The organism is Acinetobacter sp. WCHA29, assembly GCF_002165335.1.
Taxonomy (GTDB): Bacteria; Pseudomonadota; Gammaproteobacteria; order Pseudomonadales; family Moraxellaceae; genus Acinetobacter.
This window is the reverse complement of the sequence record NZ_NHRQ01000011.1, coordinates 1-56,042: the sequence shown is the minus strand read 5'-3', so window position 1 is coordinate 56,042 and position 56,042 is coordinate 1. Positions and strand designations below refer to the sequence as shown.

The 56,042-nt window shown below is 38.4% G+C and carries 50 protein-coding genes, 2 tRNA genes, 1 other RNA gene and 4 pseudogenes; 23 read left to right on the top strand and 34 right to left on the bottom strand.

Annotation, left to right across the window (positions count from 1 at the left end; translation table 11 throughout):
- The first annotated feature begins 2 nt into the window (after positions 1-2).
- Positions 3-88 (top strand) — tRNA-Leu (locus tag CDG59_RS09155).
- 126 nt (positions 89-214) lie between these two features.
- On the opposite strand, the gene CDG59_RS09150 is transcribed toward CDG59_RS09155, so the two are convergent.
- Positions 215-1,993, bottom strand: coding sequence for an alkaline phosphatase D family protein (locus CDG59_RS09150; RefSeq protein ID WP_087544961.1), 1,779 nt, complete (start codon positions 1,991-1,993; stop codon positions 215-217).
- Positions 1,994-2,201: 208 nt separating this feature from the next.
- Between CDG59_RS09150 and CDG59_RS09145 the strand changes: the two genes are divergently transcribed.
- A tRNA-Leu gene (locus CDG59_RS09145) sits at positions 2,202-2,287 on the top strand.
- Positions 2,288-2,421: 134 nt separating this feature from the next.
- Here the strand turns inward: CDG59_RS09145 and pgaD are convergent.
- The 7 genes from pgaD to CDG59_RS09110 all read right to left on the bottom strand — a co-directional run bounded on the left by pgaD (position 2,422) and on the right by CDG59_RS09110 (position 9,152).
- Positions 2,422-2,838, bottom strand: coding sequence for a poly-beta-1,6-N-acetyl-D-glucosamine biosynthesis protein PgaD (gene pgaD / locus CDG59_RS09140; protein ID WP_005158127.1), 417 nt, complete (start codon positions 2,836-2,838; stop codon positions 2,422-2,424).
- A 30-nt stretch (positions 2,839-2,868) separates the two neighbouring features.
- Positions 2,869-4,125, bottom strand: a complete 1,257-nt coding sequence (gene pgaC / locus CDG59_RS09135) for a poly-beta-1,6-N-acetyl-D-glucosamine synthase (protein WP_005158135.1) — start codon at positions 4,123-4,125, stop codon at positions 2,869-2,871.
- Positions 4,126-4,140: 15 nt separating this feature from the next.
- On the bottom strand, positions 4,141-6,138 hold the full coding sequence (gene pgaB, locus CDG59_RS09130) for a poly-beta-1,6-N-acetyl-D-glucosamine N-deacetylase PgaB (RefSeq protein WP_087544959.1): 1,998 nt from the start codon (positions 6,136-6,138) through the stop codon (positions 4,141-4,143).
- Between the two features lie 252 nt (positions 6,139-6,390).
- Entirely contained in the window at positions 6,391-6,786 is a 396-nt protein-coding gene (locus CDG59_RS09125) for a hypothetical protein (protein WP_087536973.1), read from the bottom strand.
- Between the two features lie 386 nt (positions 6,787-7,172).
- Positions 7,173-7,514 carry an FKBP-type peptidyl-prolyl cis-trans isomerase gene (locus CDG59_RS09120; protein WP_005158141.1) on the bottom strand — a complete coding sequence of 114 codons (342 nt, stop codon included), beginning with the start codon at positions 7,512-7,514 and terminating at the stop codon, positions 7,173-7,175.
- Between the two features lie 18 nt (positions 7,515-7,532).
- Positions 7,533-8,063 (bottom strand): YaeQ family protein, encoded by a 531-nt coding sequence (locus CDG59_RS09115; protein WP_005158142.1) that lies wholly within the window; start codon positions 8,061-8,063, stop codon positions 7,533-7,535.
- 75 nt (positions 8,064-8,138) lie between these two features.
- Positions 8,139-9,152, bottom strand: coding sequence for a CobW family GTP-binding protein (locus CDG59_RS09110; protein WP_087544956.1), 1,014 nt, complete (start codon positions 9,150-9,152; stop codon positions 8,139-8,141).
- 477 nt (positions 9,153-9,629) lie between these two features.
- Here CDG59_RS09110 and CDG59_RS09105 point away from each other — a divergent pair, with 477 nt between their 5' ends.
- On the top strand, positions 9,630-9,845 hold the full coding sequence (locus CDG59_RS09105) for a hypothetical protein (protein WP_087544954.1): 216 nt from the start codon (positions 9,630-9,632) through the stop codon (positions 9,843-9,845).
- A gap of 133 nt (positions 9,846-9,978) precedes the next feature.
- On the opposite strand, the gene CDG59_RS09100 is transcribed toward CDG59_RS09105, so the two are convergent.
- Both CDG59_RS09100 and CDG59_RS09095 read right to left on the bottom strand, forming a co-directional pair.
- A complete protein-coding gene (locus CDG59_RS09100; RefSeq protein ID WP_005158145.1) occupies positions 9,979-10,500 on the bottom strand; it encodes an acyl-CoA thioesterase in 522 nt (173 codons plus the stop codon).
- A 220-nt stretch (positions 10,501-10,720) separates the two neighbouring features.
- Positions 10,721-11,343, bottom strand: a pseudogene (locus tag CDG59_RS09095) (MarC family protein).
- A gap of 377 nt (positions 11,344-11,720) precedes the next feature.
- Here CDG59_RS09095 and CDG59_RS09090 point away from each other — a divergent pair.
- The 3 genes and pseudogenes from CDG59_RS09090 to CDG59_RS09080 form a co-directional block, all read left to right on the top strand.
- Positions 11,721-11,991 (top strand): annotated as a pseudogene (locus CDG59_RS09090) (hypothetical protein); the annotation flags it as partial.
- A 185-nt stretch (positions 11,992-12,176) separates the two neighbouring features.
- Positions 12,177-12,536: a transfer-messenger RNA gene (gene ssrA, locus CDG59_RS09085) on the top strand.
- Between the two features lie 179 nt (positions 12,537-12,715).
- Positions 12,716-12,868 (top strand): annotated as a pseudogene (locus CDG59_RS09080) (Arm DNA-binding domain-containing protein); the annotation flags it as partial.
- A 124-nt stretch (positions 12,869-12,992) separates the two neighbouring features.
- Here CDG59_RS09080 and CDG59_RS09075 read toward each other — a convergent pair.
- The 3 genes from CDG59_RS09075 to CDG59_RS09065 all read right to left on the bottom strand — a co-directional run bounded on the left by CDG59_RS09075 (position 12,993) and on the right by CDG59_RS09065 (position 16,438).
- Positions 12,993-14,519 carry a DHA2 family efflux MFS transporter permease subunit gene (locus CDG59_RS09075; RefSeq protein ID WP_005158194.1) on the bottom strand — a complete coding sequence of 509 codons (1,527 nt, stop codon included), beginning with the start codon at positions 14,517-14,519 and terminating at the stop codon, positions 12,993-12,995.
- A gap of 6 nt (positions 14,520-14,525) precedes the next feature.
- The gene (locus CDG59_RS09070; protein WP_087544950.1) at positions 14,526-15,674 is read right to left on the bottom strand and encodes an HlyD family efflux transporter periplasmic adaptor subunit; all 1,149 of its coding nucleotides are present in this window, start codon (positions 15,672-15,674) and stop codon (positions 14,526-14,528) included.
- A gap of 266 nt (positions 15,675-15,940) precedes the next feature.
- Positions 15,941-16,438 (bottom strand): thioesterase family protein, encoded by a 498-nt coding sequence (locus CDG59_RS09065; protein WP_087544948.1) that lies wholly within the window; start codon positions 16,436-16,438, stop codon positions 15,941-15,943.
- Positions 16,439-16,609: 171 nt separating this feature from the next.
- Here CDG59_RS09065 and hemB point away from each other — a divergent pair, with 171 nt between their 5' ends.
- A complete protein-coding gene (hemB, locus tag CDG59_RS09060; RefSeq protein ID WP_087544946.1) occupies positions 16,610-17,623 on the top strand; it encodes a porphobilinogen synthase in 1,014 nt (337 codons plus the stop codon).
- Positions 17,624-17,702: 79 nt separating this feature from the next.
- On the top strand, positions 17,703-18,824 hold the full coding sequence (gene thiO, locus CDG59_RS09055) for a glycine oxidase ThiO (RefSeq protein WP_087544944.1): 1,122 nt from the start codon (positions 17,703-17,705) through the stop codon (positions 18,822-18,824).
- Here the strand turns inward: thiO and CDG59_RS09050 are convergent.
- Together CDG59_RS09050 and CDG59_RS09045 are read right to left on the bottom strand one after the other, a co-directional pair.
- Positions 18,810-19,715 carry a TIGR01777 family oxidoreductase gene (locus tag CDG59_RS09050; protein WP_087544942.1) on the bottom strand — a complete coding sequence of 302 codons (906 nt, stop codon included), beginning with the start codon at positions 19,713-19,715 and terminating at the stop codon, positions 18,810-18,812. The genes thiO and CDG59_RS09050 overlap by 15 nt on opposite strands.
- Positions 19,716-19,791: 76 nt before the next feature.
- A complete protein-coding gene (locus CDG59_RS09045; protein WP_087544939.1) occupies positions 19,792-20,238 on the bottom strand; it encodes an ABZJ_00895 family protein in 447 nt (148 codons plus the stop codon).
- Between the two features lie 613 nt (positions 20,239-20,851).
- On the opposite strand from CDG59_RS09045, the gene CDG59_RS09035 reads away from it, so the two are divergent.
- Positions 20,852-21,511: a hypothetical protein gene (locus CDG59_RS09035; RefSeq protein WP_087544937.1), complete on the top strand. Its 660-nt coding sequence runs from the start codon at positions 20,852-20,854 to the stop codon at positions 21,509-21,511.
- Positions 21,512-21,561: 50 nt separating this feature from the next.
- Here CDG59_RS09035 and CDG59_RS09030 read toward each other — a convergent pair whose 3' ends face one another.
- The gene (locus tag CDG59_RS09030; RefSeq protein WP_087544935.1) at positions 21,562-22,344 is read right to left on the bottom strand and encodes a crotonase/enoyl-CoA hydratase family protein; all 783 of its coding nucleotides are present in this window, start codon (positions 22,342-22,344) and stop codon (positions 21,562-21,564) included.
- A 164-nt stretch (positions 22,345-22,508) separates the two neighbouring features.
- Between CDG59_RS09030 and CDG59_RS09025 the strand changes: the two genes are divergently transcribed.
- A complete protein-coding gene (locus CDG59_RS09025) occupies positions 22,509-23,759 on the top strand; it encodes an exonuclease SbcCD subunit D (RefSeq protein ID WP_087544934.1) in 1,251 nt (416 codons plus the stop codon).
- 9 nt (positions 23,760-23,768) lie between these two features.
- Positions 23,769-27,365: an AAA family ATPase gene (locus CDG59_RS09020; RefSeq protein ID WP_087544932.1), complete on the top strand. Its 3,597-nt coding sequence runs from the start codon at positions 23,769-23,771 to the stop codon at positions 27,363-27,365.
- A gap of 112 nt (positions 27,366-27,477) precedes the next feature.
- Here the strand turns inward: CDG59_RS09020 and CDG59_RS09015 are convergent, their stop codons facing one another.
- Positions 27,478-28,155: a YggS family pyridoxal phosphate-dependent enzyme gene (locus CDG59_RS09015; protein WP_005158226.1), complete on the bottom strand. Its 678-nt coding sequence runs from the start codon at positions 28,153-28,155 to the stop codon at positions 27,478-27,480.
- A gap of 123 nt (positions 28,156-28,278) precedes the next feature.
- On the opposite strand from CDG59_RS09015, the gene CDG59_RS09010 reads away from it, so the two are divergent.
- Both CDG59_RS09010 and CDG59_RS09005 read left to right on the top strand, forming a co-directional pair.
- A complete protein-coding gene (locus CDG59_RS09010) occupies positions 28,279-29,316 on the top strand; it encodes a type IV pilus twitching motility protein PilT (protein ID WP_087544931.1) in 1,038 nt (345 codons plus the stop codon).
- A 24-nt stretch (positions 29,317-29,340) separates the two neighbouring features.
- Positions 29,341-30,459 (top strand): PilT/PilU family type 4a pilus ATPase, encoded by a 1,119-nt coding sequence (locus tag CDG59_RS09005; protein WP_087544929.1) that lies wholly within the window; start codon positions 29,341-29,343, stop codon positions 30,457-30,459.
- A gap of 95 nt (positions 30,460-30,554) precedes the next feature.
- On the opposite strand, the gene fur is transcribed toward CDG59_RS09005, so the two are convergent.
- The gene (fur, locus tag CDG59_RS09000) at positions 30,555-30,992 is read right to left on the bottom strand and encodes a ferric iron uptake transcriptional regulator (protein ID WP_004663428.1); all 438 of its coding nucleotides are present in this window, start codon (positions 30,990-30,992) and stop codon (positions 30,555-30,557) included.
- Between the two features lie 111 nt (positions 30,993-31,103).
- On the opposite strand from fur, the gene CDG59_RS08995 reads away from it, so the two are divergent.
- The gene (locus CDG59_RS08995; RefSeq protein WP_004663429.1) at positions 31,104-31,502 is read left to right on the top strand and encodes an outer membrane protein assembly factor BamE; all 399 of its coding nucleotides are present in this window, start codon (positions 31,104-31,106) and stop codon (positions 31,500-31,502) included.
- 53 nt (positions 31,503-31,555) lie between these two features.
- Here CDG59_RS08995 and CDG59_RS08990 read toward each other — a convergent pair whose 3' ends face one another.
- The 10 genes from CDG59_RS08990 to CDG59_RS08945 all read right to left on the bottom strand — a co-directional run bounded on the left by CDG59_RS08990 (position 31,556) and on the right by CDG59_RS08945 (position 41,668).
- Positions 31,556-31,876, bottom strand: coding sequence for an RnfH family protein (locus CDG59_RS08990; RefSeq protein WP_005158232.1), 321 nt, complete (start codon positions 31,874-31,876; stop codon positions 31,556-31,558).
- Complete coding sequence (locus tag CDG59_RS08985) at positions 31,876-32,958, bottom strand: hypothetical protein (RefSeq protein WP_087544927.1); 1,083 nt, start codon at positions 32,956-32,958, stop codon at positions 31,876-31,878. The genes CDG59_RS08990 and CDG59_RS08985 overlap by 1 nt, the downstream gene beginning before the upstream one ends.
- A gap of 248 nt (positions 32,959-33,206) precedes the next feature.
- Complete coding sequence (locus tag CDG59_RS08980) at positions 33,207-33,662, bottom strand: bacteriohemerythrin (protein ID WP_004663432.1); 456 nt, start codon at positions 33,660-33,662, stop codon at positions 33,207-33,209.
- A gap of 278 nt (positions 33,663-33,940) precedes the next feature.
- A complete protein-coding gene (locus CDG59_RS08975) occupies positions 33,941-34,789 on the bottom strand; it encodes a class II glutamine amidotransferase (RefSeq protein ID WP_087544925.1) in 849 nt (282 codons plus the stop codon).
- A gap of 97 nt (positions 34,790-34,886) precedes the next feature.
- Entirely contained in the window at positions 34,887-35,663 is a 777-nt protein-coding gene (locus CDG59_RS08970; RefSeq protein ID WP_005158241.1) for a GNAT family N-acetyltransferase, read from the bottom strand.
- 114 nt (positions 35,664-35,777) lie between these two features.
- Positions 35,778-36,677: an acetylglutamate kinase gene (gene argB / locus CDG59_RS08965; protein ID WP_004663435.1), complete on the bottom strand. Its 900-nt coding sequence runs from the start codon at positions 36,675-36,677 to the stop codon at positions 35,778-35,780.
- Positions 36,678-36,690: 13 nt separating this feature from the next.
- Positions 36,691-38,112, bottom strand: a complete 1,422-nt coding sequence (locus CDG59_RS08960) for a phosphomannomutase/phosphoglucomutase (protein ID WP_087544923.1) — start codon at positions 38,110-38,112, stop codon at positions 36,691-36,693.
- Positions 38,113-38,305: 193 nt separating this feature from the next.
- Positions 38,306-38,758 (bottom strand): dUTP diphosphatase, encoded by a 453-nt coding sequence (gene dut / locus CDG59_RS08955; RefSeq protein WP_087544921.1) that lies wholly within the window; start codon positions 38,756-38,758, stop codon positions 38,306-38,308.
- A 23-nt stretch (positions 38,759-38,781) separates the two neighbouring features.
- Complete coding sequence (rep, locus tag CDG59_RS08950) at positions 38,782-40,821, bottom strand: DNA helicase Rep (RefSeq protein ID WP_087544919.1); 2,040 nt, start codon at positions 40,819-40,821, stop codon at positions 38,782-38,784.
- A gap of 181 nt (positions 40,822-41,002) precedes the next feature.
- Positions 41,003-41,668 (bottom strand): OmpA family protein, encoded by a 666-nt coding sequence (locus CDG59_RS08945; protein ID WP_042891288.1) that lies wholly within the window; start codon positions 41,666-41,668, stop codon positions 41,003-41,005.
- A gap of 389 nt (positions 41,669-42,057) precedes the next feature.
- On the opposite strand from CDG59_RS08945, the gene CDG59_RS08940 reads away from it, so the two are divergent.
- From CDG59_RS08940 to CDG59_RS08915, 6 genes are all read left to right on the top strand, one after another.
- On the top strand, positions 42,058-42,975 hold the full coding sequence (locus CDG59_RS08940; RefSeq protein WP_087544917.1) for an acyltransferase: 918 nt from the start codon (positions 42,058-42,060) through the stop codon (positions 42,973-42,975).
- A 24-nt stretch (positions 42,976-42,999) separates the two neighbouring features.
- A complete protein-coding gene (locus CDG59_RS08935) occupies positions 43,000-44,058 on the top strand; it encodes a hypothetical protein (RefSeq protein WP_087544915.1) in 1,059 nt (352 codons plus the stop codon).
- Positions 44,059-44,176: 118 nt separating this feature from the next.
- Positions 44,177-44,896: a septum site-determining protein MinC gene (gene minC, locus CDG59_RS08930; protein WP_087544913.1), complete on the top strand. Its 720-nt coding sequence runs from the start codon at positions 44,177-44,179 to the stop codon at positions 44,894-44,896.
- 65 nt (positions 44,897-44,961) lie between these two features.
- On the top strand, positions 44,962-45,774 hold the full coding sequence (minD, locus tag CDG59_RS08925; RefSeq protein WP_087544911.1) for a septum site-determining protein MinD: 813 nt from the start codon (positions 44,962-44,964) through the stop codon (positions 45,772-45,774).
- Between the two features lie 2 nt (positions 45,775-45,776).
- Positions 45,777-46,049: a cell division topological specificity factor MinE gene (gene minE / locus CDG59_RS08920; RefSeq protein WP_004663449.1), complete on the top strand. Its 273-nt coding sequence runs from the start codon at positions 45,777-45,779 to the stop codon at positions 46,047-46,049.
- Positions 46,050-46,174: 125 nt separating this feature from the next.
- On the top strand, positions 46,175-46,462 hold the full coding sequence (locus CDG59_RS08915; protein ID WP_005158274.1) for a PA4642 family protein: 288 nt from the start codon (positions 46,175-46,177) through the stop codon (positions 46,460-46,462).
- A 43-nt stretch (positions 46,463-46,505) separates the two neighbouring features.
- Here CDG59_RS08915 and rhtC read toward each other — a convergent pair whose 3' ends face one another.
- Both rhtC and CDG59_RS08905 read right to left on the bottom strand, forming a co-directional pair.
- Positions 46,506-47,123 (bottom strand): threonine export protein RhtC, encoded by a 618-nt coding sequence (rhtC, locus tag CDG59_RS08910; RefSeq protein ID WP_087544909.1) that lies wholly within the window; start codon positions 47,121-47,123, stop codon positions 46,506-46,508.
- Between the two features lie 128 nt (positions 47,124-47,251).
- On the bottom strand, positions 47,252-50,335 hold the full coding sequence (locus tag CDG59_RS08905; RefSeq protein ID WP_087544907.1) for a DNA translocase FtsK: 3,084 nt from the start codon (positions 50,333-50,335) through the stop codon (positions 47,252-47,254).
- Between the two features lie 281 nt (positions 50,336-50,616).
- Between CDG59_RS08905 and trxB the strand changes: the two genes are divergently transcribed.
- From trxB to CDG59_RS08890, 3 genes are all read left to right on the top strand, one after another.
- A complete protein-coding gene (gene trxB, locus CDG59_RS08900; protein WP_087544905.1) occupies positions 50,617-51,567 on the top strand; it encodes a thioredoxin-disulfide reductase in 951 nt (316 codons plus the stop codon).
- 93 nt (positions 51,568-51,660) lie between these two features.
- On the top strand, positions 51,661-52,392 hold the full coding sequence (gene aat, locus CDG59_RS08895; protein ID WP_087544903.1) for a leucyl/phenylalanyl-tRNA--protein transferase: 732 nt from the start codon (positions 51,661-51,663) through the stop codon (positions 52,390-52,392).
- Positions 52,393-52,418: 26 nt separating this feature from the next.
- On the top strand, positions 52,419-53,234 hold the full coding sequence (locus tag CDG59_RS08890) for an arginyltransferase (RefSeq protein ID WP_005158286.1): 816 nt from the start codon (positions 52,419-52,421) through the stop codon (positions 53,232-53,234).
- Here CDG59_RS08890 and rimI read toward each other — a convergent pair.
- The 4 genes and pseudogenes from rimI to CDG59_RS08870 form a co-directional block, all read right to left on the bottom strand.
- The gene (gene rimI, locus CDG59_RS08885) at positions 53,220-53,681 is read right to left on the bottom strand and encodes a ribosomal protein S18-alanine N-acetyltransferase (RefSeq protein ID WP_171287510.1); all 462 of its coding nucleotides are present in this window, start codon (positions 53,679-53,681) and stop codon (positions 53,220-53,222) included. The two genes, CDG59_RS08890 and rimI, sit on opposite strands and share 15 nt — an antisense overlap.
- A gap of 93 nt (positions 53,682-53,774) precedes the next feature.
- Positions 53,775-54,659, bottom strand: coding sequence for a metal-dependent hydrolase (locus tag CDG59_RS08880; protein ID WP_087544902.1), 885 nt, complete (start codon positions 54,657-54,659; stop codon positions 53,775-53,777).
- A gap of 222 nt (positions 54,660-54,881) precedes the next feature.
- Entirely contained in the window at positions 54,882-55,763 is an 882-nt protein-coding gene (locus CDG59_RS08875; protein WP_087544900.1) for a metal-dependent hydrolase, read from the bottom strand.
- Positions 55,764-55,965: 202 nt separating this feature from the next.
- Positions 55,966-56,042: pseudogene (locus CDG59_RS08870) on the bottom strand (elongation factor Tu); the annotation flags it as partial.

The window sequence follows — 56,042 nt, the reverse complement described above, 5'->3', positions numbered from 1 at the left end:
AAGCCCGAGTGGTGAAATCGGTAGACACAGGGGATTTAAAATCCCCCGCCCACAAAGCGTGCCAGTTCGAGTCTGGCCTCGGGCACCATTTTTCAACTAATGAAATATGGTGCAAATAAAAATCCAGCGCAAGCTGGTTTTTTTATGTCTAAAAATATGTGCAATAAAAATAAAAAAAGCCAAACACAATGGTTTGGCCGCTACTGAAACAGGATTACGCTACTTGTTGCGCTGTTTTGACTGGCAATAAATTTTTATCCAAACTCAATTGATAGCCTCGTGATTTATCAATTACATATTCAGATTTTTTGATTGAATCCACATAAACCCACTGTGACTGTACCTGAGTTTCATCAAACTGAACCATGAGATAACCTCGTTGGTTTAAGTTGCAATAGTTCAGCTCATCAATCAAGGTGGTAAATGCAAATTCAAACTGCTGTAGCTGAGTCAATGGAATATTTAAATATTTTTCCAGACCTGGTGAAGAAACTGAACTGGTTGCCATCTCAACACCAACAAACACACCATCCTTGCTATATAAATTGGATGACCATGCATTATGGGTATCACCTGCAAGTACAACAACTTTTTTATTTAATTGTGCCAAAGTGCCGTATAAAATTTCACGCTCAACAAAATAACCATCCCATGCATCTAAGTTATAAGGTGCAACGGTGAGGATACGAGCTTTTTCCTGACTGGTTAAGCTCGGATCACCTTGCTTTAAACGCATCTTTAAGGTGACTAGCTCAGTAATTTGCGTATTCATTTTATTTAAGGTGTCGGCAGTTGGATTGCCTGAAGTTATTTCAGCCAAAGAAAGTAACAACTCAGCAGGAATAAACATTTTCGCCATTAATATTTGTTGACCTAAAACATTCCATGTTGCATTAGATTGTTGAAGTTTTCCGAGTAGCCAATCCCGTTGGGTATATCCCATTAAAGTACGTGCAGGGTTGGTTAAGTCCGCTTGGAATTTTGCAGCATTCAAACCATTTGCAGTCATATAATCTACATAATCTAATTGCTGATCACGCGCGATAATACGTGTATCCAACATAGTAAGCTGAACGAGATTGCCAAAATCAAACTGGCGATAAATCTTGATATGCTGATCATCAATTGGACGAATTGGCATCCATTCAAAATAAGCTTGCAATGCTGCTAATTTTCTTTCAGAGAATTTACCTTCATTCTTTGCATTTGCTGTTTCTTCAGTATGATTTTCAGCACCTTCTCGCCATGCATCATTTGCTAATTCATGATCATCCCAAATCACAATAAAAGGATGGCGATGATGTAAAGCTTGTAAGTCTTTATCTTTACGATATAAAGCATAGCGTTTGCGATAGTCATCCAGTTTAATAATTTCTTTATCATTATTCGCAGGAAGCGTACGCCCTAATTTCGCTGCATCTTCTGTCGCATAACCATCAGCGCCATATTCATAAATATAATCGCCTAGATGAATCACGACATCTACATTTTGTTTTGCCATTTCACGGTAAACATAAAAATAGCCTGCTGGATAATTAGAACACGAGCACACAGCAAAACTAACCTTTGATGTACTGGTCGGCAAGGTTTTAGTCTGACCTACTGGCGAAATTTTATCCCCGAAAACAAAACGATAGAAATAGCTTTGATTTGGTTTTAATCCAATTGCATCTACCTTTACAGTAAAATCTTGCGATGCAGAGGTTGTCACCTTGTCTGTTTTAATAATTTGCTTGAATTGCTGATCTAACGCAATTTCCCAAGTGACTTGCAACCGTGCACTGCTATCACTTGGTGTTAAGCGTGTCCACAAAATCACGCGATCCTGTAGTGGATCACCGCTGGCAACGCCATGTTCAAAATTAACTTGTAATGTCGCTGTTTCTTGATCTGAACTGTCATTACATCCTGTAAATCCCGCAGATAAAGACAATGCCCCAAAACCGAATAAACTTTTTTGAATGAGTTCCCGTCGTGAAATTTTTGCTGTCATTTGGATAGCTACCTTAATTTTATTACTTTAAGTAATTAAAACTAAGTTGCTTAAATGAAAGTTTGATCTCAGTTTGATGAAATAATCATGAAAATTATATGACAATGCTTAATTTTTATCTGACAAACACATGAATTGATTGAAAAGAAAGCAATTAATACTTTTTACTCTTGCCAAGTTTTAAAGTCTCCTCTATTATTGCGCACATGCCCGAGTGGTGAAATCGGTAGACACAGGGGATTTAAAATCCCCCGCCCACAAAGCGTGCCAGTTCGAGTCTGGCCTCGGGCACCATTTTTCAACTAATGAAATATGGTGCAAATAAAAATCCAGCGTAAGCTGGTTTTTTTATGTCTAAAATTTAAGACAAGCATAAAAAAATGCCTTAATTAAAATTAAGGCATTTATACTTCTCAATCGAATAAATTTTATTCAACTCTAATAATCTTACCATTTTCATCATGATGCAGCGTGGTTACTTTTTGTTGGCGACCAGCTTGAATTTCTTGTTCAGGCAACTCAAAATAACGTGCATAATCAGGTAGTGCTTTTTCAATTGCATGTTTTTTATGTACGCGTTTTGAAGGTAAAAGCCCCCATAATAATAATGCTACCGCACACATGAAAAGTGCTGTAATTCCGTGCTCAAGACCTTGACTGAATGCAGCCATTAAACGTTGTGCAAGATGCGTTTTTTGCAGTTCAATTAACACCCAAACCAAAATAAATGGTCGCCATAATAGCAGCCAACCTGCCCACATCATTGCTGTTGTGGTCGTAGAAAAATAACGCTTATGCCATGGGAGTTGGCGACGTACATCGATAATCAAACTGTTTGCTTTCATTTCTAGTCTCAGCAAAATGAATCTTGCGACTCAGCGAATTCCACGATCTGGGCTAATCCAACGGGCGCGTTTTTCATCACCACGCAACAGTACCTTTGGAAAGGCGACGATTGTAGCAGTAATCGTAATTAACCAAAACACAAATGGGTACCAAATCATCCAATAATAATTTTTCCCTAGGCTTGGCTCATAACGACTATCCATCCATTTGCTTAAAGCAAACTGAATTAAACAGGTCGCACCTAATAAAATTCCACTACCGTATGGTAAAAATGGTGAACTAACGATAGCAAGGGCTGGGATTGTAAATACAAAATGTAACAGCCACATGACAGCCATAATCAACATCAAATATGACCATACTAATGTTAAGCAAAGCTCCAACATTAAAGGCCAAAGAAAATTAAGTTTTGGTTTAAAGAACACATCAATATTCTTAATCAGAACTTGTGCCCCACCCATCGCCCAACGCAAACGTTGCTTCCATAAACCATTAAAAGTCTCTGGCATCAAAATCCAAACCAAAGCATTTGGTTCAAAACGAACATCCCAACCTGCGCGTTGTAATTTCCAAGTGATATCAATATCTTCAGTCAACATATTTGGAGACCAATAATCAACTTGATGTACGGCACTTTTACGAAATGCAGTAATTACACCCGATACTGTAAATAAACGGCCAAAAGTACGTTGTGCACGTTTAATCATGCCAACAATTGAAGAAAACTCACCGACCTGTATACGTCCCAATAAAGTTGAACGTGTACGAATACGTGGATTACCTGTGACTGCTGCAACTGTTGAGTCTTCTAGAAAATGACGCATCATCCATTTAGCAGCATGAGGATCTAGTAACGCATCACCATCAATACCAATCAAGAACTCAGCATCAGTCATTAAACTGCCTGCTTGTAGTCCCATCGCTTTACCTTGGTTTTGAGCAAGATGTACCACACGTAATTTTTCATGCTGCATCGCGAGACGATCCAGCACTTCGCCCGTGTTATCAGAACTACCATCATTAATCGCAATCACTTCAAAGTTTGGATAATCTAATTGCAAAGCATGACTAATGGTTTCTTCTGCGTTATCCCCCTCGTTAAAACAAGGAACGAGTACAGCAACTTTAGGATATTCAGGCAAAGTTGCTGGCTGCTGATATGGAGGATCTTGGCGCTCTTTCCAATAAAAAATAATTGCCCCAACCATCCATAAATACGACATAAATAATGGATAATAGAAAACAAACTTAATGGCATAAGCCCATAATAAAGCAATTATACTCATCGACACATTACTCCGTTATGGTACTAATTGTGATGATTTTAAAGCAAATGCCTTACGCATCGTTTCCACATCTGGGTGTTCTTTAATCGGATCGTCTGGATAATATGCAATGTGCATCGCACCTTGTTGGTAAAGTGACTTAATTGTTGCTGCCATTTCTTCAGAAGGAATCTTCTGATCATTACGCCAGTTAATCGCTTGTAACTCCATCACTGTCTTTTTAATCCCGTTTGGATATTTCTTGACCCGATTTAAAATATCAGTGTAGAACTTGTCGGGATTTTTCACCTGTTCCATATAGGGCATCGCCATAATGGCGGTGAAATCATAACGGTTAAGTGATTCCTCCAGAGACTGTGCATACCAGTTTTCTGCGTATGGATTCAGCGCCACCTGTGCGTACAGATTCCGTGCAGTCATTAAATAAGGCTGATATTGACGCACCTCACCTGCGAGCTCCATTGCAAAATCATCTAGGGTACGCGTTTTATAAGCAGTCCATTTCTGTAACTTGTCGTCATTATTTCGTATTTTGGCCAGATCCGTTGGCAAACCTTGTTTCGCATAGGCTGCTAGTGCTTGAGGGCTTGCATCTTCATAATCAGATAATGTCACATCATCATGAAATAACAGGCCATCAAATGGCGTTGATTTTGCAAGATCTTGATAAATCTCTTTAATGGTTTGTCTTGCTTTTGGTGAATATGGGCTTAAGCGGATATACCCCATATTCAAATGCTCGCCTGCTTTTGCTTGTTGCGTGACAACTAAATCCTTTGACACTGGGTCTGATTTAGGTAATTCCCATGCAAGTAAAGGCATCCAAGCATACAAACGCTGTACTGGCGTACGTGTTTGAATTTGCCAAGCTACTCGGTTAAATAAATCCGCACGCATTGGAATATGACGATTTGGGAAATACACCATATCAGCAGAACCATTTGCATCAGGATCCGAGAATGCTTGTAAGTAAACTGTCTTGACTCCCATTGCATTGATACGATCTAACAGATTACCTAAATTGCGTTCCTGTTGTTGTGGGTCTGGATCATAGATGTAATCTAAATCCACATGCATGATCTTTTGCGGACGATTATTATCATTCAAATTCAGTTCGCGGTTCTTAATTTCTTGTGCCAAGGCATTGGTTGACATATTTCCTTGAATTAAAATACGCCCCATATTTTGGATCGATTGTTTGGCATGATCAGCACCATCATCCAAAGTAATGGTAATCGGCATACCCAATTGTTTAGAAATTTGAACTAATTGCATATTGTAGCGACCATAAGGCCAAACCATAACACGTGGTGAACGTAAACCATGTGCCTGCAATAATTCATTATTTTTCTTTAAATCTTGATAAACACGTGATTGATAATTTGCATCGCTTTCATAGGTTTTCGTATTTGAATCATAGATTCGAGTAATCGCTGCTGGTTCTGAATTACCTTGAGGGTTTGCGTTTACTCCTCGATGCAAATGATAGCTATGACTTGCAATCTCAACTAAGCCACTATTTTGCATTTCTTTGAGTTCATTCCAACTCAAAATTTTATTGCGCGTAATCTCTTCCCCACCAAAGTCCACTTTCTGATTAGCTTTTGGCTCTAACCAAGAACCGACAACTGCTAATACCACTGGAATTTTTTTCGCACGTACAATTGGATAGGCATTTTGATAAAAAGACTGATAACCATCATCTACTGTCAATAACACAGGTTTAGTGGGTAAAGTATATTTGCCCTGATGTGCTTTAATCAGTTGATCGACATTGATAAAGTGATAGCCATTATTTTGTAACCAATCGATGTGCTCGCTGAATTGTTGTGCTGTTACTGCATAACTTGGGATGAGTGCATCTTTATGGTCGGTAATTTCATGATAACCAATGACGGTTAACGTTGTCGCATCAATTTTGGAATTTTCTGCAAAAGTTGCTGTATTCGCAACTAAACCAATCATTAGACCTAAAAATGTTTTTAAGGTCGGAGACACTAAACGTGTTGTCATAGAGATATCTTCTCAATATTCGAAAATGGCTGAGCGCGAATCATGCATGAATCATCTTACAATTTGTGGACAAATAAGATTTTTAGCGAGTCAGCTGGGAGCAAGGATTGTATTTATAATTTTAAAAACTGAAAATAATCTTAAAAAAATATTTTATAAATTTTATCGCAATATACATCAATACTTTAACAATATGTAATTAGGTTCCTAACACGATATGTATTAAGAACCTAGTGAGCTAAATATAAAAGCTTAATATTGAATGAGCTGAAAATTTGGATGTTCAGAAAGTTGTTGTAAATAATAACGTTCTTTTTGATAAAAATATTTATATAAGCGATTTACCCATTCACCACGACGGAATGTCTGAATCTTTTTATTCACGCCATCATATTGTAGCAAGAGGACATTCCCTTCTAATGGAGATAATAAGGTAATCTGATAGTCAGGATGTGAATGCTGATGTGAAGGAATCAGCTCTCGTATAATCTCTACCTTGTTCTCTCCATCCATCCAATAATGTTTATCAGTCAATGCTTTTTCATTGACCCAAAAACCATTTTCAGCGCCATTATAAGTATTAATCAAGAAAAAATTATGTAATTCTTTTAATAGCTCAGAAGCGGTAATATCCAAATAATCATTCATAGCTGCCTCACTCACTCGATTTTTTGGTGCTCGTTAACACAAGCATAGATTTTTTATAATTTACCTCGCCATGTTTATGAATCTGCTGATCATGGATGGCAACATTAAAAGCAATTTTTCCAAAAGGTAAATTAACATCACATTTTTTGTAAAAACTTTGATTCAAAATGCATTGCTCTTTGTTTAAAAGATATACAGAACCTTCTATAGAATCAATAATTTTAAGCAGATTGTTAAAAACAGAAGATTTAAATAAAAATATTTAAAATCAATATATTGAGATTAAATGATTTTTTTGATTTGTATTGTTTTTGTACTTTTTTTTTGCAAAGCATGAATGAAGCAATCAAATCAATGCCATCATGCTTTGCATCATTGAGACTAAATCACTCGTCGCGAGTTTTAACATCAAATAATTCAATTTCAAAAATCAGATTTGAATTTGCTGGAATAATTTTTCCCATTTTGCGTTCGCCATAAGCTAAATGTGCAGGTACGATTAATTTACGCTTCCCACCAACGCGCATTCCCATGATGCCTTGATCCCAACCTTTGATTACTCGCCCTGTACCAATCACCGTCTCAAAATAATTCCCGCGATCAATTGAAGAATCGAACTGAGTACCATCTTCCAACCACCCTGTATAGTGTGTTGTGATTAAAGCACCTTTAACAGCTTCTTTACCTTCACCTACTTTTAAATCAATAATTTGTAATTCAGCGCTCATTTTTTCTCCCAACCTGATTTATTGCAATTGTAACCATTGAATATCGACTTGACCGTTATCGCTTAACAAAGTCCATTCTCCATCCATAATATTAAGCTGTAATTGCATCGTGCGTTCACATAAGCCTTCAAGTGCCTGTGTAGTCTGAGATGCTAATTGCCAAACTTCCACATTACTCAAAGTCTTAATCTTGGTATTTTTTTGCCACCAATCAGCAGCTTGTGAGCCATAGGTAATCACAGCCACTTTTTTACAACGAGCACTGGCTTTTTTCACTTTATCTTCAGATGGACAACCGACTTCAATCCAGTTTTCTAAAAGCCCTGTTAAATCTTTTTGCCATAACGCAGGCTCATCCGTTTCAAACAAATCTTTGGTGAATTCTAATCGCTCATCGGCATAACGGGCGTAAGCAAGAATACGAACCATCAAACGTTCAATAGTCTCTGACGGATGTAAGGCAAGTGTTAGCTGATAATCTGCATAGATATGCTGATCCATATTGGCAATATTCAGATCTGCCTTATATATTGTTGCTTTTAGCGCCATAAAAAATACTCTTAAATACGGTGTACTCAAATTTGGCGCTAAGCATACTCTATTTTATTATAGAAAATATCGGCTTTATTCATTTTGAGCATCAGTTAGATCAAGACGACAATTTAATAATTGTGTTTCAAACCCCAACCAATCTTGTTCGGATTGGCAAATAATTTCAATTCGATTATCAATACTCTCTTCGGCAGACTTATAGTTAAATTGTTGAGGATTAAAGTTAAAACTTTTCCAACCTTGATCCGTATTAAATATGCCTTTGATGCGAACCCAATTTTGTTGCGTACACAACAAATCTAACAGTTCAAAAAATTTAAATTGCCAGCGTTTAGGCAATTTCCAACCTGCAACGGTATAACCTTGGGCCGTTTCTACATAATGATATGGAAGTTGTTTTATTTCTAACGGAGGCTCAATAGCCTGTGTTTGTTGTAACTTGAGTAAAGGTTGGATCTTACGTTGTACAGGTTGTTGCACAATATCAATCTGAGACAATTCAATTTTGCCACACTCAACTTCAATCCAATGCTGGACATAAGTGTCATATTCTTGTTTTAAAGCCGCATAGGCTTGATGATCTGCTACTGACATACAATCAATATGCGAGAGGACTACGATTTGGGCAGATTTCAGTTGATCGGTATATAAGTTCTGTTTAACCCAATCTTCATCATGTAGGCGACTCCCATCTACAACAATCACCAAAGCACGCATTGCTAAACTACTTTGCCAATGTGGCTCGGTCAGTTGTTCCAATAATTGTGCAGGATGACCTAAACCCGTCGGTTCGATAAATAAACGATCAGGTTTACTTTCACTGAGTAAGCGAGCTAGTGCAATTTGCATAGGAAGTTGACTGCTACAGCACAAGCATCCACCAAGTAGTTCTTTGACAGCATAGCCTTGTTGTTGGGTAATCAGTTGTTGATCAACACCTATTTGCCCAAACTCATTCATTAGAACAGCCCAAACTTCGTTTTCAGGCTTTTGGGTTAATAAATGCTGCAATAGCGTTGTTTTACCTGCACCTAAAAAACCAGAAATAATGTGAGTAGGAACAATTTTGGGAGCAATGAACTTCACGATTTACTCGCATTAAAAATTTATTTCATTCTAAAGAGAAAAATATGCGAAATAAAATAAAGAATGAAATTCATGGAATAATTCAATTAAAACAAAAATAGAGAGAATCCAATCACAAAATTAATCTAAAAATACTATTTAAAATTAAAATATAAATGTTTTATCCAATAATTAAACTATTTGCAAAAGAAAGCTCTTGTTTAAAACACGTAAAATCACAGATTATTTTTTAATCAAAAATACATATTTATATACATTTTATTGATAGGTTCAGGCATTTAACTTTACAAGCGCATCACAAAACCGCGTTTTATGATGCGCTATTGTTAAGTTTGCCGTAAAAGATTGTTAAGAATATTGCTGTAAAAAACTTAGGCACTTAGCATAAACCTCATGCAGAAATTCAAGATTTGTTCTCATTCATCTCTCGAATTGAAGCTGTAATTTTTTAATTAAGTTTAAATATGGATGCCAAACATGAAACTCATTAAGACTTTAATTGCGACAACATTTGCTTTAACAGCTGCAACAACATTTGCGGCTTCGGCTCATGACAAATCATATAGTACCAAAACCACTGAAGAGAAAGTCGTGGTATCAACTCAGGAGCAACCTGAAACTTCAAATCCAGCTACGACAGACACCACAGCAAGTGATGCAGCAACAACAGCTGCTCCAACGGCTAGTAAATAATTTGATCTTCAGGTTCCTCCAGACCCTTTAGAACAACATTTGTAATGATCTGACTCATCTTTACAAATAAAAAAAGATCGAACCATGCTGCGGTTCGATCTTTTTTTAGATCACTAGAAATGTGATGAATAAATCAACACTGGCTAGTTTTTTTGAAAATACTGCAAGAAGGTTGCTGTACTTCTTGTAAACGTAGGTCCTTACGCTGTTCTGCAGCTTCGAAACGACAACGCTTCCAATCCGTATCTAATTTTAATGTCGGAACAACTTTAGGTTTACGCTCCTCATCCACAGCAACCATGGTGAAATAGCAGGTATTGGTATGTCTGATTGTACGCTTTTGAATATTCTGTGCTTCTACACGAATACCGACTTCCATAGAAGTACGTCCTACATGATTAACACTCGCTAAAAATGTGACTAATTCACCAACGTAAATTGGCTCTTTAAAATTAACTTTATCAACAGACAAGGTCACAACATAACTGCCTGAATAACGGCTTGCACAAGCATAAGCAACTTGGTCAAGCAGTTTTAAAATTGCTCCACCATGAACATTACCTGAAAAGTTTGCCATATCAGGTGTCATTAAAACTGACATTGTAAGCTCTGACTGATCATCAGGTGCTTGGTTCAATTGATCTAATGGATACATAGGAGAACTCATAGGAGAATACAACTTGTGTATTATCGTTCATTCCTCAACGTAAAAATACGTATAAATGTATAAAACATCATCAACTATTTTTATGATAGATCGAAACATTATTTCAGTAGGATTACATATAGACCCTTTTTATTAGATTTTATCTAAAATTAACAATGTGTTATTAACTAGATAAATACTCATCATACAAAATTTTATATCTGATAATTTAATTTAAATTTGTAGATTGAATGAGTCCAATCACCCCATTAACGATCATATCGACAGCAATTGTACCGATCAGTAAGGCAGATAAACGCCCCATAATGCAAAGTAACGATCAATATACTTCGCATGCTTGTAGCGTAAATGATCGTGTCCGTATTTCATCGCGATAAGAATACTGCAAGTTAACGCCAATGTGAGGGCAATCACAGCAATTGCTCCTCCAAATGGAACACTCACGCCTGTGACAACCGCAGCACTAATTGTTCCTGGTCCGATCATAAAAGGCATAGCAATCGTACCTGCTAAATGCTCAGGAGCACCACGCATTTCACCGATTGTTTCTGCACCCTGAAACACATAACGATAACCAATGACAAGAAAAATTAGTCCACCAAATATTTGGAAAGATTCAAATCTTACATTTAGGTAGCGACTAAAAATATTCTCGCCCCCCCATGCAAATAATGCAAAAACAGCAAAAGCAATTAAGCTCCCTTGAATCAATGCTTTATTAAATACTTTTACATCGGTATTCCGAATCATCCCGACCATGTAGACACTCATCAGGAACGGATTCAGTAATGAAAAAAACAATGCAAATGCATGGATATAGGGTGAAAACATAAAACTCCCGTTATTACGATTAATACCTAAACTTCGTTCTAGTTAAAGTAAATGAGAATAGAATTTCGAAACGATTCCAACTGATTAATCAAACAAAGAATGCATATGCTGCGATTCAACACTTAAAAAACAGTATCATCGCTTGAATCCACGTATCTTAAATTAGTTAATTTAAAAAAAACTCATAAGTGATACAGGCAAAAAGTGCGATCAAATAAACAGCGAAAAACTGATAAATAGTTTTTATGAACCGTAAAATCATAAAAATTAACTAGTTTGAATTTGAATATGTTCGCATATTCATATTTCTTTAAATTTGTAGCGCTGTATATAACTAGTATTGAAAATGTAAAATAAGGATTTAATCAGTATATGAACTGTCTGATCAGCGTATTCTGGATCAGCAAATACAGGCACACCTACAAGCACTTGCGTCATCCCGACATGCCAATCAGCTTTCACATTTGCGTTATCGTGAAGGCAGTATCAGCTATCTGGATGTGATTGATTCGGACTGGAATCTTGCAGCAAGAGCAACTCGCTGCACAGCTTCATGGCAGTCGAATGATTGCTAGCGTAGATCTTATTCGGGCTTTAGGTGTTGGTTGGCATGAACCTAAGCTGCCGAGTCATATGCTATTGTTTTAATGAAGAGATTTAAATGTATATTGCTTCTTTGAAGTTCCAATTTAACTAAACGTTAAAAAGCCAATTCTTAAAGACATGCAATTAATTTATAATTTCAATTAGATCGATTTTTAACCACAAACCTAAAAGCCGGTAAATTTAGATTTAAATTTTCAATATTTATGCTATGATGCTCTTTCATATATGGGGATGTTATTGGCTTCGACGCTGGTGATGAAGCTCATAGATGCATGCCGAGAGCGCATTTTCTCTCGTAAATAAAATTTGCATTTTAATAGTCGCAAACGACGAAACTTACGCTCTAGCTGCCTAAGGGCAGCTTGTCCGCTTCACTGAATACTTGTGGTCAGTGAACCCGACCGAAGCGCACGCACACAAGTCCGTATAAAGTCAAGCCTCGGGGCTTTATACCAAACTTAGAGGATCGCACCTTTTACCCTGTTCGTCGGGTCGCTTGGTGTTAAAACAATAGACGATATCTAAGCATGTAGTATTCTCGAGTGTAGTGCTGGCGGACGCGGGTTCAACTCCCGCCATCTCCACCATATACCTAACAAAACATGGCAAAATATGCCAAGTTTTAAAATATAAAGGCTTGAATCTAAAGGGTTTAAGCCTTTTTTCTTGCCTAAACATAACCAAATATAACTAGCCATAGGGATACATGCCATGTATCCTAGCGTGTATCCCCTCATATTTATTGAACTGGCAGGGATACAAGAAAATGAAACGAACAGACATAAAACGTAGACCTTTATCAGATACCGTACTGGCTAACCTAGAGCCTGAATCAAAAGAATATCGGGAGCTAGACGGCGATGGCTTATATTTTCGTGTCAAACCTGATGGTAATAAATCGTGGCAACTACGATATAAATACTTGTTTACTTTTTAGGAGTGACTTAAAAAACCCAAAGACGAAATAAACATTCATATCAGATTGAAATAAAAAAACTCGGATGAATCAATCCGAGTTTTTTGGAAATAATCATCTATTTAAGTTAATGCGGTGCTGGCCCACCTGTAATCTGCTTCGGTTTGGGACTCATCCAAATCAAGGCACTGGCAAAGATAAATACAATAGCCAAAATCATAAACACATGATTAGCCGAAATCGTAATCGCTTCTTTATCAACTAAATTTGCAATCGTTGCGAGTGTTGCATCAGGTGAAAAACCATTTTGCAATAAGGTATTTTGGACTTCTTGTGGGTGCAAATTATTCACCATTTCACTACGAGCTACCTTCGTGTGATCATCCCAAATTGTCACTGCAATTGAAGCACCAATCGCCCCTGCCATTGTTCTCAAGAAATTCATTAAACCTGCGGCAGAAGCCATTTCTTGAGGTAAAACAGAGCCCATTGCAATATTCGACAGCGGAATAAAGAAAAACGGCACTGCAAAACCTTGCAAGATTTGTGGCCATGCTAATGACATAAAGTCTGCATCTGTAACCCAAAAAGCTCGCATGACCGTAACCACACCCAACAATGCTAGTCCAAAACTAGCCAATGCCCGTGGATCATATTTAGTTGATAACTTGGCAACAATTGGCGACATCGTCAAACTACCAAAACCCATAGTTGCAGTCAGATACCCTGCCCACGTGGCGGTATAACCCAAGTTAATTTGTAGCCATTGAGGAATAAGGACAATACTGCCAAAGAACGAACCAAAACCAAAAGCGAGTGCAAGCACAGAAACTGCAAAACCACGGTGTCGGAACACATACAGGTTAACCACAGGATGCTTTTCTGTGAGTTCCCAAATCATGAAAACAATAAAACCCACAACTGCCGTTAATGCCAATACAATAATACTGGTACTATTAAACCAATCTCGCTCATGCCCAAGGTCTAGCATCAATTGTAAAGCACCAATCCAAAGGACTAACAAACCTAAACCGACTGCATCAATTCGTAATTTCTCAGTTTTAGTTTCTGCTACAGACAGCAAGCGAATGGCTGCCAATACACAGAAAATTCCAACAGGAATATTAATAAAGAAAATCCAATGCCAGGACAGATTATCACTAATCAGTCCGCCCAAAATCGGCCCCAAAATTGGTCCAACCACGGTGGTCATGGCCCACATTCCCATGGCTTGTGAGTGTTTTTCAGGTGGGAAAATTCGCATCAACAAGGTTTGGCTCAGTGGCATTAACGGACCACCACAAAGTCCTTGTCCAATACGGAAAAAAACCAGCATTTCCAGTGATGTCGCCAAACCACATAGGAATGAAAAGATGGTGAAACCAATTAACCCAAAGACAAAAACTCTGACTGTGCCAAAACGTCCAGCTAGCCAACCTGTAAGTGGAACACAGATGGCTTCAGCAACGGCGTAAGAGGTAATCACCCACGTTCCTTGTGAACTAGAAACAGCTAAGTTCCCTGTAATATGGGGGACTGAAACGTTGGCAATGGTGGTATCAAGCACCACCATAAAGTTGGAAAGTGCAATGACAAATGCGGCGAGCATTAACCGCCCACCGCTAAGTTCTGCAAAAGGATTCTGCGTTTTCATGGCTGATTACTTCGATGCGAGATCAATGTCCGCTTGCATCGACAACCCTACACGCAATGGATGTTCTGCAAGTTCTTTGGGATCAAGCGTAATACGTACAGGTAGACGCTGTACTACTTTAATCCAGTTTCCTGTCGCATTCTGTGCTGGAATCAAGGCAAATGCGGCACCTGTCCCACCAGAGAAGCCCTGAACTGTCCCGTGATAAACCACATCATCACCATATAGGTCTGAACGAAGCGTTACTTTCTGCCCTGCTTTCACTTTAGCAAGCTGACTTTCTTTATAGTTTGCGTCGACATAGAGCGCAGATACAGGCACCACTGACATCATCACAGTACCAGGTGCAACACGTTGTCCAATTTGAATATTCTTGCGTGTCACCACACCATCAACAGGCGCACGAATAACGGTACGCTCTAAATCAAGCGTTGCTTGCTCAACATGGGCTTTTGCAACCAAAACATCAGGTGTTGATGCTTCATTTGCCCCTTGAATCAATGCTTCATTTGCAGCAAGTGTACTTTCTGCAGCTTTACGGCTTGATGTTGCTTGGGCTAAACCCGCTTGAGCTAAATCTAAGCTTGCTTGTGCCGTCGATACTGCACTTTGCGCTTTGCTCAATTCCTCTTTAGAAATCGCTCCTGAAGCGGCAAGTTCATTACGACGCTTTAATTCTAAGTTTGCTTTATCAAAATCTGCTTGTGCTTTACTTACTTGTGCTTGTGCACTATTAATTTCATCATTGCGAACCACAACTTGAGAATTCAATGAGCTACTATTCGCTTGGCTTTGCTTGTATTGACGTTGCGCTTTTGCCAACTCAGCTTGTGCTTGTGCCAACTGGATTTTGGCATCACGCTCATCTACACGAACGAGAACATCACCCTTTTTAACTTGTTGGGTATCTTTCACCAAAACTTCAGCGACTTGTCCACTCACCATTGAGGTGATTTGTGCCGTTTCCGCACCAACATAAGCATTATCGGTACTGACAGCATGATTAAAGAACAACGCCCAAATAGCATACAAAATTGCTGCAAGGATAAGAATAAGTGCGAAAAATCCTAAAAACTTTTTACGTTTTGCTTTCATTGCATCATCTGATGCCGAATCAGCAGCAATATCTTGTTGATTAGCTTGGGCGTCAGTCATATGTTATTCCTGAAAATTAAAGGGATTTTTAACTTTTGGTTTAATCAGCAGATCAGTTTAATTTTGAAAACTTAACCGAATGTTAAAACAAAAGATCAAAATACAAACAAAAATTTAAATCGCATTTTAACGATAAAAAATCATATGACGAGAATAAAAAAAATAACTGATGCGTTCAATTCTTATATTTTGATAATTATTTTTACTTCACTTTCCTTTAAACAATAAAAAAGCGTCAAAAGACGCTTTCATATCAAACACTATACTTAAAAGGCGTAAGAAGCGATTGCGGTTGCAATTGGCTTAGCTTCATCATTGAGCATGGTCATACGCATAGTACAGCCTTTGCGTCCTAAGCGTAATGTTTCCGCACGCGCAGTAAAAAACTGACCACGACCCGGAGCAAGATAATCAACACGCATATCTACAGTTGCTAAACGCGATACTTTCTTAATCGTGTCAGGTAAATCTTCAGGGGTTGCACGGCGATAAAGTTGTTCCATTGCAACCACGCCACCAATACTATCCAGTAATGTCGCAGCAACACCACCATGCAAAATTTGGAAGGCTACATTACCGACCAAGTCAGGCTGCATCTCGATATAACCTTCAATTTGATCATCAACAACGCGCATGCTCATGCCACAATGCTTAAAAAATGGTGAAGAATTAAATGCTTTACAAAGCTGCTTTAATACCACGTCATGATCGGCTTTGGCACCTAACTGAATATTGCCTGTCCAGTTTTTCTTTACATCATTCATACGCTGTCTAAATCCAAAGGAACGATAAACATCCCATTATTTTGTACAAATCTAAAATTATGGGGCTACAATAGCGAGGATATTTAATTGAACTTAGCCGCTAAGCTCTCCCTAGCATGACTTAAATATTTCAATTATTCCTATAGTGTAATACTGAACATCGAGATTGTTATGACTTATACGTTCAATCGTCCCGCTTTTCCCGCGACTCGCATGCGCCGTATCCGTAAAAATGACCAGCTCCGTGCTATGGTCAGTGAAACACAACTCACAGCTAATCACTTGATTTATCCAGTATTTGTATTACCGGGACAACAACAAACTCAAGATATTCCAAGCATGCCAAATGTGCAGCGTCTATCTGCTGATTTATTACTCAAAAAAGCAGAAACTTTGCTCGAACTCGGTGTTTCAAAGCTTGCTTTATTTCCAGTAACCCCACAAGAAGACAAAAGTTTAACGGCGGAAGCTGCATGGCATGAAGATGGTTTGGTTCAAGCAACTTGCCGCTTACTGAAAAAAGAATTACCAGAAATGGTATTGATTACCGATGGCGCACTTGATCCTTATACCACTCATGGTCAAGACGGTATTATTGATGAAACTGGCTATGTTTTAAATGATGAAACCGTTGAATGCCTAGTCAAACAAGCCCTAAGCCATGCGCAAGCAGGTGCTGATGTTGTTGCACCAAGTGACATGATGGATGGACGCATTGGTGCGATTCGCCAAGCACTTGAACAAAATGGTTTTATCTATACCAATATCATGGCGTATTCAGCAAAATATGCTTCAAGCTTCTATGGTCCTTTCCGTGATGCAGTGGGTTCAGCAAGTAATTTAAAAGGTGCAAATAAATATAATTATCAAATGGATGTCGGCAATCGTGCCGAGGCATTGCATGAAATTGCACTTGATATTCGGGAAGGTGCAGATATGGTGATTGTAAAACCGGGTATGCCTTATCTGGATGTCGTTCGTGAAGTGAAAGATACCTTTGGTGTACCTACCTTTGTCTACCAAGTTAGTGGTGAATACGCCATGCTTGCAGGTGCGATTCAAAATGGCTGGTTATCTGAAAGCGTCATTTTAGAGTCATTGATGTGCTGTCGTCGTGCGGGTGCAGATGGTATTTGGACCTATTTTGCCGAAGATGCTGCACGTAAACTCAAAGAGATGAGATAGCAATCTCCCTTGCTGAGCTAAAACACTCCTCACCTCTTTAATATCAAAGAGGTGAATTTTGAAATTGGTTTAATTTTTTATGCATATTGCCATTATTGGTGCGGGTATTAGCGGCTTGATGTCAGCGTTAGAACTTGCTGAACAAGGTTGCTCTGTTGATATTTTTGATCAACAACAAGCAGGTCAGGCTGCCTCATGGGCAGGCGGTGGAATTCTTTCCCCGATGTACCCGTGGCGTTATGCACCAGAAGTTAATCATCTTGCTCAATACGGTAAATCGCTGTATCAAATGTGGAATGAAAAACTGCTGCCTATCACGGAGATTGATTTTCAAATCCACAATACAGGCATGCTGATTTTCGATCAGGAAGACTTTGATGTAGGACTGAATTATGCCAGTCAATATCAAGAACCCATGCAACAGTGCAATTTGTTAGAACGCAAACAACTTGAACAAATTAATCCGCATATTTCAGAAAAATTTCAACAAGCCATCCATTTTCCGCAACTGTCGAATGTACGTAATCCTCGTTTATTACAATCGCTGATTAGCTATCTTAAACAGCATCCTTTCGTTCGTTTTTTTGAGCACTGCTCAATTGATCAACTGATTGTTAAAAATAAAACGGTACACGGAATACAAACTTCAAATGGTCAAGTTTTTCATGCTGATCATGTTGTTCTGACCTCGGGCGCATGGAGTCAATATTGGGAAGAACACATACATCGACAAATTCCTGTACATCCTATACAAGGCCAAATGTTGCTATTTAAAACACCTGAAAACTGGTTACCTACCATGTGTATGAATCGGGTGATGTACCTGATTCCACGTCAGGATGGTCATATCGTCTGTGGTTCCAGCATGGCAGATTGTGGCTTTAGCACCGCAGTGGATGAGCAAACACAGCAGGATATTTTAACGGCGTGTCTGGAAATGGTGCCTGAGCTGGAACAGTTCCCGATTGTGCAACGCTGGGCTGGGTTACGTCCAAGTTCGCCACACGGTATTCCCTACATCGGTGCCATGCCTGAAATTGGAAACCTGTGGGCCAATTTTGGGCATTTCCGTAATGGTCTATGTATGGGTGCTGGTTCGGCGCAATTGTTACGCCAACTCATTTTAAAACAAGCGCCTATTGTTGACCCAAGTGCCTATTCACCAAGTCGTTTGAAGAAAAAAAATTTAGTGATCCAATAAAATTTCGGTTAAGGCTTGCTCTAAATTGGGATACTGAAATTTAAAACCATGTTTCAATAATGCCTGAGGCGTTACATATTGACCATTTAAAATTAATTGTGATTGTTCGCCTAATGCTAATTCAAACACGCATTTAGGCATCGTCATAAAAGGTTTACGTTTCAAAACTCCTGCAGCAACATCAACAAAACCTTGTTGATTGATTTGTTCTGGAGCAACTAAATTGTAAACTTTTTGATCAGCCTGTAATTGAAGTAAAAAAATAATTGCTCTTAAGACATCCTGAATATGAATCCAGACAATTGGCTGCCGTCCTGAACCGATCTTTCCTACCGCATTTAAGCGAATGGGGAACAGCATTTGCGGCAAGATTCCGCCATCACCAAACACCACCCCTAAGCGAATAATTTTAGTATTTTGTTGAGTAAATTTAAGTGCTGTTTGTTCCCAAGCCTGACAAAGCTCTGACATAAAGATGACTTGTGGTGGTGTATTTTCGTCACAGATCGCCGTCCACATTTCTTGAGGATCAATCCCGTAATAGCCAATAGCTGAGCCAGAAATAATACATTGGGGGAAGATGCTTTTTTGCTGTAACCACTGATAAAGTTTCTCCGTCATGGCCACTCGGCTTTGTATCAGTTGTTTTTTTCTTTGATCAGTCCAGCGTTTTTGACCAATATTTTCACCAGCCAAATTGATCACATAGTCAATTTCAATGACTTTAATTTCATCTAAATCATTCACCCATGTTAAATCTGCATCATATGAAGCTTTATTTTTTTGTCGTGTCAGTGCAATCACTTGAAAATTATTTTTCAATAGAAAAGGTAAAAGATGAGAACCAATAAACCCACTTGCACCTGTCACCAATACCGTCATTTTTTTCATGGACTGATCTATCAAAAATGAATCGTATTAAAACTTTTAGCAGAATACAGGTGAATTACAAGTGAACTTTTTTATCCTAGTTAAACATCTTGTTTGCCATTCGTTGTGCTTGTGCGCCATAAAACCAATACGTAATTAAAAATAACGGTGCTGCGATCATCAACCAAATTGCAACAACAGTAATTAAAAACATAGGTTGCTTAAAATATAAAATAAAATTTTGCCAAATTTCTGGATCTTTACGTGCAAAAATAAACAATCCTAAGAGTAAACCACATGCATTGTAACCCCAAAAAATGAGGCTAAATCCAAGGCTTAATCGTTTCTTTTCCGAGAGGGTTGGTGCACGATGTTGTTTTTTTAGAAATTTGAATAAAACAAAAATCATTGCAATTAGATAAGGAATGGCTGTAAGCACTCCTCCAATGCTATTAGGTAAAATTGCAGCGATGACTCCAGCGATTAGGCTAGAAATCAAGCACACAATAAAAAACCAAAGGTAGTACAAACGCAATGAAATCATGTAAATAAACCAAATCTAATCTACTTCAAAAATAATTATAAATTTTTTTCACTTTTTTTTCATTTTTATGTCAACCAATCCACACCTAGCAGCGTTATATAGGGTACAAGGTCGCAGCAACCGAATGTTTATTGCACGGCATCCGCAATATTTTTCGGTGACCTTTCATTATGACTCTCCATCTTTGACAATGGCTTTGTTAGTAGCCAAAGCCGTTGAAAAAGATTTTGACCGACGATTTATCATCACTCGAATCGTCGGTTTTTATTTTTTATAGTGCTCAAAAATAAAAAATCAGAATATAAACCATGTCATATCTATTGAAATTCAATTTTCAAGTTCACAATGCGATGTACATCTGTGTTCAGTTAAGATGATTAGCAAAATAGAAAATCTTTCAATTGAATATTATCCTATTAAAACAAAAGTGTTCACGACAGCATATTGCAATGCCCGATGCCATACCATCCATTGGGTGCTGTAACTGTTATTGGCAAAGCTATTTCCTGAATTTAGATCATCACGTCTTTGTTCGATATGAAATTGATGAGAATACAAAATGACAATGCTATACTAAAATTTTATAAAATTAAGCAAGTTAAGCACTATAAAAATGAAATGTCCAAACTGTCAGATTGACGTTGTAAATGAAAATATCAATATCCAAACGGATATGGGGAAATGCCAAGTTTGCAATCATATTTTTCGTATTTCTGAAAATTTTGATACGCCATCATATGCATTTGATATCAATCAACCCCCAAGCGGTACTTGGTATAAAAATAATATGCAAGAAATTAAACTAGGCGCAACACTGAGAAGCCCGATTGCTTTCTTTCTAGTGCCTTTTATGTTGATTTGGTCTGGTGGTTCGCTAGGCGGAATCTATGGAACTCAAATCGCAAAACAGCAATTTAGCCTCTTACAAAGTCTATTTGGTATCCCATTTCTGATTGGAACCATTATTTTTGGTTCGCTTACACTGATGATGCTATTTGGTAAAATTGAGCTCACCATTAATCAACAAGGTGGACGTGTATTTACGGGAATTGGCAGAATAGGAAAATCAAAATATTTTAATTGGAATGACGTTAGTCGAATTAGAGAAAACCGTTCAACTAACTCATCCAATAAACAACAAGCCCAAATTGTCATTGAGGCAAATCAGCCTATCACATTTGGTCTTGGACTCGCTCCAGAAAGACACCACTACTTATTTCATGCATTGAAAAGAATACAATCACAATATAAACCTGAAAGAAGGAAAATCTAAAGGACTCCGTCGATAAGCAAAATAAACTTCAGATGAACTCAAACCAACGCTTACTCACCTTTAAATTGAGGAAGACGTCTCTCAAGCATCGCACGTACACCTTCTTGAGCATCTTGCGATGCAAACAATGGCTTGAGATAACTGTCCATATTCTGAAATGCGAAAACCTCTCCCTGAGTAACCGCATCAGTTGCTGAAGCCAACAATGCTTGTAATGCAAGTGGTGCAGCAATACAGATTTCTTGGGCAATCTCGATAGCCCGATTAAGCTGTGTGCCCTTAGCAACAATCTCAGAAAGCAAATTTAGTTCATTGGCTTTTTGGGCATCAAAAGTTTTCCCTGTCAATAAATACGGCATGGCTTTTTGCCAACCTGCAGCCTGCACAAAACGCACTGTTGCTCCACCAAAAGGCATTATTCCGCGTAATACTTCAAGCTGACCAAAAATCGTGTCTTCGCTCGCGACGACAACATCTGCATTCAACATCAACTCTACCCCAGCGGTATAACAAATCCCTTGTACAGCTACAACAACAGGCTTGGTTCGATGCCGTCCTCCAACCCCCCAAGGGTTAATTTGCCCTTCTTCAAAACTAAAAATCCCTTGAGGAATTTTGGGTTGTAATTCCACCAAGTCCAGACCTGCCGTGAAATGGTCGCCATGTGCAAAAATCACGGCACAACGTAGTTTAGGATTATTTTCATATTCGGTTAAAGCCAGAGATAAATCCTCAATCATATGGCTATCAAAGGCATTTCGTTTTGCCACTCGGTCTAAGCCAATCAACATAATATGGTCCATGATTTCACGGCTTACTTTTCCTAAACTCATTCTTTTAATTCCTGTTTTTTAGTAATAATGTTGGTAACAAACTAGTTGATCATTTTCGAATGATCAAGACATATCTTGTCATTGTTATTCAACGCTACAAGGCTCTACTTTTTGGCTGAATCCGTGCTACCTTATTCAGGTTCATTTTATGTTTAGATTCATTTATGACCGTGCGTTTTTTTCATACGTCTGACTGGCATTTGGGGCAGTTTTTTTATAATCATTCCCGCCATTATGAACATGAACAATTTCTGGCATGGTTACTTGAGCAGATCAAAGCCAAACAGCCGCATGCATTACTCATTGCGGGTGATATTTTTGATGTGATTAATCCCAGCTCACAGGCACAAAAACAACTCTATCAATTCCTTGCCGATGCACACGAGCTTGCCCCACAGATGCAAACTTTGATGATTGCAGGCAATCACGACTCAGGTTATCGCATTGAACAGGTCGAGCCCTTATTAGCAAAATACAATGCTAAAACGGTTGGTGTGATTCATTGGAATCAAGATAAAAGCCTCGATTTAGAACGTTTAATTTTGCCAATTTATGATGAACAAAAGCAGATTGTGGCGTGGTGTATTGCCCTGCCCTTTCTACGTTCAGCTGAAATCACAGGCTTTAATGAACACACCACCAACAGCCAAAATGCGATTGCTTATTTACATCAACAGCTAATCGAAGAAGCCAAACGCCGTAAAACCGATGATCAGGCCCTGATTCTGATGTCACATGCGCATATGCAAGGTGGTGAAACTTCGGATTCAGAGCGGCCGATTATCATTGGCAATGAAGAAGCACTGTCTACAGCCATGTTCGACGATAGCATTGATTATGTAGCACTAGGGCATTTGCATAAACCGCAAAAAGTACAGCATCCACATATTCGTTATAGTGGTTCGCCGATTCCTTTGTCATTTAGTGAAATCAACTATAAGCACCAAGTGGTTGAAGTCAGCATTGATCCTACAAAAAGTGAAGATTCGTTTAACTTTGAAGCTTTGCCGATCCCCAGAAGTATTCAACTGCATAAAATTAAAGATGAACTCAGTGTAGTCATGCAACATCTGCGCAATCTGCCAAATGAACCGATCGAAAATCTTGAGCAGCGTGAATATGTCGATATCGAATATCATACCTCGACACCACCACAGCCGAATCTACGACAACAATTTGAAGATGCATTGCCCAAAGATCGTTATCGACTGGTGCGGATTTCCAGACAATATCTCTCCAATGAAAGCAATGCAGAGAGCAAGCAGAACATTAACTTAGAACCACCGACACCCGAAAAACTATTTCAGCAAATTTGGGAGAAAAAGGGCTATCACGCCGATGATGAAGTAACCAAAGACTTTATGAGTTTGGTCGCAGAAGCGCAAAAGCAACTTGAAGATGATCAGACTGTTTAAGGACCTGCCATGAAAATTTTATCAATACGACTAAAAAATTTGGCATCTCTGGCAGATGAGCACTTTATTGATTTTGAAACTGAGCCTTTGGCCAGTGCTGGACTGATCGCCATTGTTGGAAAAACAGGTGCAGGTAAATCTACGATTTTAGATGCCATGTGTCTGGCGTTATTTAATAAAATTCCCCGCCTTAAAGAAAGTGACGGCAAACTATTAGATGTCGATGGTTCGGAACTACTGACCAACTCCCCTTTAACGGTTCTACGTCGCAGCACAGGACATGGTTTTGCCGAACTGTGTTTTGTGGCACAAGACCAGAAACATTACCTCGCACGTTGGGAAATTAAACGTGCTCGTGAAAATGCCAGTGGTAAATTGCAAAGTGTACAGCGCTCGCTCAAATGTCTGACCGATGGCGTGGTGATTGCAGATAAAACCAAAGCGGTTGAAGCGCATATTCAACAAATTACTCAACTGAGTTTTGAGCAATTCACCCGTGCGGTACTACTGGCACAGTCCGAGGTCACCGCTTTTTTAAAGGCACGAGATAATGAGCGTGGTGAATTACTCGAATATCTGACCAATTCCAGTATTTTTGCCAAAATTGGACAACTGGCTTTTGAAAAAACCCGTGAAATCAGTAACCAACGCAAGCAATTGGAAAATGTGCTCGGTCATATTGAAATCCGTTCAGATGAAGAAATTGCCGAATTACAGGCTCAATTCCAGCAGGTACAGCAACAGGTTCAACAGTTGGAAGCCAACAAAGTTCAGCTCAATCAACAGCAACAATGGTTTGAGCAGCGACAGAAACTTCAAACTGAAATCACACTGAAACAACAACAGCATGACATTCAAATTCAAGCACATCAGGCTTTAGCCGCAGATCGTAATCGACTCAGCCAACTCGAAATATTTTCAGGCATTCGTCCTGTTGTGTTCCAACAGCAACAACTGGAAAAAGCACTGCAACAGCTTGAACCGCAGATTCAATACAAGCAGCAGCACTTTAGCGCTGTAAGCACCCAATTTGAGCAAGAAAAAACGGCTTATACGCGGGCTGAAACAGCCTTACAGCAATTTCAGAGTTTTGAACAAAACCATCAGCATGAACTCACTCAAGTGCGTAAATATGTACAGGAACGTGAATACATTGCCGATGAATATAAGAAAACCAAACTCCGCTTAAACCAAAACGAAGCGCAACAACAACCATTACTTGAGCAGCAACAGCAGTTTGAACAAAGTCACCATAGCTTATCGATACAACAACAAAGCTGCTCTGATCAACTGCAACAGAGCGCACAATTCTCCACTTTAGATAAGGGCTTGAATGCACATCTTCAGCAGCTGCAGCAATTTATTCTGCAATACCAAAAAGTCGAACAAAATTTAGGTTCGATTCAACAGGCACAATCCAAACTTGAACAAGATCAGATCGTATTGAATGAGCTCATTCAAAAATTTGGCACACCACAACAGATTGAAAGCCAGCTTGAACAGAAACAAAAACTCAGAGAACAGCAACAAGCCCAACTGAATCAACTGGATCTAATTCAGCAAAAGTTACAGCATTATTTTGAACTTAACAAAGACCGTGATGAACTAAGCCATAAGCTCAGTAGCACACAGCAACAACATCAGCAACTTGACCAACAACTGCAAACTAGCCAAGGCGCATTCCAATCTGCCAAAAATGAACGGGAAAAATTGCAGCAGATATTGCAACAACAACGTTTATTACATGCTGAAAATATTGAACATCTCCGTGCAGAACTCAAACACGGAAAAGCCTGTCTGGTCTGTGGTAGCACCGAACATCCCTATCGTGATGATGCAAGTCAGCTCTCCAAAGCCTTGTATGAGCTGCAACAACAGCAAGAACAACAGGCCATTCAGCAAGAGCAACAATGCTTTCAACTTTGGCAAAACACACAGCAGCAATTTACACAGATTCATACCGAACTGACTCAATTGCAATCCGCAGTGCAACAAGCAGATGACAAATTCAAACTGCAACATCAGGAGTTAGTCAAACATACCGTACAGTTCGACATTCAGTTAGATTTAACCCAACCACATGCTGAAATCACGGTCGCTCAACAACAATGGACGAGTGAAGCAACTCAACTCAAACAGCAGATTGAAATTGAGTTACAGCAACTGCATCAGGCCAATAAAGACCACTATCACCTGACTCAAACGATTCAAAATATCCGCTATCAACTCGAAAGCGTACAGCAGTTACAGCAACAGATTCAGCATGTTGTAGATTGCCTGACTAGCGATGAACAAAACTTATGGCAACAGCAAACGCTAAGCTCTGCTCAACAGCTAGCACAACGTTTACAGCAACGTGTTCAACAGATTGAACAAGCTGAAACACTCAGCAAGCAACAGCAGCAGCTTGAACAGCAACTGAATCTATTAAAGACCAATTTAACAAGCTTGAACACTCAACATGCGGAGTTTAGCCAGCAACTCAAAGATGTCGAGCTGAAAGGCAAACAAAATACAGAGTCAGCGCATCAATTAGTTGTGGGAATGACAGGTTTAACTGAACTGAAAGCCAATGAATGGTTAAACCAACACGATCAACAGCGTCAGCAACTCCAAAATCAATATCAGCAAATCAAGCAGCGTTTTGAACAGACTCGTCAAATCTATGAACAGCAGAAAAATGAACTGGAACAGCTCAAGGCTCAACAACAACAGCAACAATCTACTCTTGCTGAATCTAAAACTGAAATTCGAGCATGGTTAAGCCAGCATCCTGAGTTTGAAGAGCATCAATTAGCGGACTTACTTGCTATTCGTGCTGAGCAAGAACAGCACATTCGAACATCGCTACAACATGCAGAACGCTTACTCAATGAGGCCGCCTCTGCATTGAAAACGCTGCAACATCAATTACAGATACATCAGCAACAACAGCCACCCATCGAACACACCCAGTTGATTGAGTACATCCATCTCAATCATGAGAAGCTACAACAGCAAGCCGAACAACGTGATCAGTTCAAACTGAAATTAGAAGTACATCAACAAAACCTTGCCAAGCAAAAACAATTTGCAGATCAAATCCAGCAGATTCAGCAGCAGGAACACCGTTGGAATAAGATTTCTAGTTTAATTGGCGATTCCAAAGGTAAAGATTTCCGTGACTTAGCTCAGCAATATAATCTGGATATTTTGCTGGAATATGCCAATCAACAATTAGCAATGCTATCGCAGCGTTATACCTTAAAACGTTTGGATAACTCCCTCAGCCTAGCCATTATTGACCATGATATGGATGGAGAAACCCGTTCAGTGGCTTCACTGTCTGGTGGTGAGTCTTTCCTGACTGCCCTTGCGATTTCCTTGGCAATTGCCAATATGGCTTCAGGTTCCATGAAAATCGAATCGCTATTTATTGATGAAGGTTTTGGTACTTTGGATGCATCTTCGTTGCATATGGTGATGAATGCGCTAGATCAACTGCAAAGCCAAGGCCGTAAAGTGGTATTGATCTCGCATATTCAGGAAATGCATGAGCGTATTCCTGTACAGATTCAGGTACAGCCAATTGGCTCAGGTTCAAGTCGGATTGAGCTGGTGGGCTGATACAGGGCTTAACCAGTTACCCGAAACATAGTTTCTCGTCTCGCGCTTCGGGCAAATGAGAAACATAGCTTCGCAAGACATCGTGAAACGAGGTAGCTTTGCTTTTCCTCGCTCATCCTCTTGCACCAAACAATGCTGTGCCTACTCTAACCATGGTTGAACCTGCTGCAATCGCAGCTTCGAGATCGGCAGACATGCCCATACTTAATGTATCCCAGTCTTGCGGCTGTGCATGTTGAGCTTTCACTTGCTCAAATAGCACTTTAGCATCAGCAAATGCGGCATGATTTTCAGGTGCTGGAATCACCATCAATCCACGCAAACGGATATTTGGAAGCTGACTGATTTGATGAACCAATTCTAAAACCTCATTTGGTTGGCAACCATCTTTAGAATTTTGCCCATCAATATTTACCTGAATACAGATATTTAACGGTTTTTGATTTTCTAAACGTTGCTTGGATAAACGTTCTGCAATAATGAAGCGATCGACTCCATGCACCCAATCAAATGTTTCTGCTAAATGCTTGGTTTTATTGCGTTGTACATGACCAATAAAATGCCATTCAATATCTAAATCTTGTAATTCATCAATTTTAGTCAAGGCTTCTTGCAAATAATTTTCACCAAAACAACGCTGACCAACAGTATACATTTCTCGTAAGGTTTGGCTCGGATGAGTCTTTGAAACAGCCAACAATTGTACAGTCGAAGGATCACGTTTCACCTGCTGGCAAGCTTGCTCTATTTGATTTAAAACAGATTGACGGAATTGCTCAGATTTATTCATTGACACAGTTCTCACTTACAAAATCTTTTTTCTCTCACATTCTATAATATGTTGGTAACACAGAGTGAAAGCCGTATATTATTCTATAAAAGAGTGAGGCATTTTGATTGTTTCGGGGAAATCATGGATATTACAGAATTACTAGCATTTGCAGTTAAAAACGGTGCTTCAGACTTACATCTTTCATCAGGTATGCCACCAATGATTCGTGTAGATGGTGAAGTCCGTCGTATTAATTTACCAGCACTAGAACATAAAGATGTACATCGCTTAGTGTATGACATCATGAATGATAAACAACGTCGTGATTATGAAGAAGATCTAGAAACTGACTTTTCATTTGAAGTGCCTAATATTGCACGTTTCCGTGTGAACGCATTTAACCAAAACCGTGGCGCTGGCGCGGTATTCCGTACCATTCCATCTAAAGTTTTAACCATGGAAGACCTTGGTTTAGGTTCAATTTTTAAAGAAATTTGTGATTATCCACGGGGTATCGTTTTGGTCACAGGACCTACGGGTTCTGGTAAATCAACGACGCTCGCTGCGATGATCGACTATATCAACGAAAACCGCTATGACCACATTTTAACGGTTGAAGACCCAATCGAATTTGTACACCAATCTAAAAAATGCCTGATCAACCAGCGTGAAGTGCACCGTGATACACATGGCTTCAATGAAGCACTGCGTTCAGCACTGCGTGAAGACCCTGACATTATCCTTGTGGGTGAGATGCGTGATTTGGAAACCATTCGTCTGGCATTGACTGCTGCGGAAACGGGTCACTTGGTTTTTGGTACACTGCATACGACCTCTGCAGCGAAAACAATTGACCGTGTCATCGACGTATTCCCTGCCGAAGAAAAAGATATGGTTCGTGCCATGCTTTCTGAATCACTACAAGCCGTTATTTCACAAACATTATTGAAGAAAAATGGCGGTGGTCGTGTTGCAGCACATGAAATCATGATTGGAATTCCAGCAATTCGTAACCTTGTACGTGAAAATAAAGTAGCTCAGATGTATTCTGCCATCCAAACGGGTGCAAACTACGGTATGACTACACTTGATCAAAGTCTTAAGACCTTGGTTTCAAAAGGTGTTATTAGTCCTCAAGTTGCCCGTACCGTAGCAAAACAACCTGAGTCATTCCTATAATAATAAACGGATTAGAGAAATATCATGGACTTTAATGATTTACTCAATTTAATGATTCAACAAAGTGCATCTGATTTATTTGTCACTGCAGATGTTGAACCATCAATGAAGATCAACGGTCAAATTGTGCCTGTTTCAAAGTCTAAACTCTCAGGTGAAGTCGTTGGTCAGTTACTTCATTCAATTATGTCAGATAAGCAGCGTAAAGAATTTGCTGAAACAAGAGAGTGTAATTTTGCGATCGTCAATCGTGAGAAAACAGCCCGTTTTCGTGTAAGTGCCTTTCAACAACGTGATATGCCTGGAATGGTTTTACGTCGTATTGAAACTGTCATTCCAACCATGGATGAACTCAAGCTGCCTAGTGTGCTAAAAGAACTCGCCATGACCAAACGCGGTATCATTATCTTTGTAGGCGCAACAGGTACAGGTAAATCAACCTCATTAGCTTCGATGATTGGTTACCGTAACCAAAATTCAAAGGGCCATATTATTACCATTGAAGACCCAATCGAATTCGTACATCAACATGCGGGTTGTATTGTCACTCAACGTGAAGTCGGGATTGATACAGATTCATTTGAAGTCGCATTAAAAAATACGCTTCGCCAAGCACCTGATGTAATCTTAATTGGTGAAATTCGTTCTCGTGAAACCATGGACTATGCGATTGCTTTTGCGGAAACAGGTCACTTAGTACTCGCAACACTACACGCAAATAATGCGAACCAAGCACTAGATCGCATTGTCCACTTCTTTGAAGCAGATCGCCATCCTCAATTGCATATGGATTTATCACTTAATCTCAAGGCGATGGTTGCTCAACAGTTGATTCCAACGCCAGATGGTAATTCACGTCGTGCAGCAATTGAGATTCTGATTAATACACCACTTTTGGCAGATTACATACGCAAAGGTGAAGTACACGAAATCAAAGATCTCATGAAGCGCTCTCGTGAGTTGGGTATGCAGACTTTTGACCAAGCATTATTTGATTTATATAAAGCAGGTGAAATTACGTATAAAGATGCACTGAAGCATGCTGACTCGCCAAATGACTTACGTCTCACAATTAAACTTTCAGAAGAAGGTACAAATCAGTTATTGAGTGCGAGCCGAAATATTACCTTTGATGGTCAATAATTCAAATTAAGACATTAAAAAAAGGAAGGTTTTAAAAAACCTTCCTTTTTATTTGTTTAATTTTAGTAAAGTACTAAGCTTTAACTAAATCAAACTCATTTTTTACGATAAGCATCTTGGCATTCAGAATCACTACAATAACCGTATAAGTTTAATGAATGGCCAGTTAAGGCAAAATTATGCTGATCTGCAACAGCATGTTGCTCTTTCTCAATAATATCATTCGTAAATTCAACAACTTTGTTGCAATTTAAGCAAACAAGGTGATCATGATGATCTTCTTGCATGATTTCAAAAACTGAATGATTATTTTCAAAATGATGACGTTGGATAATGCCAGCCGCTTCAAATTGTGTTAACACTCGGTAAACAGTTGCTAAACCAACATCTTCACCTTGTTCAAGCAAAGTTTTATAAATATCTTCAGCACTTAAATGATGTTGTTTTGAATTTTCTAACAATTCCAAAATCTTAATACGAGGAAGGGTGACTTTAAGTCCAGCTTTGCGTAAGTCTTGATTGGAAATAGGCATTTAAAAAGGTCTCTCAACAAATCTTAAGTTGGAATAGGCAATAGAGTTTAGATGCAGTATGATCTATCCTTGAACCAAATGCATCATCATTTATCAGGATAGTGTAGCAAAATGCAAAAAATCATGCTGGCGTTATTCGTCACTTCAGTACTTAGCGGTTGTTCAGTCTTTGGTGTTTATAAAGTCGATATTCCACAGGGAACACCATTAACTAAAGCACAAGCATCACAAGTACAAGTCGGCATGAGCTTTCAGCAAGTCCGTTTCTTACTGGGTAGTCCAACTGTTACAGATCCATTAAATCCATTACGTTGGGACTATATCTACAACTACACACCAGGTACTTATGCTAAAAAAGCAAAAATACCAGCAGTGCGTGGTCAACACTTAAAAGTTTATTTCGATGCGAATGGCAATGTAGAACGTCTAGAAGGTTTAGATACGATTCCCGAATCACAACCTGGTTTACCAGCATCAAAAGAAGCGATTCTGACTGCGCCACCACTATAAATAGTTTCCAAAAAAAAGAAACCCCTCACCGAATCATTCGTGAGGGGTTTTATTTATGAACTTGATGGTCTGAAACGATTACCCTTAATAAAACGTCCAACGGGGTTCTTTGCGGCACGCTTGCGTCGAATATCTTTAGGATTAATCGTCAATGGACGATAAATCTCTACTCGATCACCCACTTGCAAAACAGTATCTACCTCAATCTTGCTACCAAATACACCAAGATTTAAAAGCTCTGGAAGTTTTACCTGTTCTGCTAAACCACTTGCATCAATCGCTTGTTGTGCAGTCATTCCTTCATTGAATGGAACGGCAATCATAAATTGCTGTTCAGGTGTCGCAAATGCAACCCAAACCTGTTTCTGTTCCATTATAAAACTTGCCCAATAATTGCGACAATCGCAATCAAAATTGAAAGCGGTAAAACTAAACGTACCGCAATACGCCATACGTTATAAAATAATTCGTTACTAAAGCCCATGGCCTTACGAAGATGGCTAATCTTCATAACCCAGCCTGCAAAAACGGCATAAATTAAACAAATCACTAATCCCCAAATCATCAATAGAGTATTAAAAATTTGGTCAACTTGTGGCACAGCCCAAACTGCAATTGCCGCGAGAATAATGCCCCATTGAATAATGATTGCAAGTTGGCGTTGTGCTAACTGCTCTTTAGCACATTGGATCAATAATGCAGCAGACATTATCGCAGCAAAAACCCACGCTAATGCTGGAAGTTGCGCTTGGGTAGAGAAGAAACCAAATGCAATGACAGCAATAAGCTGCGCGACCCAGATCGGAAAGACTGAACTTGTGACCGCTTGTTGTTTTTTCACTGTCACTAAGCTACTTTGCCAATACAATCCTAGACCTAGACCACTTGCGACTAAAGCGAGCACTGTAGCATTGCCCCACTCTATAAACTCAATACCTGTCCAGTGCCAAGTCGTTAACTGAGTGCCCATCACATTTGCACCAATGAAAGCAGCAATGACTCCAATTGTTGTAAGCCCAATTAAAAATTGGCGCGGTATAAAAGATAAACCAAGCGCTATAACGGCAAAAACAGCAAAAAGGATTTGAACAGGAAGATCTAATCCAAGCTGCTCAGTCACAATGTGAGCAGAGGTATTTATCATACTGCCTGCAAAGAAAGGAACAAAAACAACAGCGAACCAACCTACTAAACGCCATTTCGGGGAAGCATCAGCATCACGCGTTAAAGTAGAAAGTGCTTGTAACGCGGTCATCTGTGAACGTTTCGCTAAGGCAATTTCAAGAAAACCAATCGGTAGTGCTAATAAAAGCATGGTTCCTAGCCACAATAACCAAAAATCAAATTGACGATCAATTTGAATACCCACTGTTGGTGCTAATGTGCTAATCATGACAAAAGATAAGCAAAACGCCATCACTGGTGTAAGCCAGCGTGACAGAGTTGTGTCCTGCATACTGCATTCCTTAAAAAGCTTTGAACTCATTGTGCTTCTTTATGGAGCTTACAATGAAATATTCAATCTATTTTGCCTTTGTCACGTCTGAAAATCAAAACAAAAGATACCCAAAGAAAAAGGCAAATCACCATAAAGATGACTTGCCGCGCCTAGTTATTATTATGTAAATCTGACCTCTTATTTTTTACTCATCTTCACCTTATTATTTTTCTACCATAAGAGGTCTTATTGTTATTATTTTATTGTTAAGCAAAGAACCGTGAAAACCAATTCTTGCCTTTTTTCTTTTCATTTTCTTTAATAATGCCAATCATATTTTCTCTTACTGCACCAACATAATCTGCATCATCATGGCGAATATGATTAATTAACCATTTAGAGAGAGCTTCATGCAATTCTTTATCAATTTCATGACCCAGTTCAAAGCGCTCACGATAAGCTTCTATTTTTTTAATAAATAAGTCATGCACACGCTTGTGAGGTACACGATACTTATAGTTTGCTTCTTCTTGTAAACTTTCTTCAAAGGTAAAATGTGATTGTGTATAGTCAATAATATTATCTAATACACTTTTCATTTTTACACGATCATGTGAATATTTTAAATCAGCGATTTCATTAATATAATCCAGAATACGTCGATGCTGATCATCGATTACCTCTATTCCTGTATTATATTCGGTAGACCATTTCATGCCCATATCGATTCCTAAAACCAATGTGATTTATTGAATAAGGACATAATATCGACTAAGTAATTAAATAAAAACACAGCATTTTTGTCAGATTTTAAATATTTTCAATAAAATAAATTAACTTATTGTTTTGTATTTATTTAAATATTTTACCCAATCAAAATACTCAAGTATTTTTTAACCAATTTTAAAACCAAACTCAAAATGGAATTTAAATATAAAAAGTTAAGGAATTTATATTATAAAAAAGGTATATATCATGTATTAATCTTGATTATACCTAATTAATATTGATCTGCTTTGGTGATTCGTTTTAACAGTGGATTGTCTGCTTCTCGAATTAAACGTTCAACACGTGTGAGTGCATATTTAATAGGTTTCCCATGCTGAAATAAAATCATTTCGCCTGGCTGATATGCAGTCCATGATTCATTATGTGTGAGCGGTTCAGTCGTGATAACAGCAACACGATCTTCAGGTGTCGTTACCTCGCTAAAATCTACTTTGACGTCTAAATCAATTAAATGCGCAGGTTGAAATGGATATTCTCTTACTAACCAATGCAGTTTAGTTGTCGCATAACTAAATAATGCTTGCCCATTGGATAGGCAAAAATTAAACGTGCCATGTTCAGCAATTTCAGGTGAAATCCGTTCTAACAGAGAAAAAATTTTCTCTATACACGGTTCTGTATATCCAAACGCTTCAACCATTTGATCTAATAAATAACAAAAAGCACGTTCGCTGTCTGTATTACCGACCGGTTCAAAGCGACCACTAAGCTGAGGATTAAAATCGTGTAGATCACCGTTATGCGCAAAAATCCAATGCCGCCCCCATAACTCACGTAAAAATGGATGTGAATTTTCTAGCGTAATTTTGCCTTGTGTTGCTTTTCGGATATGTGCAATCACATTACGAGATTTAATAGGATAATTACGAATTAAATCTGCAATTGGTGATTCAACTGCAGATTGATTATCAACAAATAACCGACATGCTTTGTCTTCAAAAAATGCGATACCAAAGCCATCACAATGATCAGACGTAATGCCAGCTCGTTGAGAAAATCCACGAAAGGAAAAAGTAATATCTGTTGGTGTAGCGCAATTCATTCCTAATAGCTGGCACATATCTTCTAACTATCTAACATCTAAGCCTATTGTGCATGAGGTTTAGATATCTTGTAAATCTCAATATGTGCTCAGTATTAGACTAACAATGATATAACTATCGCTGCACCATTTTATTCATGACAAAAGAAGTGGCAATTTTGTTAATTTCTAAGAAAACAAAATAATCTAAACATTTGAAATCTTCATCATAAAATGCTTGTTTAGAGAGCTTAGATTGCATACCTAGATATGTATCAAATAATTTTGGCATCCGTTCATCTTGTGGGAAGCTATATTCTGGTCTCTCAGGTTCGAATGCACGTTTTGAACGAATATCAATAATTTGGTGATCACCCAATTGCTGAATCTGACGATGAGTGTAATAGGCACGCGCTAAATTATCTTCAAGATGAATACTGACACATCCCATAAGGTACTTAGCACGCATTGACCACAACACCTTTGGCACCAAATTTAACCACAGCATTGATAAGGCTTTTCCAGAACGGAATTGTGGATGTACGCAGGTACGACCTATTTCTAGAATACTTGGCAAATGTGAAAGGTTAGGAACAACATCAAATTCTTTAGCGCTATAGCTTTGCCCAATCTCATGCCCCTGAAATAATTTAAGGCGTGTATAGGCAACAATTTCACCAGTCCATTTCTCACGTAATACAGCATGCTCACAACCAAAGTCATAGAGATCTTGATCGAGACCATCTTCAAAAGAGATACCAAATTGATGAGAGAATTGATTTGCTCTAAAACGTTGTACTTCTTGTAATTCTTTTAGATTGTCCACCCACCCAAAACGAAATTGATTTTGTGATGGTTTTTGGCGTAAAGGTGAAGTTAATGTCTGACGATAATGATTTAATTTTTCTAGCATAATGAAAGCTCCTTATGTCTAGAGTTACCTTAAATCGATTAAATGACATTGAAATGACTATAACGTGAACAGATCATGACGAAAAAAAAGACCTCAATGAGGTCTTTTTAATCTTTAGTGCTTCGCACGATTGGTAATCAGCGTTCCAACCCCGTGGTCAGTAAAGATCTCTAATAATGTTGCATGAGGTACACGACCATCTACAATATGTGCACTCACGACACCACCTTTAACCGCGTCTAATGCACAACCGACTTTAGGAATCATGCCACCATAGATCACACCTGTTTCAATTAAACGATCTACTTCTTGCGTACTTAATCCAGTTAATAAGTTTTTATTTTCATCTAATACGCCTGTGATATTGGTCAATAGAATCAGTTTTTCAGCACCCAATGCTTCTGCAACTTTTCCAGCGACAAGATCAGCATTGATATTATAAGTATTCCCTTCTTCATCCACACCTAATGGTGCGATCACAGGAATAAAATCACCTTGGGTAAACATTTCCAACACATCGGTTTTAACGCCTGTCACTTCACCGACCATACCCAAATCAATTTGAGAAATTGAGCCATCAGCTTCTTGTTTTTCCATAAGCAATTTACGGGCACGAAGTAAATTACCATCTTTACCTGTTAAACCAATTGCACGACCACCATGTTGGTTAATCAGATTAACAATCGATTTATTGACACTACCACCCAACACCATTTCTACCACTTCCATCGTGGCTTGGTCAGTGACACGCATCCCATCAATACGATCAGACTCTTGTCCTAAACGTTTTAATAAAGAGTCAACTTGCGGACCACCACCATGTACAACAATTGGATTTAAGCCTACTGTTTTTAATAGCACAATGTCACGCGCAAATGAGCTTTCAAGCTCTGGATCAGTCATTGCATTGCCACCATATTTTACAACCAACGTTTTACCTGCAAAACGTTGAATATACGGCAAAGCTTCAATCAAAATTTTTGCTTTATCAATGCCGATATGCTCATGTGGCATGCGTGTCTCCTTATTAAGCTTGTGCGAGTTCTTGTGCAATTTGCGGATATTGCTCTTGCATCATAGAAACAAATTCTTGGCGGATTTCACTTAATCGGCTTGGATTATCTGCATCAAAACGAACTGTGAAATACTCACCCGTATTAGATGCTCGAATAATGCCAAAACCATCATCAAAATCAAGTCTTACACCATCTATTTTACTTAAACGAGCGCCTAAACGGTGACTTTGAATTTCAATATCATTTAAAACTTGTTTAGGGTTTATATCATGGGTACTGATATAGGTATCTTCAGTACAATAACGTTCAGGGTAAATTTCTAATAATGCAGAAAGGTTTGCTTCGTCTGATTGAGTCAGGTATTCCATGACTCTTAACGCCGCATATAGACCATCGTCATAACCAAAACCACGACCATCATTAAATACATAATGACCCGCATACTCTCCCCCAAATACGGCATTGCCTTTTGATTGAGATAAATATGCGCGCAAGAAACTACTTCCTGTACGAATCATTTTGGCTTGGCCATGAAGTTTTTGTACCGTCTCAGCCACCATTTGTGAACATTTCACATCAAATACGATTTCTTTTTGAGGATGCTGTTTTAAACAAATTTGTGCGAATAAAGACAATAAGCGGTCTGGACTAATAATATGGGCAAGCTCATCCACAATAACGACTCGATCACCATCGCCATCCAAGGCAATACCAATATCTGCTTTTTCCAAAAGGATAGCCGCTTGCAACTGTTTTAAATGTTTTGCATGTGAGGGATCAGGTGCATGATCAGGAAAATTCCCATTGGCTTCACAACGTAAAGCGATAACCTGACAACCTAACTTCTCTAAGACGAGTTTTGCACAACGACCTGCTGCACCATGTAAACCATCTAATGCAACTTTTAAAGGGCGTTTTAGCTGAATATCACTTAATAATGATTGTTGATATTTTAAACAAAATTCAGGGATAATATGATGCGATAATTCTTGTAGATCACTATTCTTTTCAATTGTTTCTAACGCAAATTGAGCTGCTAAACCGACCTGTTGAATAATCTCAGGGCTAGGTGGTTCTCCTTGTAAAATCCATTTAATTCCATTATCAGATTTAGGATTATGGCTTGCAGTTACCATAATTCCGTTCCCACCAAAATCACGCGCGATATAGTACATCATGGGCGATGAGCAACATCCAATGTTGGTGGCTGTTAAACCCTGTGTTTGAAAAATCTGTTGAATAATATTGGCATAAGTCGGACTCGTTAGACGTGCGTCATACCCAATAACGACTTGATATTGTCCTGCATTTTTATATTGTTGTGCTAAAGCATAACCAATTGAATGAATTACATGAGGTGTTAAATGATTTAATTTTCCGCGAATATCATAAGCACGAAAAATACTCAGAGGAAATGTATATTTTGTATTCACAGTGAACCCCTATTTTTATAATCATTAGCTGATTCAAAAAAAACAGAACTATTAAGAAATTAGTTAACCCTAGTTCAAAAAAATTAAAATAATTTGTCAGCTGCTTTTTAATACAAATCCAAAGAACAATCAATATCAAAAATGCAATGCTTTTAAGCAAAGCATTGCATTTAAATTGATAATGAAAGCAGTATTAGTGTTGACCTGTATGTCCAAAACCACCTGCACCACGTTCAGTCGCAACAAATTCTTGCACTTGTTCAAATTCAGCTTGTACCACAGGAACTAAAACGTATTGAGCCAAACGTTCGCCTGGTTCTAATCGGAATGTATTTTGCCCACGATTCCAAACAGAAATCATCAATTCACCTTGATAATCGGAATCAATCAAACCGACCAAGTTTCCTAATACAATACCATGTTTATGACCAAGACCTGAACGCGGTAAAATTAAACCTGCAAAGTTTGGATCTTCGATATAGATTGCTAAACCTGTTTTGACTAAGACCGTTTCACCAGCCGCAATATCAATTGCAGTATCTAAACAGGCACGTAAGTCTAAACCTGCTGAACCCGTTGTGGCATAAGAAGGCAACCCCCATTCTTGACCTAAACGAGCATCTAATACTTTAACTTGAACTTTCATTACAACTTCCTACTTACTATTTCTTAACGTTTCAATAAAGCTTTTAAATTCGCGAGATATTGCTGAGCTTGCTCTTTCGGATCAACATTCGGTGCGAGTTTCTTTTTACGACCGTGCCACTCTAGATCATCTTGTGGCAATTCGTCTAAAAAACGGCTTGGTGTCATTTGACGCATTTGACCACCGTTTTTACGCTGCTCAGCAAGTGTCAAGGTAAGCCCTTGTCGAGCACGGGTAATACCCACATACATTAAACGGCGTTCTTCTTCGATGGTTTCTGAAGCAATCGAGTTTTTATGTGGTAATAGCTCTTCTTCCAAGCCAATCATATACACATAAGGAAATTCTAATCCTTTTGCAGCATGTAGCGTCAATAAGTTCACTTTATCCGTGTCCTCTTCTTCTTGCTGCTGCTCTAACATATCGAGCAATACCAGTTTACGAATCACACTTTCAATATTCTTTTCATCGACATCATCAGTACGATTAATCAGATTTTGGATACTGGTATAGAGGCTCTCAATATTATCGATTTTGGTTTTTTCTTGAGCAGGTGTTGCTGCTTGCTCACGTACATAATCGATGTAACCCGCTTCGTTGATCATTTGACGAACTTTAGGTACAGGCTCATCATCGTCTAACAATTCACGGGTAAATGTTGCGATAAAATCAGCAAACTCATGTAATTGAGTGGCAGCTTTCTTAGGCAATACCATCGACAATCGTTGATCTGAAGAAGCTGTTAATAACGATAAGGTATTTTCTTGTGCAAATAGTCCCAGTTTCTCTAAGGTGACAGGCCCAATTGCACGCTTCGGTGTATTAATAATTCGTAAGAAAGCACTATCATCTTCAGGATTAATAATGAGACGTAAATAGCTCATCACATCTTTAATCTCAGCACGAGCAAAGAATGATTGCCCACCCGATAATTTATAAGGGATTTGCATTTGACGGAGCTGCGTTTCTAATACGCGTGCTTGGAAATTACCACGATATAAAATCGCATAGTCTTTCCAATTTTTACCATTCATCAATTTATGCGTGATGAGATCTTTAACAACACGTTCCGCTTCATCATCGTCATTTAAACACGTGATCACACGGATATTTTCACCATGTCCTTTATCACTCCACAATTTTTTATCAAAAATATGTGGATTGTTTTCAATTACGGCATTAGCCGCTTTTAAAATACGACTGGTTGACCGGTAATTTTGCTCAAGTTTAATGACTTTTAAATTATGAAAATCTTCTTTTAATAAAGCCATATTCTCAGGCTTTGCACCACGCCATGCATAAATAGATTGATCATCATCACCTACGGCAGTGAATTGCCCCATCACACCAACAAGAAGTTTTACAAGGGTATATTGTGCAGTATTGGTATCCTGATATTCATCTACCAGTAAATAGCGAACACGATTTTGCCATTTGTCTCTGACTTCAGCATTCTCTTGCAGCAAACGTGTTGGCATTACAATCAAATCATCAAAATCAACGGCATTATAAGCGCGCAGATTACGCTCATAGAGTTGATATAAATGTGCTAACTGTACATCATCAACTGTTTCACACGTTGAATGGGCTTGCTCTGGTAAAACTAAGTCATTTTTCCAATCAGAAATTTTCTTCATTGCTTTGGCGATGAGTTCTTTACTTTCTGCGCCCGACATATTATCGCGCTGCATTAAGTCCATCAGAATTCTTTTGCAGTCGTCTGCATCTAAAATCGAAAAATTGGCTTTAAGAGGTAAGTTTTTTAATTCTAAACGCAATAAATTTAAGCCAAAAGTATGGAAAGTCGAAACTGAGAGTCCTTTTGCTTCTTCACGTGACAATAACTTAGCGACACGCTCCTTCATTTCACGTGCGGCTTTATTGGTAAAGGTCATGGCAGTAATACGATGTGCTGGAATACCACATTGCTGTACCAAAAAAGCAACTTTTCGTGTAATCACTGAGGTTTTACCTGAACCCGCACCTGCGAGCACCAACAATGGCCCTTGAACATATTTCATCGCTTCAAGTTGCTTGTCATTGAGTTGACTGGCAGATGACATCTCGTAATACCTCTCACGTTTTCGAGCATGATTATAGACATCTCTGTTTTAGAATCCCAATAGTAAATCTTGGGATCTGTATAAATTATGATGCCTTATACAAATAACACGCCATAGCTTGTCGCCAGCTGTTCGACATAATAAAAAACCACCCGAAGGTGGTTTTTTAAATCAGTAATAATTACTGTTTTGCATAAATGCTAATTTCTACACGGCGGTTTTGTTCTTTACCAGCAGCAGTTGCATTTGAAGCGATAGGATTAGAAGAACCTAAACCTTGTGCATCAATACGGCTGCTTGAAACACCTTGGCTTGCTAAATAGTTTTTAACTGATTGAGCACGTGCTTGAGACAATGGGATATTGATTGAATCATTACCAGTATTGTCTGTGTAGCCAGTAACTAAGATTGCGCTCTTGTTATCTTCAGCTAAAGTTTGCGCCACTTTGTTTAAAGTACCGTAGAAGTTTGGTTTGATGTTTGATTTATTGGTATCAAAGGTGATGCTACCCGGCATGATCAATTGAACAGAACCATCTGGATTACGACTTACATCAACACCTGTACCTGCCATTTGCTCACGTAATTTTTTCTCTTTGTTATCGAGATATAAACCACTTGCACCACCAAGAATCGCACCGATTGCAATTGCACGGTTGTTTTGGCTGCTGCTACCATTATTAATACCTTTAGAAACACCGTAACCAGCTGCCGCACCAATTAATGTACCTAAAGCAGCTTTGTCGTATGAAACACCGCCGATATCATTACCTTGTCCGCTCATTGTTTGGCAACCAGAAAGTACCAATCCAGCCCCTACCAATGTTGAAATTACTAATGCACGCATTGCGTAGCTCCTGTCTATGTATTTTGTTGTCTGAACAAATAATGAATGAGAAAATCAAGCCACACCATTGATATTTTGTTAATAACAAACAGTTTATTTATATTTTTGTAATATTTTGATGCACTTTTCTTGATCTTATACTCACATTCTCTCCACTGTTTATTATTTTGCATAAAAATACGCTTATGAGAAATAAGTCACATTATTAAAAATTAAGTAATCATCTAAGTCTTCTATGGTAAAAATTTTAATTTCCCAGATTTTGTATCTATAAGTACTGGAATATATGAAAATTGTGAATATTTAAAAATATACAGTTGTATTTAAATATCTGTTGTTTATAGTTAAAAGCATTGTTTTATCGAAAATTAGCACCCAAGGTTTGATTTATGTCTACCACAAATAAAAAAGTATCGTTATTAGAAAGGGTAACTAAAGGACTTACTGTTGGTTCTGTAATCACAGGAAGTACTTTTTTACATGGTCCTCCTGTTCTTGCTCTTGGTTTTACAAAATTATTTAAAAAATCAAAAAAGGTAGATGAAACCAATATTCAGTTGGCGAATAGTTGGATTGGCGTAAATAATCAACTGATTGAAAAAGTCTTACCAAATCTTAAATGGGAAATTAGTATTGATGAAAAGCTCGATCTGAATTTACAAGGTCGTTATATGATGATTTGTAATCATCAAAGTTGGGTTGACACCACAGTAAATCAATATTTTGGTCTCACACGTATGCCACTTACCCGCTTCTTTACCAAATGGGAACTCATCTTTATTCCTTTTGTTGGGCAAGCCTTTAAGATTTTGGGTTTCCCAATGATGAAACGTCACTCAAAGGAACAAGTGGCTAAAAACCCAGAACTGAAACATCGCGATATGTTAGAAGCACGTAAAGCCTGTGAACAGCTCTTAAGTCAGCCTTTTACACTACTCAATTATCTTGAAGGCACTCGCTTTACCGCAGAAAAACAAGCAAAACAGCAATCACCCTACCAAAACTTACTTAAGCCAAAAGCAGGTGGCTTGGCATTGGCTTTAAACATCTTAGGCGATAAGATTGATGCTTTGGTTGATATGACGATTGTCTATCCTGATGGTGCACCTGATTATGGTGATTTCTGGCTAGGCAATGTTTCACGTATTGCTGTGGATTTACGTAAAATAGAAATTCCAGATTGGGTACTGGGTGGAAATTATGAAGATGATCCAATCTACCGCGAACGCTTCCAACAATGGGTCGACCAAATTTGGACAGAGAAAGACCAACTGATTTCACAAATGAAATCTAAATATTATCAATAGTCTGATTAGGAATTGACTCACCACATGACTCAGCAGGACTCAAAACAAAACTCTAAATATAACCTTATAAATCCAAACAGTAAGTTTTTTAAACTGTTTCTGGTTTATGACATTTTCATGGTGTTTATTATTGTTTTTAATTTGTTCTGCTTAGGCATGAACTTTTTTTTAATGAGTAATATTGGCGAATGGTTTTTTAATACGATCCATTTAGCTAGTGTACTTGAATTCTATCGTAGCTATCTGCACCCTTGGGTGATTATCACCGAAGCATGGTTTATTATTTTTTTAATCACTGAACTTGCCGTGCGATGGGCAATTGCGATTGTGAATAAACACCATGCTCGTTGGTGGTTTTTTCCATTTATTCATTGGTATGAAATCTTAGCGATTATTCCCCATTTACGTTTTCTACGTTTATTCCGCGCAGGTATCATTGCCTATCGTTTACATGAACTAGGTTATAAAGTCGTTCCAGATAATATTCGAATTAAGGCACTTTTTTATTACAGTGTCGTTATGGAAGAATTGTCAGATCGTGTGGTGATTACAGTTGTAGATGGCGTCCGACAGGAGCTAGAAACCAGTTCAAGTCATAAAGATATTATTCATGAGTTAGTGGATCATCATCGTCAATTATTTACCGTTGCCCTTTCTTCTATATTGCAAGAATCTTTAGCAAAAACGTTACAAGCACAACAACCGATCATTACGCAAAAAGTAGGAATTATTGTTAATCAAGCCATTGAAGATACGCCTGAGCTAACTCAATTATTACGTCTAATCCCAATCGTAGGTGGGCGAATTGAACAGCAAATTCAAAGTATAGGGCAACGTTTGGGTGAAAATATCAGTGCAGGTTTAATTGAGCCGTTTACTAACGGATCTGTAAATCAACCCAATCAGAATTATTTATTTATTGCAGAAAAAGTCAGTGAATTGAATATTGATAATAAATACTTAGAAGAATTGGTCGAATCAGTGGTATTTGAAAGTCTTGCAGCCATACGAAAACAAGTCAAAGTCAAACAATGGCAGCAAACTTTACGTGAATATGATCAATTGGATAAAAAAGCAGAATGATTACAAGAAAATTTACCAATCTAGCTAGAGAATTCCTGTAATTTGTTCTAGCATTTGCTTTTATTTACAACATGCTTTAACACAATAGAGTGCTTAAAAAAGCCCTTAAGGATAAATTATGGCTGATATACGGATTACGGGCAGAATGGTGAATTTTAGTCGATTAACATTCGACACAAATGACCATAATGCGATCCGCCAGCAACTTACAAGCACCCTCAATGAAGGTTCTTATCTTGGAACATTAGTCATTATTGACAGTACCGTTGAACAAGAGCTGATTGCCTTAATTCAATTGCTGATTGATCTTGGGTTACAGCCAATGGCGGTAATTGATGGAATTTTAGGTGATGAAGCTCGGGCGATTCAATTTCCTGTACTGCCTGCTGATCAACCTTTACAGCGTATCAAAGCATCAAAAGAGCAAGTCGTTGCTCAAGCACCTGAAAAAAATACTGAAACTCAAGAAATACAAACACCACAAAAACAAACACCGACTACGCATATCACCTCGTATCATGATGAGATTTTGCGTACTGGACAATGTTTGGTACAGGAGCAAGGTGATATTATCTTGAATGCGGGTATGAATAGTGGCTCTGAAGTCATTGCGTCTGGAAATATTCACATTTATGGCAATGCTCGTGGTAGAGTCATTGCAGGCGCAGGTGGGCACACTTCAGCTCGAATTTTTTGTCATTCACTAGAAGCAGAGTTAATCTCGATCGCAGGGACATATTGCGTCGCAGATGATATTCCTAAAGATATGATCAAAAAACCCGTACATATTTATTTAAATAACAAGCAAGAGCTTGAATTTGAAGCCTTACAGTTTTAATTTAACTTGTTAAACACCCAAAAAGCCCTTTTAGGGCCGTATGACCATAAATAGGAGTGGATTCGGTGGCCAAAATTGTTGTCGTAACGTCAGGCAAAGGTGGTGTAGGTAAAACTACAACAAGCGCATCTTTTGCAACAGGTTTAGCCCTACGTGGTCATAAAACTGTTGTGATTGATTTCGATGTAGGTTTACGTAATCTCGATTTGATCATGGGCTGTGAACGCCGTGTCGTTTATGACTTTGTCAATGTCATCAATAATGAAGCTCGCTTACAACAAGCCCTGATTCGTGATAAAGAAATCGAAAACCTATACATTCTTCCAGCATCTCAAACACGTGATAAAGACGCTTTGAGCGATGAAGGTGTTGCACGTGTCATTGATGAACTATCTCAAGAGTTTGATTACATCATCTGTGACTCACCTGCGGGTATTGAGCGTGGCGCGATCTTGGCAATGTATCATGCTGATGAAGCAATCATTGTGACAAACCCAGAAATTTCATCAGTACGTGACTCTGACCGTATTATTGGTATGCTTGATAGTAAAACTAAAAAAGTTGAACACAACGAAGGCCGTATCCGTAAACATCTCTGTATCACACGTTTCAACCCTGAACGTGCTGACAAACAAGAAATGTTAACGATTGATGATATTTCAAAAGATATTTTACGTGTTCCGACTTTGGGTGTTATTCCTGAGTGTCCAAGCGTACTTCAAGCATCGAACGAAGGTAAGCCCGTAATTCTTTATGATCAAACTAAAGCTGGGCAAGCCTATGATGATTTAGTCGCTCGTTTCCTAGGCGAAGATCGTCCTTATCGACACATTGCAGTACAGCCAAAAGGTTGGTTAGCTAGACTATTTGGAGCGTAATTATGGCTGGATTCTGGAGTAAACTTTTTAGCAGTGATGAAAAACCATCAAGTGCACAAACTGCCAAAGATCGCTTAAAAGTTATTGTTGCATCTGAACAAGGTTTAGGTCGTCGCTTAAGCCAAGACAAAATTGACCAAATGAAAAAAGAAATCATGCAAGTGGTCAGTCGTTACGTTCGTGGTGTAGATGAACAGCACATTCAAATGCAAGTTCGTTCAGAAGCAAATATCGAAATGTTAGAAATGAATATCAATTTACCTGAAGATCGATAGCAGTTTTTTCATTAGCGATTTTTCGCAAATAAAGGCAAAATACATTGCGACTGAACAAGGCCATGCTTTGTTAATTATTCAGTCCCGTATTTTGCCTTTATTATTTTAAGACTGAGGAGATTGTCATGGCATTATCACAGCCAGCAACTTTCAATGAAGAATGGTCAGATGAGCGTGTTTTTGCCTACCTCAACCAACTTCCACCAGCAGATGTCAATGCTGACTTCCATGTGCTCTATCATGCTTTCAAACATATGCGTCCCTTCGACTATGAGCGCTTGATCACCAAATTTTTAGCTGATGGTCGTGATTTAAATGCGACTAATCCTGAAGGACAGCGTATTCATGACGTGATCGCTCAATTTCCACGTCAAAAAGACGGCTTCTTAGAAGTATTAGCAAAATTTGCTTAAGATAAAAAAGCCTGCTTAAAGCAGGCTTTTTTATCTCTTTATTTTATCGACTACCAATCAAATAAACGCCCAGTAAGGTAAAAATCCCACCAGAAATACCATCAATCCATTTTGCAAAATTTTGATATGCTGTTCTGAATGTAGGCAATGAGAATACAAACGCTACCACCAAGAACCACAGCAAGGTCTCTATCGTAATAATAATAAAAAGCAAAGAGTGATGCTGATCAAATAAAGGATTGGCTAAGAATAATGAAAATACACTGCCAAAATAAATCACTGCTTTAGGATTCGATAAGTTAGTGAGTAAACCTTTCATAAAAAATAAATAAGGCGACTGAGGTAATACTATCTGTTTGATACTTTGCTCACTTTTTGAAAAAGCTGAACGAAGCATTTGGTATCCCAACCAACATAAATATAAACCACCAGCGACTAAAAGGCCTTGTTTTAGCCAAGCCATCTTTTCAAAAATAATATTCAGTCCCATCAATGCTAAAAGTGACCAAACCATTGCCCCCAAGCAAATACCAAATGCAACCAATACCGCATCCTTACGAGAACGGCTGACAGCAGTTTGAGAGACTAAGAAGAAATCAGGCCCTGGAGTGATAAGCGCACAAAAATGAATAAAAATGAGTGTACATAATGCAACAAACATGGCTCACCCTTTAGCTTGTATTTTTAAACAATAAGCTTAAATAAAAAACGTGATTATTACCATATAAAATTGATAAACCTATAACAATAAAGCCCCTAAAGAGGGGCTTTATTAGTGGAATATTCTTATTAAACGAGAATATCACGTTTGCCGTTAGCTCCCATTGAACTTACGATCCCGTTCTCTTCCATTTGATCAATAATTCGTGCAGCTCGGTTATACCCCAAACTAAATTTACGTTGTAACGATGATGTTGAAGCCTTGCGCGTTTCAAGTACAAAAGAAACACACTGATCATAAAGTGCATCACGATTAGGATCACCATCACCATCTTCAAAACCACGTGAGGTTGGTTCTTCATCAAATGGGGTTAAGATTTCATCAACATAATCAGGCTCACCACGTTCACGCCAAGCGTCACAGATGCGGTTCACCTCATCATCACTAATAAACGCACCATGCACACGCTCAGGTTCGATTTTACCTGGCCCTAAGAATAGCATGTCACCGTGCCCTAATAGATCTTCTGCCCCGCCTGCATCAAGGATTGTTCGAGAGTCAATTTTACTATTTACACGTAATGCAACACGTGTTGGGATATTCGCTTTAATCAAACCTGTGATGACATCAACTGAAGGACGTTGTGTTGCAAGTAGTAAATGAATACCTGCTGCACGAGATTTCTGTGCAAGCCGAGTAATCATCTCCTCAGCTTTTTTACCAACCTGCATAATCATGTCAGCGAATTCATCTGCAACAATCACAATCGATGGTAAAGGAGCTAATCGCGGTGCACGCTCCCCTACAACTGAATCACTAGCTTTCCAAGTTGGATCAATCAAATCTTCACCATTGGCAATCGCTTCTTCCACTTTGCGGTTATAGTCAGCCAATTTACGAATTTTTAGAAAAGACATTAGCTTATAACGACGTTCCATTTCATTTACACACCAATTCAATGCGCTTACAGCATCTTTCATATCAGTAACAACAGGTGTTAATAAATGTGGAATATCATTGTAGTTAGCTAATTCAAGCTGTTTTGGGTCGATTAGAATTAAACGCAATTGATCAGGCGTGTATTTTAACAACATCGATAAAATCATTGAGTTAACAGCTACTGACTTACCAGAACCAGTTGTTCCCGCAACTAACATATGTGGTGCTTTACCCAAATCAGTAATCACAGGATTACCTGAAATGTCTTTACCCATCGCCATCGAAAGTAAACCCGCTGGGTCTTCAAATGCAGGTGTCTTTAACAACTCAATCAGTCGAACCATTTCGCGGCTGCTATTTGGGACTTCAATGCCGATATAAGGTTTTCCAGCAATCACCTCAACCACACGAACAGATGCCATTGACATTGAACGTGCTAAGTCACGCGAAATATTGGTCACTTTAGATGCTTTTACACCCGGTGCAAGATCTAGTTCAAAACGTGTCACGACAGGCCCAGGTTGAGCCTCCACTACTTGAGCTTTGACGTTAAACTCTTGTAATTTAATTTCTAGCAGTTCAGACAAACGAGCTAATTGTTCAGCTGTAAAGTTCACCTTTTTATTCGGATCTACTTCGTCCAATAATTCTAAACCTGGCAAAGTTGGTAAATCACGACGTTTTTGAGCCACTTGCATCGCACGAGACATCGGCCGACCAAAAGAATCTGTTAACGGCGCATCTAAATCAAAATCATCTTCGATATCAAAATTTTCTTCAACTTTACCAGCAGTTTCTTGCCATGCTTCAATAAATGCTTCTTTTGATAAACTCTCTTTAGGCGTTTCAATCTCAATAGCTGCTTTTACAAAAGCCGAAGACTGCGCATAGCTCGGAGTTTGCAATACAGATTGCTGTTGTTTGTCTTCAATGAACAAATCTTCAAATTCATCAAAGCCTTCATCCAAAATACTTTGCTTATCGTCAGCGATCATATTTTTGATCGTATGATGCGACTGAACTACCGTTGCTTGCGGTACAGATTGAACGTCTATTGAATCTAACTCAATATCAAAGTCAATTTCATCACTTTCATTTCTAGCCGTTGATCGCGGTTCTTGAATAAATGGCTTATGTACATCCGTAGCCGTTTTACTATTAGGAACAGCAGCCAATAATTCATCAAATATTTGGTCATCATTCCAATCGACTGGACTCTGATGAGGACGTTGCTCTACAGAAGAAACTTCCGTTGCTGCGTGTACATATTGAGATGAAGGATTTATAGCATCATCTGCCGCTCGCAAAAGTGCATCAATTTCTTGTTTATGGCTCGCATCATCATGCTGTAATGCACGCCATACTTCACCTGTTTGAATTAAACGCTGACTATCGGCTGCAAGTTGATGTGCTTGTTTTAAAGTTTGCTCAAAGTCTTCTGTTGATAATACTTCTTGTGACTGAACACTTTGCTGCTCTTTGGCAACAACATCAGCAAATAGTTTTTCGGCTAATAATTGATGATGTGCATTGTCTGTCGATGCTGTTTTAGCTGCAATGCTGTGCTGTGTACTTTGGGCTGTATCATTCGCCTCTACAATATTTGAATCCGCCGCTTGGAGTGGAGCTTTTTGCTTTATAGTTGGTGTTTCTGTTGCGGCTAATTGTTCAGTCAAATCATAAGCAGATTCGTGTTGAGGTATATTTTTATAGAACAAATCTTGTAAATATGCTGGCGTATTTTTTAATGTTGCCCAAGTTTTATTCCATTGAATACCAAAAGCTAAAGTGAATAATAAAATACTGAAAGCAAATAAAAAAAATGTTGCACCATAAATGGTTAAAAGCTGAGAAAGGCTCTGACCCAACTCATAACCAATAATACCACCCGCTGCATTTTCTAACGTATCGGCTGGCGTGTTCCAATGTAAATACAACAAGCTCGATAACGATAAAATCAGGAAAAACTGGGCCGCATAACGAAACGGGCGATTAAGGAAGCTTCTTGGCCACCAAACCTGAATCGCTTCCATAAACAGGAACAACGGAATCAGCAAACTGGCCCACCCTAAAAAACCGAATAACAAGTCTGCAATCCAAGCACCTGCAACACCACTTGCATTTGAGACCTGTTGCGTATCACTGGAAATATGCATCCAACCTGGATCAAAAGGTGTGTAGGTTACTGTGGCAAGAAATAGATAAATGCCAAAAGAAATCAAAAATAATGTCATTAAAAAGCGTTGTGCATAAACACTTGACACCGCAGCCATATACAGTCCTGTAACCCAATTTGTTATTTGTAGGTATCGATTAAGGTCTAACTGACCTTGATCAATAAGTTTTATATTATGCACTCGTTCTTACAAAAAAGATGCACGATTGTTTACTGTTGTTGTTAACATCCATTGTTGTTGCAAACATTGATGAAATATCAGTAAATGCTCTCCATGATATAGCTCAATTCGATTAAGTATATCAATATTATCCAACCCACTCCCCTGTGGATTCACGTATAATTTTAAAAGTTTCAATATAAAAAGGATGTTCTTTAATGAGCGCTCGTCACTCACGGTTAATTATTTTGGGTTCTGGTCCTGCAGGTTATAGCGCGGCAGTTTATGCAGCGCGTGCCAACCTTAAACCGACACTGATTGCAGGCTTACAATTAGGTGGTCAATTAACAACGACCACTGAAGTTGATAACTGGCCTGGTGACCCTGAAGGATTAACTGGTCCTGTGTTAATGGAGCGTATGCAAGCTCATGCAGAACGTTTCGGTACAGAAATTGTCTATGATCACATCAACGAAGTAGACCTTAAAACGCGTCCATTTGTGTTAAAAGGTGATATGGAAGAGTACACTTGCGATGCGCTTATTATTGCTACAGGCGCAACAGCACAATATTTAGGTCTTGAATCTGAAGCTGCATTTATGGGTCAAGGTGTAAGTGCTTGTGCGACTTGTGATGGTTTCTTCTATAAAAACCAAAATGTGATGGTTGTAGGCGGTGGTAATACGGCTGTTGAGGAAGCGCTTTATTTATCGAATATCGCTGCTCACGTTACTTTGGTTCATCGCCGCGATAGCTTGCGTTCTGAAAAGATCTTACAAGATCATCTCTTTGCAAAAGAGAAAGAAGGTAAGATCAGTATTATTTGGAATCATCAAGTAAATGAAGTTCTAGGTGATAAAACAGGTGTAACCTCTGTTCGCATTCAGTCTACACAAGATGAAACAACACAAGATATTCAAGTACAAGGTCTCTTTGTTGCAATTGGACATAAACCGAATACAGGAATGTTTGATGGTCAATTAAACCTACGTGATGGTTATATTCAGGTGCAGAGTGGAACTGCTGGTAATGCTACAGCCGCTTCTATTGAAGGCGTATTTGCCGCAGGTGACGTGGCGGATAGCGTTTATCGCCAAGCCATTACTTCGGCAGGTTCAGGCTGTATGGCTGCTTTGGATGCTGAAAAATATCTCGACAATTTGAAGTAATCTCTATATTCCCTTGCGTTGACAATTTAGAATAGATTGTCAACGCGCTCTAGTTGCGTTAATTTAGAATCATTCTTATTCACTTTAGCAACTATGCAAGTGCTGCCTTTATCAAAATATATTTTCCCAGATCCTATTGAAGCCGATCCAGAAGGACATGGCTTTATTTGTATTGGCGCAGACTTATCACCTGCTACATTATTTGAGGCCTATACACATGGTCTCTTCCCTTGGTTTAACGAAGATGAACCAATTTGTTGGTGGAGTCCTGAGCCACGCTGCATTATTCAGCCACATGCATATAAACCCAGTAAATCATTAATTCGAAATATGAAAAAACATGATTATCGAATTACAGTGAATCATGCTTTTGAAGATGTAATACGCTCATGTTCACTCCCCCGTAGCTATACTGATGAAACCTGGATAAGTGAAGATATAATAGAAGGCTATTGTTCTCTATTTAAGGCGGGTTATGCCTACAGCATTGAGGTCTGGCAACAAGAAAAATTAGTTGGTGGACTATATGGCGTAACGATAGGTAAAGGCTGTTTTGGTGAGTCCATGTTTAGCACCGAAACTGATGTGTCCAAGATGGCTTTCTACACCCTGATGCTGATTGGAGAGGAAAATCAGTTGCCCTGGATTGACTGCCAACTGGTTAACGATCATCTCCTAAGTCTGGGAGCCAGTACAATTTCTCGCCAGACATATCTAAAATCGTTACAAGATGTAATTATTGCCCCCTCTATCAATTGGAAAAGTTATCAAGAACGTGTATTTTCAAGTAAAACAATAGCAGTTTTTGCAAAATTAGACGGTTAATGGATTAACACCTTGGAGGGAGATTAATGAAATCATACCAACCCAAGTCCCTTTTAAATGACTTACAGTACTATATAACACCGCCACACGACTGCAGTTATCTCGATAACAAATCAGCTCGAATGGTATTTTTAGATCCAATTCACCGTATTGATGTGGTGACATTGTCTGAACTTTCGCGTGTCGGTTTTCGACGTAGTGGCGATTTTGTCTATCGACCAGAATGCCATTTATGTCGCCAATGTTTGTCTTGTCGCGTTCCAATTCAAGAATTTAAAATGAATAGTAGCCAGAAGAAGGCATGGAAACGTAATCAAGATTTAAAAATGAGTATTTTGCCAACTTCGCAAGCCACTCAACAGCATTATGATTTGTATGAGCGTTATATTAACGAGCGTCATGCAGATGGCGATATGTATCCAGCAACATTAGATCAGTTTGAAAAATTCCTCGTTCACAGTTGTACAGAAAGTTTTTTCATTGAACTTTGGGATGATCAGAAACTTATTGCCGTTTCTACTTGTGACTTACTAGATGATGGTCTCTCTGCTGTATATACTTTTTTTGACCCTCAAGAACAACGTCGTTCACTTGGTGTTTTTGCGATTCTTAAACAAATTGAATATGTCAGCACTTTAAATTTAGATTACTTATATTTAGGGTATTGGGTGCCTCACTCAGCTAAAATGAACTATAAATCACAATATACGCCACTGGAATTATTATTAGATGGACAATGGCGTCGTCTTAACCGCCCACTCTCAGAAAAAGAGATTCATCAACTTGGAAATTCATTAATGACAACACTACCATCGGAGTGGGATAACTTAATTATTAAATAAAGCAGCAAAATCATCAGTGCATGTTTTGACCATAATCACAGCATGCTCTTTTGTACCATCTAAATTTGGATAATAATTTTTGCGTAAGTCTATTTGATGAAAATCCGTTTTTTCATACAAACGGATTGCAGCAAGATTGCTTTCACGTACTTCTAAAAAAATTTGGATTGGATTATTTTTTAAAAGTTGAATGGAATAATCTAACAACTCGTATCCAAGACCTTTGCCCTGTTGGCTTGGATGAATCGCCATCAGTAATAAATTGGCCTCGTCTAGAACAGGCTGCAAAATACAGAACCCAACAACCTGATTCGACTGCTCATAGACCGTGCACTGATAGGAAGCTAAAGACTCTTGAAATTGTTGCTTCGACCAAGGATGTGTTTGTACTAAACGTTCAATTGCAACAACACTGTCTAAATCGCTCTCTTGCATCAATCGGATCACAGACTTTTACCCTATAAAATACTGATGCAGATTATCAGCAATTTAATACAAAATTTGAATAAGAAAATGGGCAATTTTAATTGCCCATTTTAGTTAACTCATATTAAAGCCTAATTCAGCACGCCATTTATTCAATAATGCTGTTGTATCATCATCATTCGGATGAAATTTTGGTCTTAAAAATGCCAGTAACTTTGGAATTTGACGTGTCATAAAACCTTTATAGCCATACATGAACTTGAGCATATATTTGGTATCTCGCCATGTAAGTCTGCCATCAGTTTTTAAAAGAGTCGCAGTGAAATATGACTGGGTAATAAAAATTAAACCCATTGCAATCACTAAAGCTAATGAACGCATAAAATACGCTTTAAATCCTTGCCCATACATCGCTTCATAAACGTCAAATGCCACCGCTTTATGCTCATTTTCTTCAACTGCATGCCACATCCATAAATGGTACATGGTCTCATCCATAAACATGGATTGAATATCTGGGTTAGACAATAGTTCTTCAGCAATCGTTGATGTAAAATGCTCCAAGGCACAAGTACCCGTTAAACCAATCATCTCTTTTGTAAAACCAAATGGTTTTAATAATTTAGTACTTATAGCAACGCCATACTGAATCACTTTACCTGTTTGTGCCTCCAATTTGCGCACATCATAACCATAAGCTTGCGCAGCTGCATTAAAGGCCAAGTGTTCCTTTGAATGCATTGCCTCTTGTCCAATAAAAGCACTAATTTCTTTTTGTAATCGAGGATCAGCAACTTTTGGATCATTTCTAACTGCACGGGTACTATTCACAAAAAATTGTTCACCTTCAGGAAATAGCGCTGATAAAGCAGTCATAAAATGCGTGAGTGCAGCATCACCATTTGCCCAATATCGAGGCACATCACCAAACTCAAAATCCATTCGACGTACAGGGAAACTAGCGCCAGCGCGGTTTGAAATATTGACCTTAGCATTCATACCTTATTCTCCTAGCCAATGGATATATTTGATTAAAAATTATCTATGCTTTATTTATACGCTTCTTTGAACGCATTAAATAAGTGCAGATAAGGTCAGAAAAGCATCATTTTAGGACATGTCAGTATGATTTTAAAAAGTCTATTCAATGTAATATTCAAAATAAAAAAAGAGCAATTTTATTGCTCTTTTTACATAGGTTTAGCTAATAGATCTTTTAATTTAAAAACCTAATTTTGCCTTCCAATCTTTAAGTAATTGTACGGTATCTAAATCATTTGGATGAAAACGCGGTCTAAAGTAAGCCAACATTTCACCTGCCATACCTGTAATAATCCCTTTTGATGGACTATAAGCATATTTGTAAATCATGCCTAATTCTTTCAGATTTAGTTTTTTATCTTGTTGAAGTAGACGTAAGGTAAAATAAGATTGAAGAATAAAAATTAAAGCCATAGCAAATACAAGTGCTGTAGTACGTAAACTATATGCTTTCAATCCAGTTCCAAATACTGACTCATAGACATCGTAAGCCACTGCTTTATGTTCATTTTCTTCAACTGCATGCCAGAACCACATATATGACATAGTCTCATCTGTCATTAAATTTTGGATATGTTTATTGCGTAATAATTCAGAAGCAATCGTTGCAGTAAAATGTTCTAATGCTGTTGTTGCCGTTAAATCAACCATCTCTCTGGTCATACCAAACGGTTTTACGATTTTTGAAAAATTCTTAAGCGCAAATTGGATATAACGTCCCGTAATCTGCTCTAAAGATCTAACATCATGACCATACTTTTGTGCAGAAGCATTAAAATTTACATGCTCTTGAGTGTGCATAGCTTCTTGACCAATAAAAGCACTGATTTCTTTTTGTAGTTCTGCATTATCTTTAATAGTTGGGTGATAACGCACAGCACGAACTGAATCAATAAATAATTTCTCGCCATCTGGGAATAATGCAGACAAACCAGTCATGAAATGAGTTAAGCCAGCCGAACCATCCATCCAATATTCTGGTACTTGATCAAAATCAAAATTCATACGACGTACTGGGAAACTTGCGCCTGCACGATTTGAAATATTTACCTTAGCATTCATGCTGCTGACTCCTTTTAAATGGAAAATTTCCATTTAGTACTTTTGTTCATTTTCTTGTGTTTTATATTACGGTTTTATTGCGATGAATTAAGTGCAGTTTAGGACAGCAAGGTATCAGTTTAGGACACAATTAAGGATAGATTATCGAACAATAGACATAAAAAAACACCCCAAAGGGGTGTTTTTTTATCACTCTAAGCGATTATGCAGTTACTTTAGCAACAACACCAGCACCTACAGTACGACCACCTTCACGGATCGCAAAACGTAGACCTGGGT

Coding starts and splice junctions, on each gene's coding strand:
- CDG59_RS08905 (WP_087544907.1), bottom strand. CDS start 50,335: ATGGCTGCGGTGTCAAGTGTTTATGCACAACGCTTTTTAATGACATTA.
- CDG59_RS08880 (WP_087544902.1), bottom strand. CDS start 54,659: ATGAATGCTAAGGTCAATATTTCAAACCGCGCTGGCGCTAGTTTCCCT.
- CDG59_RS08940 (WP_087544917.1), top strand. CDS start 42,058: ATGTCTACCACAAATAAAAAAGTATCGTTATTAGAAAGGGTAACTAAA.
- pgaC (WP_005158135.1), bottom strand. CDS start 4,125: ATGAGTATAATTGCTTTATTATGGGCTTATGCCATTAAGTTTGTTTTC.
- CDG59_RS08945 (WP_042891288.1), bottom strand. CDS start 41,668: ATGCGTGCATTAGTAATTTCAACATTGGTAGGGGCTGGATTGGTACTT.
- CDG59_RS08970 (WP_005158241.1), bottom strand. CDS start 35,663: ATGCTAGAAAAATTAAATCATTATCGTCAGACATTAACTTCACCTTTA.
- aat (WP_087544903.1), top strand. CDS start 51,661: ATGCAAGTGCTGCCTTTATCAAAATATATTTTCCCAGATCCTATTGAA.
- CDG59_RS09015 (WP_005158226.1), bottom strand. CDS start 28,155: ATGAATAAATCTGAGCAATTCCGTCAATCTGTTTTAAATCAAATAGAG.
- CDG59_RS09125 (WP_087536973.1), bottom strand. CDS start 6,786: ATGAATGATTATTTGGATATTACCGCTTCTGAGCTATTAAAAGAATTA.
- CDG59_RS09005 (WP_087544929.1), top strand. CDS start 29,341: ATGGACTTTAATGATTTACTCAATTTAATGATTCAACAAAGTGCATCT.
- thiO (WP_087544944.1), top strand. CDS start 17,703: ATGCATATTGCCATTATTGGTGCGGGTATTAGCGGCTTGATGTCAGCG.
- CDG59_RS08985 (WP_087544927.1), bottom strand. CDS start 32,958: ATGCAGGACACAACTCTGTCACGCTGGCTTACACCAGTGATGGCGTTT.
- CDG59_RS08915 (WP_005158274.1), top strand. CDS start 46,175: ATGGCATTATCACAGCCAGCAACTTTCAATGAAGAATGGTCAGATGAG.
- CDG59_RS09105 (WP_087544954.1), top strand. CDS start 9,630: ATGAAACTCATTAAGACTTTAATTGCGACAACATTTGCTTTAACAGCT.
- CDG59_RS08890 (WP_005158286.1), top strand. CDS start 52,419: ATGAAATCATACCAACCCAAGTCCCTTTTAAATGACTTACAGTACTAT.
- CDG59_RS09025 (WP_087544934.1), top strand. CDS start 22,509: ATGACCGTGCGTTTTTTTCATACGTCTGACTGGCATTTGGGGCAGTTT.
- minC (WP_087544913.1), top strand. CDS start 44,177: ATGGCTGATATACGGATTACGGGCAGAATGGTGAATTTTAGTCGATTA.
- pgaD (WP_005158127.1), bottom strand. CDS start 2,838: ATGAAAGCAAACAGTTTGATTATCGATGTACGTCGCCAACTCCCATGG.
- CDG59_RS08990 (WP_005158232.1), bottom strand. CDS start 31,876: ATGGAACAGAAACAGGTTTGGGTTGCATTTGCGACACCTGAACAGCAA.
- CDG59_RS09010 (WP_087544931.1), top strand. CDS start 28,279: ATGGATATTACAGAATTACTAGCATTTGCAGTTAAAAACGGTGCTTCA.
- CDG59_RS08935 (WP_087544915.1), top strand. CDS start 43,000: ATGACTCAGCAGGACTCAAAACAAAACTCTAAATATAACCTTATAAAT.
- CDG59_RS09045 (WP_087544939.1), bottom strand. CDS start 20,238: ATGATTTCATTGCGTTTGTACTACCTTTGGTTTTTTATTGTGTGCTTG.
- CDG59_RS08975 (WP_087544925.1), bottom strand. CDS start 34,789: ATGTGCCAGCTATTAGGAATGAATTGCGCTACACCAACAGATATTACT.
- CDG59_RS08980 (WP_004663432.1), bottom strand. CDS start 33,662: ATGGGCATGAAATGGTCTACCGAATATAATACAGGAATAGAGGTAATC.
- CDG59_RS09115 (WP_005158142.1), bottom strand. CDS start 8,063: ATGGCGCTAAAAGCAACAATATATAAGGCAGATCTGAATATTGCCAAT.
- CDG59_RS09065 (WP_087544948.1), bottom strand. CDS start 16,438: ATGAATGATGTAAAGAAAAACTGGACAGGCAATATTCAGTTAGGTGCC.
- CDG59_RS09100 (WP_005158145.1), bottom strand. CDS start 10,500: ATGTATCCATTAGATCAATTGAACCAAGCACCTGATGATCAGTCAGAG.
- dut (WP_087544921.1), bottom strand. CDS start 38,758: ATGAAAGTTCAAGTTAAAGTATTAGATGCTCGTTTAGGTCAAGAATGG.
- rhtC (WP_087544909.1), bottom strand. CDS start 47,123: ATGTTTGTTGCATTATGTACACTCATTTTTATTCATTTTTGTGCGCTT.
- minE (WP_004663449.1), top strand. CDS start 45,777: ATGGCTGGATTCTGGAGTAAACTTTTTAGCAGTGATGAAAAACCATCA.
- fur (WP_004663428.1), bottom strand. CDS start 30,992: ATGCCTATTTCCAATCAAGACTTACGCAAAGCTGGACTTAAAGTCACC.
- CDG59_RS09070 (WP_087544950.1), bottom strand. CDS start 15,674: ATGACTGACGCCCAAGCTAATCAACAAGATATTGCTGCTGATTCGGCA.
- hemB (WP_087544946.1), top strand. CDS start 16,610: ATGACTTATACGTTCAATCGTCCCGCTTTTCCCGCGACTCGCATGCGC.
- CDG59_RS09030 (WP_087544935.1), bottom strand. CDS start 22,344: ATGAGTTTAGGAAAAGTAAGCCGTGAAATCATGGACCATATTATGTTG.
- argB (WP_004663435.1), bottom strand. CDS start 36,677: ATGCCACATGAGCATATCGGCATTGATAAAGCAAAAATTTTGATTGAA.
- trxB (WP_087544905.1), top strand. CDS start 50,617: ATGAGCGCTCGTCACTCACGGTTAATTATTTTGGGTTCTGGTCCTGCA.
- pgaB (WP_087544959.1), bottom strand. CDS start 6,138: ATGACAACACGTTTAGTGTCTCCGACCTTAAAAACATTTTTAGGTCTA.
- CDG59_RS09035 (WP_087544937.1), top strand. CDS start 20,852: ATGAAATGTCCAAACTGTCAGATTGACGTTGTAAATGAAAATATCAAT.
- CDG59_RS08995 (WP_004663429.1), top strand. CDS start 31,104: ATGCAAAAAATCATGCTGGCGTTATTCGTCACTTCAGTACTTAGCGGT.
- CDG59_RS09120 (WP_005158141.1), bottom strand. CDS start 7,514: ATGAGCGCTGAATTACAAATTATTGATTTAAAAGTAGGTGAAGGTAAA.
- CDG59_RS09075 (WP_005158194.1), bottom strand. CDS start 14,519: ATGAAAACGCAGAATCCTTTTGCAGAACTTAGCGGTGGGCGGTTAATG.
- CDG59_RS09150 (WP_087544961.1), bottom strand. CDS start 1,993: ATGACAGCAAAAATTTCACGACGGGAACTCATTCAAAAAAGTTTATTC.
- rep (WP_087544919.1), bottom strand. CDS start 40,821: ATGTCATCTGCCAGTCAACTCAATGACAAGCAACTTGAAGCGATGAAA.
- CDG59_RS09050 (WP_087544942.1), bottom strand. CDS start 19,715: ATGAAAAAAATGACGGTATTGGTGACAGGTGCAAGTGGGTTTATTGGT.
- CDG59_RS08875 (WP_087544900.1), bottom strand. CDS start 55,763: ATGAATGCTAAGGTAAATATTTCAAATCGTGCAGGCGCAAGTTTCCCA.
- CDG59_RS09020 (WP_087544932.1), top strand. CDS start 23,769: ATGAAAATTTTATCAATACGACTAAAAAATTTGGCATCTCTGGCAGAT.